A 57,671-nucleotide genomic window follows, 5' to 3' on the forward strand; every position below is an offset into this window, starting at 1 on the left:
CACATTCGCCAACGCTAATTCCGATAGTATGACTTTATTCTCACTCTGATATATATTCCATCCTGCTGCAACAGCTATCACTGTTACCATAACGAATCCACTTATTTTCTTTTTCATATCATTCTGTTTTTAGTGATAGCCTCGTTAAAGTTAAGCATCTCTTTTTCCTTGTGCAAGTAAGCAACTGATAACAGACCGTAAAAACGAGAAGAAAAAAAATAGAAAGGTAGTAGTTCATAATGGTATGATCAAGATTATCTATTCTCTCTTTAAGTCGAACCGAACGAAACTTAAAACATCGTCACTATAGTTCGGGTTCATACAGTGTGAGCTTGAAATATACAGTCCGTCTTTGTTTACAAATAACAGATATGAATTATATCTATAATCGGGGAAGCGGGTCTCCCCAATAATATCAAACTCATTGTCAAGGATTATTATCGAAAAGTTTTTCTTCCCAAATTGAATTAATGATACAGCATCTACTCCGCTTTCGATGGATGTTTTAGGGTAAGCTATCCGGTAATAAACATTTCTGTATTTGTCATAGATTAAATTTCCATAATAAGATCCTTCACAAAGATTTCTCGCTCCCTGGCGAAAATCTGTTGTATAGTCGTAGTCGTCAGGTATTGATATTTTGTCTACATAATAACTCTTCACGGGAATCTTTCGTTGTTCTTTGTGGTCAACGGATGTAATATAAATGTTTTCGTCATAATGAAATGAATATATGAAGTTTTCGCCATTAAAGCATCGGCTGAAATAATCTTCGCTACTCGACCTTTTGTTTTTGTTATCGACATTAGGCAAAGCCGGATAATAAAAATTCAACTCACGCACTTCTTTTGTCTCCAGATCGATGGATACCGACACAGGGTTCCTTTCGGCATGTCTGTTGGCTCCTACACAAACATACAATTTATTATCTATTAATTCCAAAGGATGATAGACCATTGATGTCAATGATTGTTTTTTAAATAATTTTAAGCCGTTCGTTGAATATTCATATTGTATTTTATCTATTTCATTTGCGTTTCTATCTATTAAAGGTATTTCTGCGGTATGAATAGATGTCAGGAATATACTATCTAAATTATGTATGTAATATCCCAAGAAAGGCCCGACCCCATTAGAACCAGAAACCTCTGCGTCAATTGTAAAATCTCGGTTTCCGTTTTTAAGATTATAGAATATTATTTGATTACAATCACGATTCTCTATACTTAGGTATTCTTCTCCCCCATCGCTTACTATCGAAAGAGTGGGAATGGTCGGATATGTTGACCTGTCCAATTCAAACAAAAGAGACTCACCGCTTTCTTCTAAAATGAAATCACGATTATTCTCTGTACTGCAAGAACAAATTAGCAGAGGAGCCAACAATAATATGTATTTTTTTTTCATGTGTTATAATTATAAACAATTTTCTATAAATGGAATGAACAAAACAATAAGGGTCGAAAATAACATCTCTTTTCAACCCTCATATGTTTTTACATAACATACTTAAAATATGTGTTAATCACAAGGCGCACATGCATAATTGCCAGCGTCACAACATTCCCAAGTTGAATAGTTCATCCAACAAGTCCCTAACAGCTTTTCACAAGACGCCAACGCCTCCACATTAGCCAGCCCTAGGTCAGACAGCGCAACTTTGCTTTCACTCCGATACACATTCCATCCTGCTGTAACAGCTATCACTGCTACCATAACGATACTTAAAATTCTTTTTTTCATGATTTGAATCATTAAATTGTTAATTAATTTCATTTAATTTTCATCCATAATCTACCTACTTTCCTTCCGCGGATTATGGGTTACACCGTGTACCGATACCTTTTCCACTTTTCGGGAAGTGAACCTTGTCTGTACATGAGTGCCTGCTATTTGTACTTTCACCATTTCTAAGTACATTTTGATAAGATAGGATGCGCCTCAACATAACTCAACCAACGGTCGCTTAGCGCAAGCGTAAAGCAAATAAGCTTGGTTCTATGTTCAGCTTTCACTATCTTTGTTCTTCATAAGCTTCCTCCTTTCCTTTTTTATGGTTTGGAGGGACAAGCCGGGGAGACTGCTTCTATGCTTCAAGGTTTAGGGCAGTTCTCCCTCTTTTTTTACCTGTCCCCTGATTTTACTTTTATTTATTCTTTACTTTGTGCGCCTTTGTGTGACTTCGTGGTAATAATACCATAATGAGTTTTTTTACCACCAAGTAGCTCTAAGTCACACAAAGGTTTTTTTCATCAAAGTACTTGCCCTAATATCGTTAGTTTTATCCACTTCTCCGTATTACACTTAACGGTGATGGTCTCGTTAAAGAAACCACTCTCCTTGGGTGTATAAATTACCTTTACCTGCAATGTCTCTCCCGGTTGCGCCGGATGTTTGTCGAAATTGGGTGAGGCGCAGCCGCAGGTGGTGGCTGTATCCATAATCACCAACGGCTTCTCTCCGGTGTTTCGGAGGGTAAAGACCGCGTTCTTGCTTTCGTTCTTTTCAAAAGATCCCAGGTTGATCTCTGTTTGCTCCGCTTCGGCGGTGGTTCGGATGGGTTGGTTCGATGTAGAGGGAGTGACGCTTCCTGTAATCTGCTTTAGATAAAGATCTTTTACTGCCAGGTTATGGATGGGGTTACCGATGCTAACCACCCGGTTGTCTTTATCTAATAGAAAGGTCTGAAAGGTGATATCGGAAGGGAAGTTGTTCAATTTGTTTAATTGGTCTTCCCTGTCGAGGCAAACCGGATAATCAAAATCATCTCGTTTCAAAAGGTGACGAATCTCTTTCTGATCCGATGATTGAAAGAAAAACAGGAAAGGCATATGGCCATTTGTAATAGAATCTACCTGCGCGATCCACTCTTTCCATTTGGGCAATTGCAATTTGCAACTGATACACCCCAACGAATCCACAAACACCAACACCTTATAGTCAGCTTCCAAAACTGGCCATTCCACCGCGTCGGTCGCATATTGAGAAAACACCATTTCATCGGGGAAAAGGATCTCTTTCCCCTGCCACTCGGTCACCAGGCGGGTGATCCGCTGTTTGTCCGATTCGTGGCAGGAAAGAAAGAGAAGAAAAAAGGGTAGAATCAAAAGGTATTTTTCCATCAGGAGGGATGGGTTACTTCAAGCTGTAATTGTCGATCATAAACTCAACTTTATTGCCATAGCAATCAATAGTACCTATTCCTCTACAGAAATATTTTGGGATAGATTCTTCTTCGGCCAAAGCCTCTATATTCACCAGAACCAACTCGTTGGGAAGCGACTTGTCTCCTTTGATTAGTAGATAGGAACCAACCATAAGACAGATGCATAAAAAGATCATTTTTACCTTTGTTTTCATAATTATGTATTCAATTTATTTCCACAAAGAATAATGATTATTTTGAATTTACCAAAAAACCGAAGGTGTAAATTAGACAAATTCGAACTTTTATTTTTTGTATCTAAAATGTATCTAAAATGTATCCAAAATGTATTAAATTCGTCTCGCAATAACAAGGATATAAAAAGTAGGTGTTATGGGAAAGAGTAAAAAAATGACTATTATTTTGTCCGTTTCCTTCTGTCTGTTATATGTTTGGGGGGTAATATGGCTGGTAAAGAATGGAGAAAAGAAACTGAAGGAACAATTGGAATCCGAATTTTCTTCCGTCGTTCAGAAAGATTTCGAGAAACGCGATGCGGTAGAAAATACTCCTTTGTTCACCGGGTCTTCGAGCACACAAAACGATCAGATGATAATCAGCTATAATGACACGGTAATCCCTATTGAAAAAACAGAAGAACAAGGACAATTGACAGATAAACAAAAATTGTATCAATTCTCTCAATCTTACCTATATATAAAAAACCCTATCGATGTATCTGTATTAGACAGTCTTTTTCAAAACAACTTAACACAGCGAAAGATTTATGCGAAAACGGCTGTTACCTATATGGACAACAGGCAAAAGAAGGAGTACAAAAGCCGAAATGATGATCACTTTTATGAAACAGCCCTCCGGACAGAGCCTGTCTTTTTAGGAGTCAATCAGGAAATGACTGTACAAGGATATGCGAAAACGGCTGTTTTTCCTATGCTTCTTTACTCTTCTACATTTTGGGGCATTACCTTCCTTTTGACTGGTTGGTTTCTTTTGTTGAGTATTTTTTTAGACATTATCCGAAAACAGGCTGTTATCCAACCGATCATAGACAATCCTAATCATCAAATAACAAACAATGATAGACTGAGGATTGGAGAGGAAATTTTGTATGATCCCGTGGAAAAGGTGATTAGAATAGGTGACGAAAGAAAAGTTCGTTTGTCGCCGCTTCCGGCAGCGTTTTTTGTGGCTTTCCTGCAAGCCCCCGGTCGTTACCTCTCTTTTGAGTCCATACAGGAGATCTGTAGCCGGCATGATAAAAGCGCCAGTCGGGGAAGTATAAACCGTGCCATAGGCAGGCTCCGGGAAGAGATAAAAGAGATTCCCCAAATCACTATTCTGAATGATTTCAAAAAGGGATATCAGCTAAAGATCGAATAATCCTGTAAAGAGATATTCTTTCAGATGAATCACCTTTTCTGATTCTTAACAAATGTTAATTTGCTTATTTCCGACGAAACCCCCAATTTACGATTTGTAATTTCCGAGGGACTTTGCGCGCAAAAAAGCGGGACTTTGGAGACAAACTCCCGGGAGAAACACTTTTTAACGTATGGATTTGTAAGTAAAATAGGCGTTTTGCTTACAATCGCGATTTTAACATTTCGAGAGAGACCACCTCAAATTAAATCATCATTTTGCTTTACACTTCGCTTGCCGGAGGATTAGGGGTAGTTGGAGGTTGCTTAGGGCAGTGTATAGTTATTTATCGAAAAAAGTAAAAAAGGGGACTGTTTTGCTTTTGTTTACGAAGAATGTATTAACTTTGTGCTCCTTATATGAATGGACTAACATGATGTTAACAACATTGACTGCGATCTCACCCGTTGATGGGCGATACAGAAACAAAACAGAGAGCCTGGCTGCTTATTTTTCAGAATATGCGCTGATAAAGTACAGAACACGTGTGGAGGTTGAATATCTGATTACGTTGTCGGAGTATCTGCCGCAACTGAGTGTACTTCGTGAGCCTGCGATACAAGAGGGTTTGCGAGGTGTTTACGTGCATTTCTCGGAAGCGGATGCCCTGCGGGTAAAAGAGATTGAAAATACGACGAACCACGACGTGAAGGCCGTGGAATATTTCATTAAGGAAAAGGCGAAAGGCTTCCTTTCGGAGGAGTATCATGAGTTTATCCATTTCGGGTTGACTTCTCAGGATATCAACAACACGTCGGTGCCCCTCTCGTTGAAAGAGGCGCTCGAAGAGGTGTTTTATCCTTCGTTGCAGGGAGCAATCGATCTGTTGAAAGCAAAAGCGGAAGAATGGAGTGCCATTCCGATGCTGGCCAAAACGCATGGGCAACCCGCTTCGCCCACCCGTTTGGGAAAAGAGGTGATGGTATTTGCCTACCGCTTAGAGCAGCAGTTGGCGATGCTGAAAGCGATCCCCGTATCGGCTAAATTCGGTGGAGCCACCGGCAACTTCAATGCGCATCACGTGGCCTATCCCGAACAGGACTGGCGCGCGTTTGGCAACCATTTTGTGAACGACGTATTGGGACTGCAACGCGAAGAATGGACCACGCAGATATCCAACTACGACAACCTGGCAGCGACGTTCGACGGCATGAAGCGCATCAACACCATCCTGATCGACCTGAACCGCGATTTTTGGCAATATATCTCGATGGAGTATTTCAAACAGAAGATCAAAGCCGGAGAGGTAGGCTCGTCGGCCATGCCGCACAAGGTGAACCCGATCGATTTTGAAAACGCGGAGGGGAACCTGGGTATTGCCAACGCATTGTTGGAGCATCTCGCGGGCAAATTGCCGGTATCGCGCCTGCAACGCGACCTGACCGACTCCACCGTATTGCGTAACATTGGCGTGCCCCTGGCACACATGGAAATCGCCTTGGCCAGCTTAACAAAAGGGTTGGGTAAATTGTTATTAAATGAAACAGCCCTTCGGGAAGATTTGGATAAGATGTGGGCAGTCGTAGCAGAAGGTATTCAAACTATTTTACGCAGGGAAGGATATCCGAAACCTTATGAAGCGCTCAAAGCGCTGACGAGAACCAATGAGGGTATAACAGAGGAGTCGATTAAGCAGTTTATTGATACATTGGATGTCAAAGCATCCGTAAAAGAGGAATTAAAGGCGATAACGCCGCATAATTATACAGGTATTTAAATATTTAAAAATCAAATTTCAGTGTTAGTAAAAACGGGCAACCGTGAGGTTGCTTTTTGAAGATTAATTAAAGCAGTACAACAATGACGACAGAAGAAAGAGATGAATCTCAACCGCGCCCCAGAAAAGTGATACCAAGTATCCGCAGGGAAAACACAGACCAGGATGGTGAAAGAAGACCTTACAATCAAGGTTACAACAAACCCGAAGGTAACAACTATGAACGGAGACCCTACAACAACCGTCAAAACAACGACCGTGGAGGGTACAGATCCTATGGAGACAACCGCTCTTCGTATGGAGACCAACGTCAATCCTATGGCGATCGTCCGCAACGTCCGCGTTCGTACGACAACCAGGGAGGGGGCTACAATCGCCCTTCTTATGGAAACAACCGCCCGTCATACGGTAGCGGTGGAGGAAATTATGGTGGAAACCGCGATGGAGGTTACGGAGGTAACCGTGACGGAGGATATGGTAACAACCGTCCTTCGTATGGCAACAACCGTCCCTCATACGGCAATGACCGAGGAGGCTACAACCGTCCGCAACGTCCGAGTTACGACGACCGCGGAGGACGTGTTTATTCGGCCTCACCGGAAGGCTCACAGCAAGACGACGGTCTGAAGAAAAGAAGACCGCGCGTAGGCGATGCCCGTGTCAACCAGTATGACAACCGGGGAGGTGGCATGGGACGTCCTTCGTATGGCAACCGCCCGCAACAGGGAGGCTATCGCCCACAGGGCGGAGGCTTTGGCAATCGTCGCCCGCAACAACGTCCGGGTGGCGGAGGCTATAGCCCGAACGACAAATACAGCGTACAAAAGCAATTGAAGTACAAAGAGGTATTGGCCGACCCGAACGAACCGATCCGTCTGAACAAATTCTTATCGAATGCCGGTGTCTGTTCACGTCGCGAAGCTGATGAATTTATCCAGGCAGGTGCCGTAAAGGTAAACGGAGAGGTGGTAACCGAACTGGGCACCAAGATCACGCGTCAGGACGAGGTATTGTTCAATGAAAAAGCGGTACAGATCGAAAGCAAGCTCTATATCGTGCTGAACAAGCCGAAGAACTGCGTAACCACATCGGATGACCCACAGGCTCGCCTGACGGTGATGGATCTGGTGAAGAATGCCTGCACGGAACGTATCTATCCGGTAGGACGTCTCGACCGCAACACGACCGGCGTGCTTCTGTTGACAAACGATGGTGACCTGGCATCCAAACTGACACATCCTTCGTTCAAGAAGAAGAAGATCTATCACGTGTGGTTAGACAAAAACGTAGCGATCGAAGATATGGAAAAGATAGCCAACGGATTGGAACTGGAAGACGGAGAAATCCACGCCGATGCGATCAGCTATGCCAATGAGATGGATAAGAGCCAGGTAGGTATCGAGATCCACTCCGGACGCAACCGCATTGTGCGCCGTATATTCGAATCATTGGGCTACCATGTCGTGAAGCTCGATCGCGTGTATTTTGCCGGCTTGACCAAGAAGAATCTGGGTCGTGGCAAATGGCGTTATCTGAACGAAAGGGAAGTCAACGCGCTTCGTATGGGAGCTTTTGAATAAAAGAAAAGCCCCTCCAACCTCCCCTTAGGGGAGGCTTTTAAGAGAAACATAGTAAAGCATAGTTTGGCCTCTTTTAGCCTCCCCTCGGGGGAGGTTGGAGGGGCCGCTCTTAATAATAAATAAATATGGAAACAATTAGCAGAACAAGGATTGTAGATGTGCTGAAGAGCGAGGCTTTCGGCACAACCGTTTGTGTGAAAGGATGGGTACGTACCCGCAGAGGTAGTAAACAAGTCAATTTTATTGCGCTGAACGACGGATCTACAATTAATAATGTGCAGATTGTTGTCGATGTGGAGCTATTCGGAGAAGAGTATCTGAAACCGATTACGACCGGTGCTTGTATCTGTGTGAACGGCACATTGGTTGAATCACAGGGACAGGGACAGGCAGCCGAGATCCAGGCCACGGAGATTGAGATATACGGAACAGCCGATCCGGCGACTTATCCGTTGCAAAAGAAGGGACACTCGATGGAGTTTCTGCGTGAGATAGCCCACCTGCGTCCGCGCACCAACACCTTTAGCGCCGTCTTCCGCTTGCGCCATCATATGGCAATCGCTATTCACCAGTTCTTCCACGAGAGAGGATTCTTCTATTTCCACACCCCGATTATCACGGGATCGGACTGCGAAGGAGCCGGACAGATGTTTCAGGTAACGACTATGAACCTGAACAATCCCGACAGAAACGAAGAGGGGGCTATTGCCTACGAAAACGATTTCTTTGGCAAAGAGACCAGTCTGACGGTTTCCGGCCAATTGGAAGGCGAATTGGCAGCGATGGCTTTAGGGGCTATCTATACCTTTGGCCCGACTTTCCGCGCGGAAAACTCGAACACCCCGCGCCACCTGGCCGAGTTCTGGATGATCGAACCGGAAGTGGCTTTCAATGAGATCAAGGAGAACATGGACCTGGCGGAAGACTTTATCAAGTATTGTCTGCAATGGGCGCTCGATAACTGTATGGATGATATTCAGTTCCTGAACGGTGCCAGAAAACATTTGTATAAGAACGAAGAGGTCGACGACCTGGTAGAGCGTTTGAAGTTTGTGTTAGACAGTAAGTTTATCCGTCTGACCTATACCGAAGGGGTGAAGATTCTGGAAGAGGCCGTAGCAAACGGACATAAGTTCGAGTTCCCGATCTTCTGGGGAGCCGACCTGGCATCCGAGCACGAGCGCTACCTGGTAGAGGCACATTTTAAGTGTCCGGTGATATTGACCGACTACCCGAAAGAGATCAAATCGTTCTATATGAAGCAGAATGAGGATGGAAAGACCGTGCGTGCTATGGACGTATTGTTCCCGAAGATCGGAGAGATCATTGGCGGGTCGCAGCGTGAAGAAGACTATGACAAGCTGGTTGCCCGCGCCGAAGAGATGGGTGTGCCTCACAAAGATATCTGGTGGTATCTGGACACACGCCGTTTCGGCACAGCGCCTCACGCCGGATTTGGTCTGGGATTCGAGCGTCTGTTGCTCTTCGTGACCGGCATGGCCAACATTCGCGACGTCATACCGTTCCCACGGACACCCAAGAATGCGGAGTTCTAAGAAAAGCGAACGATGATAAAAACAGAAAAGCCCCGCATTCTAAAGGAATGCGGGGCTTTTTATAGGGATAGAAGCGAATCCGTTATTCAAATTCTTTGCCAAAGTCGATGGGGATCGGGCGCTTGAATGCTTCCTTGAAAGAGATAAGCGATTCGGTACGAGCCAAGCCCAGCGGTTGCAGTTTTTGATGGATAATGTGGAGGAGATGTTGATTGTTTTTGGCATAGATCTTAATGAAAAGGTCATATTGCCCGGTTGTGTAATGACATTCCACCACTTCAGGGATCTGCAATAACGCTTCGGTTACTGCCGGAAACTGTCCCGGAGATTGGAGGAAAAGCCCCATATACGCACAGGTTTCATAGCCGACCTTGGTGTTGTCGACAATGAATTCTGCTCCTTTAATCACCCCCATGCTGGTTAACTTTTGAATACGTTGATGGATAGCTGCTCCCGAAACGTTGCATTCGCGGGCTACTTCCAGAAAAGGCAAACGCGCATTGCCAATGATAAGCTGAAGGATCTTTTCATCCAAATCATCTAATTGATGTTGTGCCATACTGATTGAACTTTTTAAATTGCCGTTAGATTATTCTTTCACTTTGTCACAAAAATAAGGAAATATTAATAATCTCAATAGAATAAGTTCATTTTTTTCTTTTAAATCATAAGTTAAACGTAAATGGAAGCGATAAAATATCAACATTTTAAGGGAAATGCATCCCTTGATCTTGAAGCGATAGAGAAAACATATAACGAATCATTCCCTCCTGCCGAGCGAAGAGACTTTTCGTTAGTCCGGAAACTACTCCGGGAAGAGCCGGATTTTGACATCATCGCTTTCTACAGAGAAGAGGAGTATCTCGGGTTTATCAGTTTTTGGTTGCTGGAGGACTTCTATTATGTGGAGCATTTCGCCATCGACCCCTCCGCGCGCAATGGGGGAATTGGCGGAGAGGTCATGAGGCATTTATTAAGTAACATGGAAACACCGGTGGTGTTGGAGGTGGAACTGCCCACCGATGAGCTAAGCCGTCGCCGTATCGGTTTTTACGAACGCCTGGGCTTTTCGTTCGACCCCACCCCCTACCAGCAGCCGCCCTACCGTCCCGGCGAGGATTGGGTCGACCTGCGCCTGATGGCGTATGGCGATATCGATCTGAAAAAGGATTTCGAACGGGTGCGTGATGCCATCCATCAGAAAGTGTATGGCATGAAGCCCGAATCAGGGTCGTCGTTCTAACGGTACCTGGCTTACAAGCATCACTTTTATATAGGCTATCCGGGCAATCCGACGAATATCAGCACCCGGAGTTCTGTCCTTCAACCGTATCCGGACGTAAGCATACGTTCTGGTCCTATCTTCCTCCGGGCCATTCGGCGTTGTCGTGACAAGCGGGTCATCGATATTCTCCCTTGCGACTAAGTAACGGCCGTCGACAAGCTTGAAATAGGGATTATTATCATCCATATCGTAAAGGAAATTGCCCTTCTCATCATAACTTTCTTTCGGATCATATTCAACCCTTGGTTTCACAAGGTCGAACTCATATCCCATATTGTAATTCGCTATGGGTATATCTCCACCTACCGCTATCGGTTGGCGGTCACCTTCTTTGTGCTTGGTGGTCTTAACCATGTGCAATAGGTCGATTCCGGTGGTGGTATTGTCATAGGCTAAAATGGTATCGGTGAAGTTTGGATTCCCTACCACGTTAGATAATTCCATGGCATAGTAATAGTTCATATTATCCGCTTGGCTGTACTTCGCGCTATTTGTTTTTCTTACTTCTCCCGAATAGTACCCTCCTGCTTCATTGTAACGCTGATTATTATACGCTATATTGTAATAAGAGGTTGAATCGACGTAAGCAAGCGAGTAATCGGAAGCGATATAATCTGTATTCCCTTGCCCTTTTAAGCGTGCCCAAAGGCTTATCATATCGAAACTCGTTTCATGGTTTTCGGGAGGATTGAGCTTCAGACGCACCTTCACGCGCAGGTCTTTTCCACCCCAACCATTGGTAACAAGTTCCGCACCAAGAACCTCCGGAGTACCACCTGATTTAATACCGGCGCGGGTAGAAACCGTTTTCGTATCTTTAAGGCGAAAAATAAGGTTATCCAGGTCTATACTTCCCCCTATAGTCGGAGGATTCAGACAATACCTCATCCAAACGGCTTCGCATGCGAAATACCAGAGAGGAAGCTTAGTTATAACATCAGTTTTTGGTTTTTCAGTAATAGAGTCGAGGCAATAGTAGTGGAGCGCGTTGAATTTGGTGCCCGGCACATTGTCTATGAGCCAATCCGGCATTAAGATCAAACCTAACAGTTTGTCACCGCTCATATTCAAGGCGATGGGATCTATCGCTTTACCATCCTCATCTTTTACATTCGAGATATATAATACGCCGTCGATGATGACAGCCGTGATGGCGTCCGCCGGCCAGTAGGACTCTTTGGTGTCTACGCCCTCCGGGGTTTCGTCGCTGTATTCAAACCAGGTACCGGTTTCTACATTCGGCAGGTAATAGGAGGCGTTTGAGCCGGTATCGCCCGCTTCTCCCTTATCACCCTGCGACGGTTTGCCGGTATCTTCACCATTGATCCACCAGTTGCCGTTTTCGCCGATCTCCACTACGGCGGCATCGCCTTTTGCACCGGTATCGCCTTTGTCACCTTTCGCACCATCCGTTCCGTTTTTGATCTCGTAGGTCGTCTTGTTGGTGGTCACCCGGATTCCGCCGACAATGGCTTCCACTTTGGTGATCACCTCCCCGTCGTTGATCGCGCTGCGCAACTGGGCGAGTTCGTTCTTGGTCTCGTCGATCTGCTTCTGCAAATCGTTGATGTCATCCCTGTAGCAGCCTGTCAAAACCGAGGATGCCATACAAAGCGAAACAATGCAAATCACCGCATATTTCACGGGGCGAATGGCTCTTTTTCTTTTTAAAATGTTCTTTGTTGTTTTCATTTTAGTAGTATTTAGTAATTATTTAATGTGGGCTATTATCACTTTCTCTATCCGAAAGCCATAGAAGTAGTTGACTCTACAAAAATAACCCGCTCCCAAAAGCGTGTCAATGAGTAATATTACTCAAATCGATATGAGTAATATTACTTAGAAGAAAGTTCATCCAGTGAACCGACATAAAGCAATTTGACAAGTTTCTTTTTTACTTGAATTGAATACGCGTTGTGTCAATTTGTAAAAAAATTTTACAAGACAATACGAATGTCTTTAAATATTGCTTTCCTTTGTTAAAATTGTTAATAATCGTGTGCTATGGAAGTGGAAAAAGTAAAGGATATACTTTTGAATGAATCGTTTGTTTATTATCCGGTAGGAGTCGTTTTATACAATGGAGAAGGAGAAGTAATTGCTATAAACCGAGCTGTTTCAGCGAAATTTGGGATTAAAGACAAATCAGAGTTTATGATCCCTCATCTGTTTCAAACTACATTTCTAACAGATCTGCAAAAGGAACATTTGCGGCGAGGAAGCACCATCAATGATATGGCTGTTGTCACGATGTCAATCATTCCTTACCAAAACAAGGAAGATAAAATTCTTGGATATACGCTGATCCTGGCCGATTCGCCCAAAGCGGAAATAGGAAGCCGGCATGAGCGCCAGCTACAGGAGTTTTTCAATATTTCCGAAAAGGTGGCTCTGGCCGTGCCCGACACCATTTTGTTGGTGAATCGGAAACTATACGTGGAGCGAGTCATTGCTGTCGCATCCGACTCGCATATTACCCCGGATGTGATCAATTGTCGTGTCGATGAATTTCCGGTCTACTGCCTGACTGAAAGGCAAAAAGAGCGAATCCGCAACACGGCGGAAAACTGTTTCAACAGGAAACGGACACTCAAATTAAACATAGATATGCCCCTCACTGACGGTACGATCAAGTATTATCAAGTAAGGATTGTACCCATTGAAAGCAAATATCTATTGGTCTACACCCGCAACATCACGGATCAGGTAGAGAGGGAAATCGAAAATCAACACCTCACCGATCGGTTGTCGGAAAGCCGCCATATGATGGAACTGGCGTTGCAAAACAGCAAGGTGGCTACCTATTGTTTTAATTACGACATATATAACGGTTGTGATAAGGTGAACTGCAAACATTGTTTCCAGTTCCACGGATCAGCCAACGATTTATTATTGCGTAATAAATATGTATGCCGCACATTAACCTCCCTGAGGCATCCCGAAGATCTGGCGGAGTTTTTCACTCTTTTCGAACATATCAGGAACAACCGGTTGGAAGAAGACAAGGTGAATTTGCGTTTAAAGAATGATGCCGGCGAGTATCGCAATTATGAAGTAAGCGGCAAGGTGCAGGAATGTGACGACCAAGGCAATCCGAGCGTCATTATCGGTTTGGTGATCGACGAGCAGGAACGGGTCGAGCAGGAGGCTTCGCTGCTCCGGGCAAAAGAGGAGGCTGAGACAGCCGACCAGTTGAAGTCGACCTTCCTGGCGAATATGACACATGAGATCCGCTCTCCGCTTCAGGCGATCGTAGGATTTTCGGATCTGTTGAGCACGGAGACGGATGAGGGTGTACGGGAAGAGTATATGAATCTGATAAAGACAAACAACGACCTGCTGGCCAACCTGATCAATGACATCCTGGATATTTCCAAGATCGAAGCAGATATGATTACCTTCTCCTATATGGATATCCACCTGGCGGATTTTGTGCGCGAGATCTATGCGACCATGAAGCTGCGGGTGACTTCGCCTAATATTATGCTTATACTGGATCCCTGTGAAGAGCTCACGCTTCATACAGACAAGAATCGCCTGGCGCAGGTGTTGATGAACCTGATTACTAATGCCATCAAGCATACCGATAAAGGCAGCATCCGTTTCGGATACGAGGTGCAAGCGGAGCGGGTTCGCTTCTATGTGTCGGACACCGGCAAGGGAATACCGGAAGACCGGATCGAGCAGATCTTCTCCCGCTTTGTTCAACTGAAAGGAGCCAAGCAGGGAATCGGACTCGGACTGGCCATTTGCAGAGGACTGGTAGAGAAAATGGGTGGCGATATCAAAGCCTCTTCCGTAGAAGGCGAAGGCTCTGTGTTTGAGTTTACCCTGCCATTCGTCCGTCCGGAAGCCTGAACATCGGTTTGATTATATCAAGAACATTTGGAGATCACTCTCTTTTCTTCCTGCGGGATGTAAAGGGGAGTGATTACTTTTTCTTTGAGGGGCAGGCTAAACCAAAAGGTTGATCCTTTCCCTGAGAGGGAGTTCAAGCCGATCTCTCCGTCGAGCGACTCGACAATGGTTTTCGAAATCGGGAGACCCAAGCCGACTCCCTGGCTGAAACTATCTAATTTCTTGAAGTGTTTGAAAATATCTTTATGATGTTCCGGGGCTATACCTATGCCGGTATCGGAAACGGAAACCCGCACCTTGTTATCGATCACCCGGTAAGAGAGCACGATACTGCCTGTCGAAGTAAACTTGCATGCATTCTTAACAAAGTGGGAAATGACCTGTTTCACCCGGTTTTCGTCTGTCAAAAGGAGAAGATCCGGATGCTGCTCGGCATGGAACAGGAACGATACGCCCGGTTCAGTCTGATTGAGAAACTGCTGAAAGATCTCCAGGCAGATCTGTTTCAGGTTGACCTCGGTGTATTCATAATTCAATTCGCCGGACTCAATCTTCGAGAAGTCCATCATATCCGCAATAATCTGCAGAAGCATATCATTGTTTTTATCCACGATGCTTTGGAAATAAAGACGTTCTTCCATGTTCTCCGTTTCGGCGATGATAGAAGAAAAGCCGACAATCGCATTCAGGGGCGTACGGATTTCATGGCTGATATTGCTGATAAAGGCTGATTTCAAGCGATTGGATTCTTTGGCTTCGGCCAGTTCTTTCTCTTTCCGTTCCTGATCGATACGTTGCTGATAGCGCTCCAATACAATAGAAAATATATGGGCAATTCGGGGAAGATCCTTAAACTCCTCCTGCGAGCGGCCGAGTCGGTTGTGTAATGAACTGAGACCGATAAAACCTTTCACCTCATCATTAAAGAACAAAGGAGTGGCGATAAACGATTTCATGCCCACACTACGCATCAGATGCAGATCGGCCTCATCGTCTGTCGGATTCTCTTCCAGGTTTTTCACAATCAATTCGTCGCCGTTACAGATGCTTCTCAAGGTCCAACTCATGTTTTCAAAAGAAAGAGAGGGCCTGTCTGTCTGCTCTTTGCCCTCTTTTTCGCGCATCATCTCATAAATACAATGCACTAACGCATTCTCTTCATCAAAAAAAGCCACGTAAATCCAGTCGATATCAAAGTAATCGAGCATGATTTGCATAGCCTTATCCATATTTTCTTTCTTATCCGACTGTAGCAGAAGCAGGTTGATCTCTGCGAAAAGCTGTTTTATATCCACAATATCAGTATTTATTCTTTCTTACTTAAAACGATTCGCTATGAAAACAAGTGAAGCGTTTGTTTTGTTCGCTTATCAATAGAGAAAAGCGGGAGGTTCAGACTAATCAGAGGTATTCGCTTAATTCCAGCCAACGCATGGTCTTTTCGTCGATGGCGTCGATCACTTCCGTGATGCGCGCCGACTTTTCGAGTAAGGCTTCGTTCGATAGCGTTCCGCTGCTCATGGCGGTCTCCAGGGCTTCCTTCTCTGCCTCTAATGCGGGAATGTCGACTTCCAGCGCTTCGAATTCCTTTTGTTCTTTGTAGGTGAGTTTCTTTTTGACCACCTCCTTTTCCGGACGGTTGTTCTTTTCCTGCGCGGGTTTGGCTTGTGTCTGACGGGCGGCTTCGGCTTCGCGTTCCAGCCTGTCCTGCTCTTCTTTCCAATCGCGGTATTGCGAATAGTTTCCCGGGAAGTCTTTGATATCTGCATTTCCACGGAACACCAACAGGTGGTCGACCACCTTATCCATAAAGTAACGGTCGTGGGAAACCACAATCGCGCATCCCTTGAAGTTACGCAGGTACTCTTCCAATACGTTCAGGGTAACGATGTCCAGGTCGTTCGTCGGCTCATCGAGCACTAAGAAGTTCGGGTTACGCATCAATACCGTACAAAGATAGAGTCTCCGCTTCTCGCCTCCACTGAGTTTGTGTACATAGTTGTGCTGACGATCGGGTGTGAAGAGAAAGTAATTCAGAAACTGGGAAACACTCAATTTCTGTCCGTTGCCCAGATCGACAAATTCAGCAATATCCTGTACCACATCGATCACCTTCATCGACTCGTCGAAATGCAAGCCCTCCTGGCTGTAATAGCCGAAACGCACCGTTTCCCCGATATCAAAATGGCCGCTGTCGGGCGCCATCTCGCCGATCAGCATCTTGATAAAGGTAGATTTGCCTGTACCGTTATTGCCCACAATGCCCATCTTCTCGTAGCGGGCAAAGGTGTAATTGAAATCTTCCACAATACGAATATCTCCGAAACGCTTCGAGACATGAGCGGCTTCAAAAATCTTCGATCCGATATAGGCCGCTTTCACATCGAGGTTCACCTGCCGGTTCTCCCGTTGCTGTTTGGCTCGTTTCTCCAATTCGTAGAAGGCGTCGATCCGGTATTTCGCCTTGGTGGCACGCGCCTGGGGCTGACGTCGCATCCAATCCAGTTCGGTGCGCAACAGGTTGTTGGCCCGTTCGATATCGGCATTGATTGCCTCCACACGCTCTTCTCTCTTTTCTAAGAAATAGCTGTAGTTGCCTTTGTATTGGTACACCTGTCGGCGGTCGATCTCCATAATCTCATTGCATACCCGGTCTAAGAAATAGCGATCGTGCGTCACCATCAACAGGCTGATACGCGAGCGACCGAGGTAATCCTCCAGCCATTCGGTCATTTCGAGATCCAGGTGGTTGGTCGGCTCGTCCAATAGGAGAAGTTCCGGTTCATCGATCAACACATTCGCCAATGCGATCCGCTTGATCTGCCCGCCCGACAGAGTTTCCACCTTCTGATCGAAGTTTAAAATCTTCAATTGGCTTAATATCTGTTTGGCTTTCTGTTCGTAATCCCACGCCTTCTCATTGTCCATGCGAATAAGAATATCTTCCAGCCGCGCGGTATCGTTCTTCGCCACCGCCTCTTCGTATTCCGCAATCAGGCGAACCGTGGTATTGGACGAATAGAAACAGGCCTGCAACACCGTCAACCCGGCAGGATAGACCGGTTGCTGTTCGAGATAGCCCACCCGCAGGTCGTTGCGAAACACCACTGAGCCGCTATCATATCCCTCCTTTCCGGCTATGATATTCATCAATGTAGTTTTCCCGAACCCATTCGGGGCGATCAGGCCGATCTTTTGCCCCTGGGCAATGCCGAAGGTGATGTCACCGAATAATAGGTTATCGCCAAAAGATTTGGTAAGTTTGTCGATTTGGAGGTAGCTGGCCATGCTAATTGGATTATTCCTTGATTTAAACCTGCAAAGGTAGAAAATAAACCAACAATGTTGGGATAATAGTCGTACTTTTGCCCCCGTTTGGTCGTTTTAGAAATTTGCGTACATATTATATTAAACTAAAAAACGTGTGACTATGTGGACTGTAATGATTGTGTTGTTTCTGGTTGGCTATCTGTTTATAGCCATGGAACACACAACAAAGATTAACAAAGCCGGTATTGCCTTATTGACCGGAGCCTTATTATGGGTGATTTACGCTATGCATGCGGAACAATTCGTTCCGCTTGTCTCTATGGATGAGTTGGAACGATTCCTGCAGGCCAATCCCTATCTATTGGAATTACCCTTTGCCGAACAATGCATTCGATTTGTGGTGGAGCATCAGGTGCTTCATTCCATTGGTGAGATTGCTGAAACCTTGATCTTCCTGATCGGCGCGATGATTACCGTCGAATTGATCGACACGCATGGTGGGTTTATGTTTATCACCAACCGGGTGACCACCCGAGACAAGCGAAAGCTGTTGATTATGATCGCCTTTATGACCTTCTTTATGTCGGCCGTACTCGACAACCTGACGACAGCGATTGTAATGGTCATGCTGATCCGCAAGATCGTGGGCAACTACAAAGAGCGCTGGGTCTATGCCAGTATCGTGATTATTGCTGCTAATAGCGGAGGTGCCTGGTCGCCTATCGGCGACGTAACGACCATTATGCTTTGGGTGCGGGGAAATATCTCGACGGCAGCCACGATTCCGCATCTCTTCCTGCCCAGCTTTATCTCGGCGATGGTACCTGTGATTCTGGCTCTTCCCTTGTTGCATGGCGATGTCACTCCGCCTTTGGCCATTTCGGATGAAGAAAATAAAGCGTTGCTCAAAGAGCTGCGCACAAAAGAGAAACTCTCCATTCTGGTGATCGGGATACTTTGTCTGATATCCGTACCTATCTTTAAGACCATCACCCACCTGCCACCCTTTATGGGCATTCTCTTAGGAGTCGCTATTCTTTGGATCTTTACGGAGCTTATGTATCGCCGGCATACGATCGAAGAGGACTTGAAGCTACGCCTTTCCAAGGTGGTTCACCGGGTCGACGGCGCTACGCTTCTGTTCTTTATGGGAATCTTGTTGGCTGTCGACGCACTGCGTTGTGTGGGCATATTAGATAGTTTCTCCACCTGGCTGGATGTGCATATTGGCAATGTCTATGCCGTAAATATGATTATTGGCACACTCTCCTCGATTGTCGATAATGTGCCGCTGGTAGCCGGGGCGATCGGTATGTATCCCGTGGCCAACGAAGCAATGGTAGCAGCAGCAGTCGATCCGACCTATATGGCTTACTTTATGCAGGATGGTGTGTTCTGGCAATTCCTCGCCTATTGCGCGGGAGTCGGTGGCAGCATGCTGATTATTGGTTCCGCGGCTGGTGTTGTGGTGATGGGGCTGGAAGGTATTCCGTTCGGATGGTATCTCAAACGGATCACCTGGATGGCAGCCTTAGGCTATCTGGCCGGCGCCGGGGTGTATATATTGCAAAATGTATTGTTAGGAATCTTTTAGTCGGCATCATACCGCAGGGCTGTGATATTCCACCAATCCCGGTAATGGCGATAAAGCAATCTGACCGGGATGAAGCCCTGCGGCTCGTGTCGCCTCACGCAATATAGACTGATAATAATAGGCTACCGATCCCAGGAAATGGATTGGGAAGTCGGTGGCGTGTGTATAGGGTTTGACGTTTCGTTCCAGAAACAGCCGGAAGCTATCCTCCACAAGCGCATGGATGGCAGGCTCTTCGATATTGTCCAACAGGAAGCGGGAGAGGGAGGCGAGGTAGCGACTGGGGAAGGGTTGCCGGTAGACACGTTCCAGAACGCTCTCTTCCGTAAGCTGGTAGGTATCCAGAAATTTATCGATTATAGGCAGGGGAAGCTGTTTCTTCAGGCAGTCGCCCACTAAGCGTTTGCCCAGAAAAGCGCCGCTTCCTTCGTCACCAAGAATATACCCCAAAGAGGGTGTATGTCCTACGATCTCCACCCCGTCGTACAAACAGGAGTTGGAACCGGTTCCCAAGATACAGGCAATGCCGGGCAACCGTCCGCATAAAGCGCGAGCCGCCCCCATCAGGTCGCTAAACACCTCTGTCTCCGCCTGCAAATGGCGCCCCAGAATAGCAGCTATCATCTGTCGCTTTTCCGGAAAGGCGCATCCGGCACCATAATAATAGACCGAGTGAATGGGATATCGATCAAGCTGTGGAAACAGGGAAGTACTCCACTCTTCAAACAAGTCATCCGCCGTTTGCATATACGGATTGACCCCAGCTGTTTGAAACTGTTTTTCCACCTTATTGCCTTCCATTATGCACCATTCGGTCTTTGTCGACCCACTATCCGCTATCAATATCATACTTTTATCCATTAATTCGGAACCGAAGGTAACTAAAATAGAAATCCCCACCACATAATTCCCCTAAATGATTTGGAATAAACCCTCTGGAACTCGGTCTTTCTTCCCCAAATGTTAAAATACGGACTGTAAGCAAAAAGCCCGTTTTACTTACAAATCCATACGTTAAAAAGTGTTTCTCCCGGGAGTTTGTCTCCGAAGTCCCGCTTTTTTGCGCGCAAAGTCGGGCGGAAATTACAAATCGTAATTTGGGGGTTTTGGCGGGAAGGGTCGGTTTTAACATTTATTAATCCTTGAATTGGCAATATAGATCTTTTGCTGACCATGTTGAAAATATATAGCAATTGCTTTTTTGCTGAAAAATGGATTGGAACAGTTATATTTGTCTGGAAGAGTTGATAGCGCAAATATAGAATGCTTTTGCTGCCCGAAATATGCCAGATAATATTTTAAAAGAGTATTTCAAAAATGGCAGTGATGAAAAAAATCCATCTGTTGTTTTGTTTACTATAAATAGTTCGCTTGTGCCCTAAATACAACTATCTTAGCCGGATGGAATGTATAGCGATTATGATTCCTAAAATAGATAGAAAGCTTTTTGAATAAAAAAATGAGAAATACAATCTTATTTCTACTCACTTTATGGGGGCTATATTCTTGTCAGAGGCCTTCCGACTCGTATAACCGGATATTCCCGGATGGCGAGAAAAGGCATGGTGAACTCTTTTTGTCGGGGCTTGATAATACACTTGCCTTTTATGAATTGCAGGTGACCGACTCCTTTGTTGTCTTTCTGGATTTCTTTAATGATACGGTTCTGCAGGTTTACAATCTCAAGGAAAGCCCCGGGCAGACCGATTATTTACTAAAAGGCAATGGCCCTGAAGATCTGAATATGCCGTTTGTTAACAAAGCCGTTTTATCGAATAAAAAGACAAATCATATATCTCTCTATGATTTGAGAAAGCAGGCTATAGGAAACTATCAGATAGATGATAGCGGGAAAGGCGAAGTGACATTCGAAAAGATTCCGCAACAACTACCCTTCACAAAGGATATAAATATAACCCATGAATATATTTTTGGAATAGATATAGATCAGCGGGAGAATGGACTGTTCTATAGATACGATATAGAAAAAGATGAATTATTTGCTGTTGCATATGCTCCAAAACACGACAGGAGTTACAAAGAAGATATGTTGCCTTTCCTCTATAATTCAAACCTGATTGTGCATGAAGAAAAGAAAAGAATCGTACAAGGTATGTTGAAATTGAATCTTATTCAGCTGTACGATTTTGATCTTACCCTAAAAAAACAACTTGTTGTCGGGGAGCAGATTCATTGGCCTGCAGTAGATCCTACCTATGTGGATCTACCCAATGCTACTAACTATTTCACAAGCATATGCGGAACGGATGATTATGTCTACCTTCTTTATAAGGGTTCTATTTCTTCTTCATATATCCTGATCTTGGATTGGGAGGGGAATCATAAAAAGACGATTGAAACGGATGTGGAACTAAAAAGAATAACAGTAGATAAAGACAACCGATTCATTCTGGGCGTTTATGAAAATATCGAGGGAGGAACTGATGTGAGAAAATACTCCCTCCTTTAGGATGCATATTAGTGGCTCCTGACCCTCTTTTTCTCTGTTTTACAACATATTCCGATCCGTTCAGAACTTGTATATTTGGAAACTAAAAATAAACATTCATACTAAAAAAGAAAAAACGATGGGTAGATTGAATACGTTTCCACGTACGTTTTGGGTAGCCAATGCATTAAAGTTGTTTGAGCGCTGGGCCTGGTATGGTTTCTTTATGTTGTTTGCTAATTATCTGACCGGTTCGTCCGACCTGGGAGGGTTGGAAGAGCTAGAAAGGAGTCATTATGATAAATAGGAATTATTTTCAAGGTAAGGCAGGTCAAAAAATATATATAGATAGACTATTGAATATTATAATAGTAGGAATGTTTTTGACGGTTTGTGGAATGAAAGTATACGGACAGAGCAACACAAAGTCTCATCTTGCTGAACCTGAAATGGTATTTGTGGAAGGGGGAACTTTTTTAATGGGTTCTCTACCCGGCGAAGGAGGAGCCGCTTACAGAGAAAACGAAAGCCCTCAGCACAGTGTAACAGTAAGCAGTTTCTATATAAGCAAATATGTAGTAACTCAGAAACAATGGAAACAGTTTATGGGGGACGAGTCATTGGGAAGCAAAAAAGGCGATAACTTACCAGTTGAAAATGTTAGCTGGGACGATGCCCAGAAATTTATTCGCCTTCTGAATGAAGCAACAGGCAAAAGTTATCGTTTACCAACGGAAGCCGAATGGGAATATGCGGCTCGTGGAGGGGCAAAAAGTAAAGGATATAAATATAGTGGAAGTGACAATTTAGTTGATGTGGCTTGGTACGACGAAGGTGGCTATAGCCTGAACCCTGTCGGAACAAAACAGCCCAACGAATTAGGTATTTACGACATGAGCGGCAATGTATGGGAATGGTGTAGCGATTGGGCGGATGTATATCCTGATTCACCACAAGAGAACCCCCAGGGGGCTTTGACAGGAACATGGCGTGTGCAACGCGGCGGCGGCTGGTTCAACGAAGCCAGACAGTGTAGAGTCACTCATCGCAGTTGGAGCGCTCCTCACAACCGTTATGGAAAAGGGCAAGGTTTTCGCCTTGTATTATCTCCTCCGATTAAGATAAACTAGTAGATCAAACGAAAACAAGGAGTTAAAATTCTAAAAAAATGTCACATACAACAATAAACAAAAAAAGTATTAGGAGTTTCATTATCTCAGTAGTTGTTGCAGCCATATCTTTTTCTTCATGCAAAATGAACGATAATCGTGATTTTGTTGATAAAGAAATATTTAAAGGGAAAGATATAGAAACGTTCAAGCTGGAAGGTACACTTATGCAGTTTAACGACACTATCTGGCATCCTGTTGGAATAGAAGTAAAAGATACATTGCTTTTTTTGAAAAATCGCTCAACTGAATATGTCTATCACATTTACAATTTGAAGAATAATGAAAAGATAAATGAATGCCTGAAGATAGGTCAAGGCCCCAATGAATTTATCTTTCCGCTAATAGTTCAGTCAATGGGAGATAATATTTGGATGTTTGATCGAGGGACATCGATAGTGAAAGAATACCTTGTTTCGGATCTATTAAGCGACCAGGTTCCTATCCCAAAGAAAAACATCCAACTAAAAAATCATGTATCGGATAAAGTGGCGGTTTTGCCGAACAATAATATCTTAGCTTCTGTCAACAAATTACCGAGAGGTGGATTTGATTTATATGATTTTAATGGAAGCTTTCTTGATTCCATTGGTAAATTTCCGGAATTTACTTCAGGGAGCTTGTCGGATATTGAAAAAATACAATTCTTTCGAAATGGATTTACCACTAATTTAACCGACCGAATATTTATCAGTTATCTGTACAGCGACTTAATCGAGATTTATGATTACAAAGGGAATTGTCTGCGAAGGTTGCATGGACCGGATCAGATTGGACTAGCCATGAGTCTTCAGTCGGCAGGCGATGGCTTTACGGCCGCAGAAACAATAAGAGGTGAAACTCGTAAATGTTATTCATCACCTGTTTATGCCGGAGATGAAGTCTTTGTCTTGTATTTTGGAGAGTTGTGGGAATACTATCAAGAAAGGGATTTTAAGATAATTGTTTTTGATTGGAATGGAAATCCACTTCGTATGTATGAGTTGGACACTCATCTATTTACTCTTACTGTAGATCCTGATAATAGAGTGTTTTATGGTATAACGAACTATCCTCAATATGAAATTATAAAATATAACTATTAAGCCCTGGATGTTATATGCGTTCTTAATAGGGGAGGGTATTTATCAAGTGAAATATATTTGACTCGTATATTTGTAAGGCTGTTCCGCCTGAAAAACAATCAGGGAAATCGCCTGTTTTCTCTGTTTTACAACATAACCCGATCCGCTCAGAACTTGTATATTTGGAAGCTAAAAATAAATCATTCATACTAAAAAAGAAAAAACAATGGGTAGATTGAATACGTTTCCACGTACGTTTTGGGTAGCTAATACATTAGAGTTGTTTGAGCGCTGGGCCTGGTATGGTTTCTTTATGTTGTTTGCTAATTATCTGACCGGTTCGTCCGACCTGGGAGGGCTGGAGTTCTCACAGAGCCAGAAAGGCCTTATTATGGGTGTGGGAACGGGTATTTTGTATTTCCTGCCCGTGTTGACCGGCGCGATTGCCGATCGGTATGGTTATAAGAAGGTGTTGGCATTGGCCTTTGTGATTTATGCTTCTGCTTTTATATTATTTCCTCAGTTCTCCTCTTTTGGCGCTGTTTTTGGTATGTATATCTACCTGGCGGTAGGGGCGGCGTTGTTTAAACCGGTTATCTCCGCGACGATTGCCAAGACGACCAACGAAAAGAATTCTTCGATCGGATTCGGTATTTTCTATATGATGGTGAATATCGGTGCTTTCATCGGTCCGCTGATCACCCTTTTATTTAAAGGAGATTCCCAATACATCTTTTATATATCCGCAGGCATTATTTTGTTGAACCTGGTGTTATTGGTGTTCTACAACGAACCGCCGCGCAATGAGGTGAACACAAAAGAGTCGATCTGGCAAACCTTCGGTACGATCTTCCGTAATATGGGCAGCATTTTCAAGGATGTGAAATTCCTTGTTTTCCTATTGATCGTCGCCGGATTCTGGACTATGTATAATCAGTTGTTTTTCACATTACCGGTGTTTATCTCGCAATGGGTGGACACCAGTGTGTTGTATAATTTCTTTGATACCTATATTCCATTCGTGAGCGCTAACTACAGCCCGGCGCCGGGTGTGTTGGACGCTGAGTTTATCACCAATATGGATGCGATGTTTATCATTATGTTCCAGTTGGTGGTCTCTACCATTGTGATGCGGATGAAGCCGTTGAAGTCGATGATGTCGGGCTTTCTGGTATGCGCCATTGGTATGGCACTCACATTGGTTTCGCAGAATGTGCTTTTCACCATTGTGGCTATCCTGATTTTTGGACTTGGCGAGATGGCCGGTTCGCCCAAGATCACCGAATACATCGGACGCATTGCACCGCCGGATAAGAAAGCGTTGTATATGGGTTACTCTTTTATCCCTGTTTTCATTGGGAATATCCTCGCAGGATTTATTTCAGGGAATGTGTATCAGGCGATGTCGGATAAAGTGTCGTTTACGGAACAGTTTGTTGCCGAAAAGGGATTGCAGATAGCCGACGGGCTTTCGACGAATGCCTACTTTGAAGAGGTGGCTCGTCAGGTTGAGATGACTCCCCAGGCGTTGACCAATCTATTGTGGGACACTTATCATCCGTCTAATCTCTGGATGGTGATATTGGCCATTGGGGTGGCTGCGGCATTTGCTCTTTATGTTTACGACAGGGTTACCTCTAAGTGACCCCCTGCCGGTCAGGATTTTTGACTGCCTTGCAAATAAACCCGGTAAGCAACAAATAATTGCGCCAATTAGTCTGCAAGAAAGAAAAAAAGTCTATATTTGCACCCTGTAAAAAAAAGATCATAAATAATTAAATAACATAAAAATAAGAGTCAAATGCAAAACAAAGGATTTGTAAAGGTCTTCGCTGTATTGCTTACACTCGTTTGTTTGTTTTATCTTTCGTTCTCTTTTGTAACGGGGTATTACAACAACCAAGCGGTGAAGTATGCCAACGGAGATCCTGCGTTAGAGAGTCAATACATCGACTCACTGTCTACTCAGAAGGTTTGGCTGGGGTATACGCTCAAGCAATGCCGTGAGATGGAGATTACTTTAGGTCTTGACCTGAAGGGTGGTATGAATGTTGTTCTGGAACTGAATGTGCCCGACGTGATCCGTTCACTGTCGAACAACAATCAGGATCCGAATTTCAACAAGGCGCTTGATAATGCTTACGCCCGTCAGGCATCCAGCAACCGCGACTTCATCGATCTGTTCGCAGAAGAGTATAAAAAATTAGACGAAGGAGCGCGACTCGCTGCTATTTTCAGCACCTTTGAATTGAAAGAAAGAATCACTCCGCAGAGTACCGACGCTCAGGTCGTTGCTATTTTGAAAGAAGAGACAAAGAGTGCTATCGATAATTCATTCAATGTATTGCGTACCCGTATCGACCGTTTCGGGGTTGTTTCTCCGAATATCCAGCGTTTAGAAACTGCCGGACGTATCCTGGTGGAACTGCCGGGTGTGAAAGAACCGGAACGTGTGCGTAAGTTGCTTCAGGGTAGCGCCAACCTGGAATTCTGGGAAACATACCGTTTGCCGGAGATCTATCAGCAGTTGATCGCTGTAGATAACCTGTTGGCTTCTATGCAAAATAAAGAAACAGCAACGGCTCCGGCGACAGAACCGGAAACAGCTCCAGTAGCGGAAACGACTCCGGAAGCGGAAGCCACCGAACAGGAAGCTGATGATGCCGACGACCTGCTCTCTCAATTGGGACAGGATACGGAAGAGGCAGAGGACGCCCTGAGCATGGAAGAGTTTGCGAAGCAACATCCGTTGTTTGCCCTTCTGCAACTGCATTCGTATAATGGCCAGTTGACAAACGGTTCGGCTATCGGTGTGGCAAACACACGGGATATGGCGAAGATCAATGAATTGCTTGAAATGCGTCAGGTGAAAGAGCTTTTGCCGCGCAACCTTGCTTTGAAATGGGGTGTGAAAGCCATTGATGAACGCGAACAATATTATGAACTGTATGCACTGAAAGTGACCAATCGCGACGGAACACCGGCGTTGGGTGGTGATGTGGTAACCGACGCTGTTGCCGACTTCCAGCAGACAGGAGGACGCTCCGAACAGGTGGTGAGCATGAAGATGAATGCCGAAGGAGCTAAAGCTTGGGCGCGTCTGACAAAAGAAAATATCGGCAAACAGATAGCAATCGTATTGGATGAGATGGTTTATTCTGCTCCGAACGTGCAGACGGAAATCACCGGCGGAAGCTCACAGATCACCGGTAACTTTACCCCGGAAGAGGCGAAGGACTTGGCGAACGTGTTAAAGTCGGGTAAGATGGCTGCTTCTATCCAGATCGTACAGGAAGACGTAGTAGGTCCTTCACTGGGACAGGAAGCTATCGATGCAGGGGTGATCTCCTTCGTATTGGCGCTTGTACTGTTGATGATATATATGTGTTTGTTCTATGGCTTGTTGCCGGGTCTGATCGTAGACGGTGCCTTGCTGTTGAATATCTTCTTCACGATGGGGGTACTTGCCTCATTCCAGGCTGTATTGACCTTGCCGGGTATTGCCGGTATGGTGTTGACGCTGGGTATGGCGGTGGATGCGAACGTGCTGGTGTACGAACGTATCAAAGAGGAGCTGCGCGCGGGTAAAGGACTTGGAAAGGCTATCAACGACGGGTATAAGAATGCCTTCTCGGCTATCTTCGATGCCAACCTGACCTCAATCATCACCGGTCTTGTCTTGTTCTTCTTCGGAACAGGCCCTATCAAAGGGTTTGCATGGACATTGATTATCGGTTTGGTCGCTTCTTTCCTTACTGCTGTATTCCTTACCCGTATTGTTTATGAAGCCTTATTGAAGAAAGATAAACTGAAGAATATCACCTTCACCACAAGCATGTCGAAAGACCTGTTGGTGAATCCGAAAGTGAACTTCCTTGGTATGCGTAAAATGGGGTATATCATTCCGCTTGCTATCATCCTGATCGGTGCGGTTTCGATGATGACTATCGGTTTGAACAACGGTATCGACTTCACGGGAGGGCGTAACTATGTGGTTCGTTTCGACCAGGAGGTAAATACGGCTGATGTGCGTGATATGCTGGACGAACAATTGGATGGCGCGGTGAGCGTGATCACGATCGGTACAGCTAACCAGGTGCGTATCTCAACCAACTACAAGATTACCGATACGGATCCATCGGTAGATGAAGATATTGAAAACAGAATATTTGCAGGTGTACAATCGTTGTTGCCGTCAGGTATAACCAAAGATCAGTTCGTGGCCGATCATATTCTGAGCTCTCAGAAAGTAGGGCCGAGCATGGCAGATGATATCAAAAACGATGCAATCATGGCAGTTGTGCTGGCTATGTTCTTTATGGCAACTTATATCCTTATCCGTTTCCGCGATATCTCTTTCTCTATTGGTACGCTGGTTTCGGTTGTTGTGACTACCCTCTGTATCATCGCATTCTACAGTTTACTTTGGAAAGTCTTGCCTTTCTCTATGGAGGTTGACCAGACATTTATCGCGGCGATCCTGACAATCATTGGTTACTCTATCAATGACACGGTGGTGGTATTCGACCGTATCCGTGAGACTATCGGACTCTATCCGAAACGCGATCGCTTCCAGGTGATCAACGATGCATTGAACTCTACACTTTCCCGTACGTTCAATACCTCTATCACTACCTTGGTGGTGGTATTGGTGATCTTTGTCCTGGGTGGTAGCTCGATCCGTAGCTTTACCTTCGCTATCTTGCTGGGTATTGTGATAGGTACTTACTCTACCCTGTTCGTAGCGACTCCGATTGCTTACGAAATACAGAAGAGAAATATTGCTAAAAAAGCGGCAGCTGCCGAACTGAAAGCAAAGAAGTAATAAGCTTTTATATATAAGTGAAAGAGGCCGATCAAATTATGATCGGCCTCTTTTTTGTTTTTAGCAATATGCTCATAAACATGCGGTGTTTATTGTCTATTTAGCGGAAAGTCCCTACCTTGTTGCCCGTTTACAACACAATATGCTATCATATTGTAAGAACAACTAAGACAAAGAAACATGAATATGACATTAGGAAAGGATTTACCTGATTATCCTTCTTTTACGCCTGCCATTCGCCGCGCTCCTGACCGCGGATACACTTTAACGCCGGCACAAACCGAGACAGCTTTGAAAAATGCGCTTCGCTATATTCCGGAGGAATTGCATGAGGCGCTTGCTCCTGAGTTTATGGAAGAATTGCGGACGCGTGGACGTATCTATGGCTATCGTTACCGCCCGGAAGGCGATCTGAAGGCGAAACCAATAGAGCAGTACAAAGGAAAATGCCTGGAAGGGAAAGCCTTTCAGGTGATGATCGATAACAACCTATGCTTCGATATCGCCCTGTATCCATACGAATTAGTTACCTACGGGGAGACCGGACAGGTGTGCCAGAACTGGATGCAATACCGATTGATCATGCAATACCTGGAGGAGTTGACCCAGGAGCAGACATTGGTGATCGAATCGGGACATCCGCTTGGACTGTTTCGTTCGAAACCCGACGCGCCCCGCGTGATCATCACGAACTCGATGATGATCGGTATGTTCGATAACCAAACCGACTGGCATACCGCCGCACAGATGGGCGTAGCCAATTACGGACAGATGACTGCAGGCGGCTGGATGTATATCGGTCCCCAAGGCATTGTGCATGGAACATTCAACACCCTGCTTAACGCGGGACGCCTGAAACTGAACATTCCGCAAGAAAACGACCTGCGAGGCTATCTATTTGTATCTTCCGGCTTGGGGGGCATGAGCGGTGCGCAACCGAAAGCCGCCGTGATAGCCGGCGCTGCCTCTATCGTGGCAGAGGTAGATGCTTCGCGCATCGAGACACGCTACAAGCAGGGATGGGTAGAACATGTGACAGACAATATGGAAGAGGCTTTTTTATTAGCTGGGAAAGCAGTGAAAGAGAAACAGCCCTGTTCGATCGCTTACCACGGGAATATTGTGGATCTGTTGGAGTATGCCAATGCTTATCATATACATATCGACCTGTTGAGTGACCAGACCTCCTGCCATGCGGCTTATGAAGGAGGTTATTGTCCGGCGGGCATCAGCTTCGAAGAGCGGACAAGGCTATTGGCCGACGACCGGTCGAAGTTTGAAGAGCTGGTAAACCAAACACTTGTGCGCCATTTTGAAGCGATCAAACAGCTGGTTGCCCGGGGAACCTATTTCTTTGATTATGGCAATTCGTTTATGAAAGCGATCTATGATGCCGGCGTGAAAGAGATATCCCGCAACGGTATTGATGAGAAAGACGGCTTTATCTGGCCCTCCTATGTGGAAGATATCATGGGGCCGGAACTGTTCGATTATGGATATGGTCCTTTCCGCTGGGTTTGCCTGAGCGGACGGCATGAGGATCTGTTGAAGACCGACCGGGCAGCAATGGAATGTATCGATCCGACGCGGCGAGGACAAGACCGGGATAACTACAACTGGATACGTGATGCGGAGAAAAATCAATTGGTGGTAGGCACCGAAGCGCGCATCCTTTACCAGGACGCGGAGGGACGGATGAATATTGCCCTTCGTTTCAACCAGATGGTACGTGATGGCGAAGTGGGATCGATCATGCTTGGCAGAGACCACCACGACGTGAGCGGCACGGATTCTCCTTTCCGCGAAACAGCCAATATATACGACGGCAGCAATGTGATGGCTGATATGGCGGTGCAGTGTTTTGCCGGGAATGCGGCGCGGGGCATGAGCCTTATTGCTTTGCATAACGGTGGAGGAGTGGGTATTGGCAAGTCGATCAACGGTGGCTTTGGCATGGTGCTCGACGGCAGTGAACGGGTGGATGAGATCCTACGCTCGGCTATGCTCTGGGATGTGATGGGCGGAGTCGCCCGGCGCTCTTGGGCACGCAATGCCCATGCGATGGAGACCACCTCGCTCTTCAATGAGAAGTATGCCGACAACTACCACATCACCCTGCCTCACCTGGCCAACGATGAACTGATTAAGAAAACGATAAGCAATGGATAATGGATAATGGATAATTGATAGAGGTGATTAATAATTAACAATTAATAATTAACAATTAAATAAATGAGCAACTGGAGTAAAATAATGGAGTGTGTTCCCAACTTTAGCGAGGGACGCGACCGGGATAAAATAGAAAAGATCGTATCACCTTTCCGCGGAAAAGAGGGGGTGAAGTTGTTGGATTACAGCAATGACGAAGACCATAACCGCTTGGTGGTAACAACGGTTGGCGAACCGGAAGCATTGAAAAATGCGGTGATTGAAGCCATCGGTATTGCCACTGAGTTGATCGATCTGACCAAACACGAAGGACAACACCCACGTATGGGTGCTGTCGATGTCGTTCCCTTTATCCCGATCCGGGGATGTACGATGGAGGAGGCTGTCAATCTTTCCAAAGAGGTCGGCGAAGAGGTCGGTAAACGCTATGACCTGCCGGTATTCTTGTATGAGAAATCGGCTTCTGCTCCGCACCGGGAGAACCTGGCAGCTATCCGCAAAGGGGAGTTCGAAGGCATGGAAGAGAAGATCAAACAACCGGAATGGAAGCCAGATTTTGGGCCGGCTAAACGCCATGCCACAGCCGGAGCGGTGGCCATTGGTGCCCGTATGCCGCTGGTGGCTTATAACGTAAACCTGGGAACCGACAAATTGGAGATCGCCAGTGATATTGCCAAGAAGATACGTTTTATCGGTGGTGGCTTGCGCTATTGCAAGGCGATGGGCGTGGAACTTACCGATCGTGGTATCGTACAGGTATCTATCAATATGACCGACTATACGAAAACGGCGCTTTACCGTGCATTCGAATTGGTACGCATCGAAGCGCGCCGTTACGGTGTGCCGGTAGTAGGCAGCGAGATTGTCGGCTTAGTGCCTATGGAGGCATTGATCGATACCGTCTCCTATTACTTAGGATTAGAGAATTTCAGTATGCAGCAAGTGCTGGAAGCACGTATTATGGAATAATATATGCAAGATAATCGTTTACTGATTCGCGATATCACCCAATTGGTTACCTGCTCCGGCTTCGCGGCTAAGAAGGGGGAGGCGATGTCCGAATTGAGTATTATAGAAAACGGTGCTGTCGCCATAGAGGATGGCATGATTACCCATGTCGGTACGACCGAAGAGGTGCTCAGTCAACTGACCGGCTTCTATCCGGAGATCAGCGGAAAAGGCAAAGCCTTGTTGCCCGGTTTTGTCGATAGCCATACTCATTTCGTGTTTGGTGGTTACCGCGAGGAGGAGTTTTCCTGGCGATTGCGCGGCGACAGTTATATGTCGATCATGGAACGGGGTGGCGGTATTGTCAACACCATGAAGGCGACACGGGAAAGCAGCTTTGAGGAACTATATGATGCTGCCCTTCCGCGCCTCGATGAGTTTCTGGCGATGGGCGTCACTACTGTGGAAGGCAAAAGCGGTTACGGGCTCGATTTGGAGACCGAAGCGTTGCAACTGCAGGTGATGGCCGCCCTTCGGAAAGAACATCCCATCGGTATTGTCTCCACCTATCTTGGGGCGCATGCCCTTCCTCCCGAGTTTGCCGGGCGGACAGATGAGTTTATCGACTTCCTGATTACTGAGGCGTTGCCGAATATCCCTGCCGAATGGGGCGTGGACTTCTGCGATGTCTTTTGCGAAAAGGGGGTGTTCTCTTTGGAACAAAGCGAACGGCTTCTGTCGGCTGCCCGCAGGCACGGCTTCGCACTGAAGCTGCATGCCGATGAGATCGTTCCGCTGGGAGGCGCCGAGTTGGCAGCACGGCTGAAAGCCGTCAGCGCAGACCACCTGCTTCACGCTTCTGATGAAGGCATTCGGCAGATGGCAGAGAACGATGTGGTGGCAACCCTATTGCCGCTTACGGCCTTCTCACTCAAGGAACCGTATGCTCGTGGACGGGAGATGATCGACGCGGGCTGTGCTGTTGCCCTGGCCTCCGACCTGAATCCCGGCAGTTGTTTCTCATCGTCTATCCCTATGCTGATAGCGATTGCCTGCATCTATATGCAGCTGTCACCCGAAGAGGCGGTCACCGCCCTGACAATCAACGGTGCCGCAGCTCTCAACCGGGCAGACCGGATCGGTAGTATCGACGTCGGCAAACAGGCGGATATGATTCTCCTGCAATACCCCTCCTACAAATTCCTTCCCTATCATTTCGGAATGAATATAGTAGACACAGTGATCAAAAAAGGAAAAATAATAAAATAATTATGAATTATGAATGATGAATTATGAGGAGCGTCTCCTTTTAATTCATCATTCATAATTCACAATTCATAATTCAAAAAAACCATGTTAGTAGACTTATCTATCAAAGATTTCCTGGCGGAAACGGCGTCGAATACGCCCGTTCCCGGCGGCGGAAGCATATCCGCATTGAACGGTGCCATTGCTACCGCATTAACAGAAATGGTTGCCAACCTGACCATCGGTAAAAAGAAATATGCCGACTACGAAGGGCAGATGAAAACCATTGCCACCGAGGCAGCCACCATTCGCGAGCGCCTGATCGGCTATATTGACGAAGACAGTGACGCCTATAACCGCGTTTTCTCTGCCTTCAAATTGCCGAAGGAGACGGAAGAGGAACAGGCCGCGCGCAGCGCTGCCATACAGGAGGCCACAAAAGAGGCTGCCCTCGTGCCGATGCGCGTAGCCGAAGAGGTGGGCTCCGTTATGGAAACCATCATCTACGTGGCACACAAAGGCAACCAGAATGCCGTGACCGATGCCTGCGTGGCTATGATGGCCGCCCGCACCTGCGTCCTGGGCGCCTTGTTGAATGTGCGGATCAACCTTTCCTCTATCAAAGATGAAGAGTTTGTGCGCCGCCTGGCCGAACAAGCCGACCATCTCGAAGCAGAAGCCATCCGTATCGAACAAAAACTATTGGAGTGGGTGAAAAAACAATTATGAATTATGAATTACGAATTATGAGGTTGCACCGATCCCATAATTCATAACTCATAATTCATCATTCATAATTTAAAAATATGGGACACAACGTATATTATATCGGCTCGGAACCGCTAACCTTCGAGATTATCGAACGGATTCTGGGCACCAATATGAAACTGGAACTCACCGCCGAAGTGCGTGAGCGTATCCAGAAATGCAGAGACTACCTCGATCGCAAGATCGAACAACAGACAGGGCCGCTCTATGGCATCACCACCGGTTTCGGATCGCTTTGTAATAAGAATATCTCACCGGACGAGCTCAGCACGTTGCAGGAAAACCTCGTTAAGAGTCATGCCTGCAGTGTAGGCGACGAGGTAAGCCCCGTGATTGTCCGCCTGATGATGCTTTTGAAAGCACAGGCTTTGTCGTTGGGACATAGCGGCGTGCAGGTGATCACCGTGCAACGCATCTTGGATTTCTTCAATAACGATATATTGCCGATCGTCTACGACCGTGGTTCGCTGGGCGCTTCCGGCGATCTGGCTCCGTTGGCGAACCTCTTCCTGCCGCTGATCGGCGTGGGAGATGTGTACTACAAAGGGAAGAAGCGCGAAGCCATTGCCGTGCTCGATGAGTTTGCCTGGAAACCGGTGAAGCTGAAAAGCAAAGAGGGACTGGCTCTATTGAACGGTACCCAGTTTATGAGCGCCAACGGGGTGTTCGCCCTGATGCGTGCCTTTAATATCTGCAAACGCGCCGACCTGATCGCTGCCCTGTCGCTCGAAGCCTTCGATGGACTGATCGATCCTTTTATGGATTGCATCCAGCAGATACGCCCGCACCGCGGACAGATCGAGACCGGCGCTGAGTTTCGCCGCCTGTTGGAGGGAAGCGAACTGATCAGCCGCCCGAAAGAGCATGTGCAGGATCCTTATTCGTTCCGCTGCATCCCTCAGGTGCATGGCGCCACGAAAGACGCGGTTTATCATGTAACGAATGTCTTGTTGACCGAGATCAACTCGGTGACCGACAACCCGACGATATTCCCGGACGACGATAAGATTATCTCAGGAGGTAACTTCCATGGGCAACCCTTGGCGCTGGCGTATGACTACCTGGCGATTGCATTGGCCGAACTGGGTAATATCTCCGAACGACGCGTAGCACAGTTGATTATGGGCTTGCGTGGCTTGCCCGAGTTCTTAGTGGCCAATCCTGGTCTGAACTCCGGCTTTATGATTCCGCAATATGCCTCCGCCAGTATGGTAAGCCAGAATAAAATGTATTGCTATCCGGCGAGCAGCGATTCTATCGTGTCCAGCAACGGACAGGAAGATCACGTAAGCATGGGCGCCAATGCCGCGACCAAATTGTTTAAGATTATGGATAACCTGGATCATATCCTGGCTATTGAATTGATGAACGCCGCGCAGGGTATCGACTTCCGTCGCCCGGCCAAGACATCGCCTATCTTAGAGAAATTCCTCAAAGACTTCCGCAAAGAGGTCCCTTTTATTGAAGACGACATCGTGATGTATACCGAGATACATAAGACTGTCGCCTTCTTGCGGAGAAACCATTTTTGAATGAAGAATCGAAGATCGCTTAGCGAAGCGTAAAGCAATGAAGAATGAAGAGTGAAGAATGGAAGATTGCACACGATTTTTCATTCTTCACTCTTCATTCTTCATTTTTTTGTATATTTGCTGATATCATTTGTGCGACACTTAAATCGATGCCCCATGAAGCGAGTATACAGTCTTTTGTTTATATGGGTCTTGTGCGTCTCTTGCGATTATAGTTTTGATCTGAACGACCCCGATGTCCGTGAGTTTGTGTTCCGTCTGAAGAACGGAACCTACGAATGTTATATCACCTCCTCTTCCGGAGAACGGTTAGGGCTTCAGATGCCTGTTTTCCAAATGAAAGATATTCCCGATCTCTTGAAATATGCGGCCGATACGACCCATATTGAAAATTTCCCTATTAATCCCTCCTCCCGCATCTCCGGTTCCCACCTGGAGGATGAGACCTATATCCTTGGTGAATGTTTATTGTGGGTTGTGGAAGGGATCCGTCTCAACAAAGTCTATCCTTCCCAACAACCCATCCTGACCGAAGCGACCCCATCGGGCACCCAAACGCTTATTGGTGCAGAGGTATTGGAGGTATGCAGTCTCTATACCCAATGGTGGGAAAACAACCAACACGGCGACTGGCCGGATATCGACCCGCTGGAAGGGTCGAGTTATTCCTGGTTGTGATAACCCAAATTAAGGGCGCAAAATATCTACGTTTTTCCAACCATGCTGAACTGTTTTCTGTAAAATGTTAAAATGTCGATTGTAAGCAAAACGGCTGTTTTACTTACAAATTCATACGTTAAAAAATGTTTCTCCCGGGAGTTTGTCTCCGAAGTCCCGCTTTTTTGCGCGCAAAGTCCTGCGAAAATTACAAATCGTAAGTTGAGGGTTTTTGTCAAAAGAGGCAAATTCACATAAATAAACAGTTTGCTGTACCTCGCAGCGAATCGATTTTGTTGGAGATGTTTTCGCATGGGGAAATATGGGGGAATGGATCGGGGGGCAAACGGGTCAAACTTATTTTTTTGATCAAATTAATGTTTTGCTTATCCTATGAATTTCATGCGATTTGGGGCAAGATATATCTGCTTAAACGGGGTTGTGGAGTATATTATTTTTAACAAATTATGTTCATTTTTTTGTAATTATGCAAAATAATATATCTTTGCAGCACGTTGATCAGACCTCTCTCTCTGAACAGAAGTGTATAAGAAGTCGAGTAATGATGCGACAAATAGCCAAGCCAATTTGTTTATAGCCAACAAACTAAATTAAACAAACAGAAGAAAGCGAAAGCTTTTTTAAGTTATTTTTTATAATTATACTTAAATGCCATTTTATGAAACACAAATTGATTCTTTTTCTACTACTCCTATGTAGTATGCAGTATGTGGTTGCTCAATCCATACGAGTAACAGGAACTATTCAGGATGAAGACGGTGAACCGGTGATCGGGGCGACTGTTCAGGTAAAAGGCACTTCGCAGGGAACCATTTCGGATTACGATGGTAATTTCGCAATGGAGGCTCCGCAAAATGCTACTCTCTTAATCTCTTATGTCGGTATGGCATCGCAGGAAGTGAAAGCAGCTGCCACGATACGTATCGTGATGGCCACAGATTCAAAAGCATTGGATGAGGTGATCGTGGTGGCTTACGGCCAGCAGCGTAAGGAGGCCATTACCGGGGCCGTTTCCAACCTGAAAGCAGAGTCTATCGAACGGCGTCCGATCGCATCGGCTACGGCTGCCTTGGAAGGACAGGCCTTAGGGGTGCAGGTAAACAACAGCTACGGGGAGCCGGGATCGGAGCCTACAATTCGTATTCGAGGGTTTACCTCCGTGAACGGGAGCAACAGCCCTTTATACGTGGTAAACGGGGTGCCGATGGGTGGCAATATGGGTGATATCAACCCGGCCGATATTGAGTCGTTGACCGTATTGAAAGATGCCTCCTCGGCTGCTCTTTATGGAAACAAAGCAGCGAGTGGTGTGATTTTGGTTACTACCAAGAGCGGTCGCATCGGAGAAGAAGCCATACGCATCAACGCAACGATCAGCCAGGGCTGGTACCAGCGCGCGACGAAAGAGTATGAGCGCTTAGATGCCAAACAATATATGGAGACCTATTGGGAATCTAACCGTAACGCGCTTTATACAGGTGATACCAAAGGCAAATACAACACCTATAGCGACGCGAATGCGGACGCGTTAGAGTTGGTTCGTAACGGTATCGGTGAAAACTACAATATCTTTAATAAGAGTTGGGAGAATCTGTTCGATGCCAATGGTAAAATCACAGCCGGCACAGAGATCCTGGATGGGTATAAAGATGACTTAGACTGGTACGAACCGATCGAACGTACGGGAAATCGCTCGCAATATGGCATCAGCGCTTCCGGAGGCACGAAAAAGGGTGCCTATTATATGTCATTGGGTTACCTGAACGAAGAGGGTTTTATGAAAAAATCATCAGGTGAACGTCTGACCGCCAACCTGAAAGTGGATGTAAAACCAACTTCCTGGTTAAAAATGGGATCTACCCTGAATGCTTCTAATCAGTATTACAACTCCATGACAGCGGGTACAGGCAATAGCTCCTCTTTTATCAACCCATTTTATTTTGCCCGTAATATGGCGCCCGTTTATCCGGTGCATTTACATGATCCGGCCACCGGTGCTTATGTGTTGGATGGGGATAAGAATAAAATCTATGACTCGGGTGAAGGTGGACGTGGCCAAAGCAGTAGCCGCCACAATGTATGGGAAACGGAATTAGATCAAGATAAAACATACCGTACCACCATTGATGGAACAGCCTACGCGGATATTATCCTTCCTCATAACTTCACCGTTACATTGAAAGGAAACCTGAATCTGAGAAACTCCGCCAATAAGGCCTATAATAACTCTATTATCGGGGATGGATCCGGCGCCGGAGGACGTATGTCGAAAACAGACTACCGTTATCGGAATATGATGTTTCAGCAGTTGGTAAACTGGCGTCAGACATTCAAAGAAAAACATAGTGTGGAAGTTATGGTCGGACACGAAAATTTCAATTATAAATACGACTACGACTATGTGTATAAATCAAGCGAGAAGTTTGCGAATCTGATGGAATTATCCAATTTCGCGACTATGACCACTATCAGCGGGTATCAGTCAGGTTATAAAACAGAAGGTTTCCTCTCTCGCGCGGCCTACAATTACGATCAGACCTATTTTGTAGAGGGTTCTTTCCGCCGTGATGGCTCTTCCCGTTTCCATAAAGACCACCGTTGGGGTAATTTCTGGTCGCTGGGCGGTAGCTGGATCGCTTCGAATGAAGCCTTTATCCGTCAGTTTGACTGGATCAATTACCTGAAGCTACGTGCCGGTTATGGGGAAGTAGGGCAGGAGGCCTCAGTAGGTTATTATGCCTGGATGGCTCTGTATGGATCGACCATAAACGGAGGCGATGGCGCCTACTACAAATCACAGAACGAAGCCAGCGATATCACCTGGGAGACCTCTCGCTCTGCCAGCTTCGCTTTGGAAACCAATCTGTTCAAACGGTTGAATCTGTCGGTTGAATATTATCAGAGAGGATCGTCCAATCTGTTGTTCGATGTAAACCTGCCCTCTTCTATGGGTTCGGTGAGTACAGGAGATACTCGCCCGACAATAACCAAAAACTTCGGTACCTTGGTAAACAAAGGATGGGAAATCGGTATCAATGGCGATGTGATCAAAATGAAAGACTTCAACTGGAACCTGGGCGTCAATCTCAATACGTTGAATAACAAAATCAAAAAATTACCGGAAGAATACGGAGGCAAAGGCTCTATCAACGGAACGAAAAGATATTTCGAAGGACATAGCATCTATGATTTCTGGATGTATCAGTTTGAAGGGATTGACCTTAGCAATGGTCGCTCACTCTACCGCATCGATGATGAAAATTATTATGTAAAAGGTACGACCACCGAAATAGAGGGTAAAACGGAATTGACGGAAGATTTCACCGTGATCGACGGGAAGCCATACGTGTATAATACCACCTACGCCGTGAAAGACTGGAGTGGCTCATCGATCCCGAAATTATTCGGATCGTTCACCACCTCACTCCGCTACAGAAGCTTCGAACTGTCTGGGTTATTCACCTATCAGATAGGCGGTAAAATGATTGACTACAGCTACAATCCCCTGATGAGTTTCGGAACAACTCCGTCGGCTCTGCATGTGGATGTATTGAAGGGCTGGAAGCCGGAAGATGCCTCTGTCGGTATTGATCCGAACGGAACCCCGACCATAAACACCGCCTTGTCGAGCTATAATAATTCCACATCCAGCCGTCACCTGATCAGTTCCGACTATTTTGTGGTGAAGAATGTGACTTTGTCATACGCGATTCCACGCAAAGTGTTGAAACCTATCGGACTTAATGGCGTGACTCTTTCGTTGAGTGGTGAAAACCTGGCTATTTTCACCAAGAGACAAGGGATGAACCCGCAACAATCTTTCAACGGAACAAACTACAATGCCTATGTTCCTGCCCGCGTGATTACCTTCGGATTAAACTTAAACTTCTAAAAACAGCGTAAAATGAAAAGTAGTATAAAATTAGTAACGCTTTCTTTCATTGCCACTTTCCTGTTTGCCTCTTGCAATGAAGATTATATGAATACTTACCCGACGGCAAGTACCTCTACGGAAACCATTTTCCAAGACACTGATGCTGCAAAGATGGCAATCAACGGGATAGCCCGTTTGATGGTAAGCCAGTATCACGGCATCCAGGGTTTTAATGGTGAAGGCACCATTAAGTATTTGCATGGAGAATATATGGGTGAGCACTTCTCTCGTCCCCGTTTGACCGGTTGGTACACTGTGATGAATGGACACTTTATGGATAGCAATACTTCCTCTTATGCACGCTACCCCTGGAGCTATTATTATATGCTAATCGGTAATGCGAATACCTTTATTGCCAATATCGATAAGGCAGCCGGACTGGAAGCCGAACGCCAATTTCTGAAAGCGCAGGCATTGACCTATCGTGCGTTTGCTTATTCTCAACTGATCAATTTCTATTGCTATCGTTGGGATGACAGTAATAATGGTACGACGGTTGAATACCCGAAGAATGGCTTGGTATTGCGTACGGAAGAAAATATGAATGAACGAGATCTTCCATTGTCTTCTTCGGGCGAGGTCTACAAGCTGGTATATAGCGATTTGGAAGAAGCGATCTCTTTGTTTACAGCAAGTGGCCTGAAACGCGATAATGTATGGGAACCGAATGCGAATGTGGCTCATGCGGTCTATGCGCGTGCTGCCATTACCCGTAAGGATTATGCAACGGCGGCTTCTCACGCGGCTTCGGCACGTGTCGGCTTTCCTTTGATGTCGAACGCGGATTATTATGCCGGCTTTAGCGAACCCAATAACGAATGGATCTGGGGAAGCTACGGAGGAAACGATCAGACACTGCATTATTATTCTTTCCATTCCTATATGTCATACGCTGCGGATGCCAATATCGTTCGTAATTATCCGATAAGTATGAGCAAAAAGTTGTATGAAAAAATAGCCGATACGGATATTCGCAAAGGATTATTCCTGAATCCGGCCGACTATGGTTCCTACAGTTCATCGACAGGGGTATATTCTGCTGACGGCGCGGACGCAAAAGCGGTGCGGGCTAAATATCCTCCTATGAAAAGTACGCATCTTATTACGGTTTGCCACAGCTTCAAATTCTTCATTGGAGGAAGTGTAGGTATTGGTTATATCAACCACTTCCGCTCTTCGGAAATGATCTTGATCGAAGCGGAAGCGAAGTATTTCTCAGGCGATGAACCGGGTGCCCAGGCGTTGTTGAATGCCTTGGTGCGCGACTCCAAAAGAGATGAAGCCTATACTTGTAAGGCTACCGGCACGGATCTGCTGGCGGAAATCAAATTCTACCGCGCCATTGAATTGTGGGGAGAAGGTTTCGACTGGCTGGATAAAAAACGCTGGAACGAACCATTGGTGCGCGCCAGCTTCGCGGATGGTGGTAACTTCGCGACACAGATGGCAGTCACCCTACCGGTGGAATACAAAAACCGCTGGACCTACATGACGCCGCTGATCGAAAGCGAAAGTAATGGTGGACTCTAAATATCCAATTAAAAAAGGATTGTTGGGAAGTAGCTTTGCAAAGACATTGTAACTAAATACTTGAAAAGATGGCAAATTATTCTTATTTTGTCATCTTTTCTTTTTGAAACTAAATTTAATACCCTGAAAAATGAATACTAAATCTACATTCGTTTACGTGGCGGCAGGCTTGTTGTCTCTGTTGACCCTAAATCAAACGGTTGCTCAGGAGGCGGTCTATCAACGCCCTCCTGCTGTGATTGAAGAGGTGGTGATGGCGCCTCTTTCACCTGCCAATCGCATCAGTAAAAACAATCAATGGATACTTCAACTGGAGCGTTCCTATTATACTTCGTTGGGGCGCTTGGCTCAGCCGGAACTGAAACTGGCGGGTATGCGTATCAATCCTGTGACTTTCAACGTAAGTCGTGGGTCTGAATACACGGACCCCTCCCTCCTGCATATCCCGACTCAACGGCGTGTGACGGTGACCGGCCTGCCTGATGGGGCAACCATCGTCGGTTCCTCTTTCTCGCCGTCTGATACGCGGGTGCTTCTTTTTGTGGAAGAGGCTGCCGGGATTTATCTCTATTCGTTTACGACCGAGGAGCCACAGGCCGTGCGTCTGAGTGATCGCCGCCTGAACGCAACGACGGGTGTGACGGTGCAATGGCTCGACGATGAGCAGTTTCTGACGCTGTTGGTGCCCACCTCGGCCACCAATCCGCCGGCAGCTCCGGCCGTTCCTGTGGGGCCAATCATTCAGGAAACCTCCGGTGGACGCGAAGCGGTTCGCACTTACCAGGATTTGTTGAAGAACCCCTACGACGAGGCGCTCTTCGATTATTATTTCACCGCGCAGCTGGCGCATTGGACGGGCACCGCTATGAAGGAGATAGGCCGCCCGGCCATCTATGCTACGATGCAGCTTTCGCCCGACAAGAACCTTTTGCTCTATGCTGTTGTCGAGCGCCCCTATTCCTATCAGTTGACGATGGGCTCTTTCCCACGGCGGACAGCTGTGATGAATCTGGATGGAAAAGATGTGAAAGAACTGGCACGTACGCCGCTATTAAACCTACCGACCGGTTACGATATGACCTCTCCTTACCCGCGTTCTTTCAGTTGGCGTCCCGACAAACCGGCCACGATCTATTGGGTAGAGGCGCAGGATGGCGGTAACCCACGAATTAATAAGGTGGATTTTATGGACATTGTCTACCAATCGGCTGCTCCATTCGATCAGCCCAAGCAGGAGGTGGCACGCACGGTAAAGCGCTTTCGCGGCATCCTTTGGCACGATGATCAGTTTGCTTTGATGCATGAAACATCGCGTGCCGAGAACCGTACCTGGATGTACCGCATCAAACCTGCTTCGGGCGAAAAGCCTCAGCTGATCACCGAACTGGCGCTCAACGACCGCTATAACGACCCCGGTTCGCCGGTGATGGTGCGCAACCAATATGGTCGCTATATACTCTATACCAATAAGGCGAAAAACGAGTTGTTGATGACCTCTGAAGGAGCCTCTTCAGAAGGGGATATGCCGCTGTTGAGCCGCTTCAATCTGAAAGACAAAAAGAATACGATCCTGTGGCGTTCCGAAGCGCCCTACTACGAAACGATCCTGGAGGTGACCGATCCGGCGAAGCTGACATTGATCACTTCCCGCCAGTCGAACACCGAGCCTGCGAATCTTTTCCTGCGCGACGTGAAGCGGAAACGCACAACGCAGATCACCCATTTTGCCCATCCCTATCCGGCGATGGAGGGAGTCAGCCAGGAAAAGATATTCTACAAACGGGCGGATGGCATCGATATGAGCGCCACAGTCTACCTGCCTGCCGGTTATAACAAAGAAAAAGACGGACGCCTGCCGGTGTTGATGTGGGCCTATCCGCGCGAATACCGCTCGGCGGAAGAGGCGGGACAGATCCGTGGATCCCAATATACGTTTACGAGTATCAATTACGGTTCGCCGGTGTTCTGGGCATTGCGGGGCTATTGTGTGATGGCCGAGGTGGAGATGCCGATCGTAGGCACTTCGGAAGAGAAGGAACCGAATGATAACTTCCTGGAGCAATTGCGTCTGAATGCCGAAGCGGCTGTTAAGGTGATCACCGACAGGGGCGTAGGCGATCCGGACCGGGTGGCGGTAGGAGGCCATTCCTATGGTGCTTTTATGACGGCCAACCTGTTGGCGCATACCGACCTGTTCAAAGCTGGTATTGCCCGGAGCGGCGCTTACAACCGCACCTTGACCCCCTTTGGTTTCCAGGCTGAGACGCGTACCTACTGGGAAGCACCGGAGGTGTATCACACGATGTCGCCGTTTACATACGCTAACCAGTTGAAAGGTGCCATTCTGCTTATTCATGGTGAGATGGATAACAACAGCGGAACCTTCCCTATTCAGTCGGAACGCTACTACCAGGCATTGAAAGGGCATGGAGCTACGGCACGTTATGTCGTGTTGCCTTACGAAAGCCATGGATACTCAGCCAAAGAGAACGTGTTGCACATGCTTTATGAAACAGACGCCTGGCTCGAAAAATATGTGAAAAACGCATCGAAATAAAGTCTATCCGGAGAATTTCTGTTTTTTATCATGTATGATCTTCGAATGGAAGGATAATTAATTCAAAGGGAAAGGGAGCGCTTGAGGCGCTCCCTTTGTATAATATAAAATAAATAAGTTTGGTGGTGTATTTAGCTTTTCATATATTTGTAGAATATGAAACAAGCGAAGAACATACCTTCTGTTCGGTTGTTATTTTTGAACATCAAAAAGCGCGATGAATTTCTTTCCTGAGATTCATTCATCTCCTTATCCCTATCCATATACTTATTTGATACCCCGAAAGGGGTAAAATGTGAATAACCCCGGGTGAACCCCGAGGCATAAGCTCATTCATTTTGCTGAACCCCAAAGCGGGTTCAACCTTTATGTGATATCAATATTATACGCTAAAAACTTTTATAAATTATTTTTTACCATGGAATTACCATTTGCAGAATCCTACAAGATTAAGATGGTGGAAACGATCCGCCGTAGCACACGTGAAGAACGCCAGCAATGGATTAAAGAGGCAAAGTATAATCTCTTTAACCTGAAAAGCGACCAGGTGTTTATCGACCTGATTACCGACTCAGGCACCGGGGCGATGAGCGACAAACAATGGGCAGCCATGATGCTGGGCGATGAAAGCTATGCCGGCGCCCGCTCCTATTACACCATGAAGGAGGCCATCAAAGATATTCTCGGATTCGATTACTTCCTGCCGACCCACCAGGGGCGCGCGGCGGAGAATGTCCTCTTCTCCACCCTCATCAAAGAGGGCGATATCCTGCCGGGGAACTCCCATTTCGATACCACCAAAGGACATATCGAGTTTCGTAAAGCGGTGGCGCTCGACTGTACCATCGACGAAGCCTCCGATACCCAACTGGAGATACCTTTCAAAGGCAATGTCGATCCGGCAAAACTGGAAAAAGCATTGCAGCAGTATCCGGCGGAAAAGATTCCCTGCGTGGTATTGACTGTGACCAATAACACCGCCGGAGGGCAGCCTGTTTCTATGCAGAATATCCGGGAAGTCTCCGCGCTTTGTCGGAAATACGGCGTGCGCCTGTTAGTCGACTCCGCCCGTTTTGCCGAAAATGCCTACTTCATCAAAACGCGGGAAGCGGGTTATGCCGACAAGACAGTCAAAGAGATCGTACGCGAGATGTTCTCCTATGCCGATATCATGACCATGTCGTCGAAGAAAGATGCGATTGTCAATATGGGAGGCTTTGTGGCTTTCAAAGAAGAGGCTTTGTGGCAAAAGGCGCAGATGTTCTGCATCATGAACGAAGGGTTTATCACTTACGGTGGTATGTCGGGACGGGATATGAACGCGTTGGCGCAAGGATTGGACGAAGGCACCGAATTTGATTACCTGGAAACGCGTATCCGGCAGGTGGCCTACCTGGGATCCAAACTGGATGAATACGGCATTGCCTACCAACGCCCGGCCGGTGGACATGCCATCTTTGTTGATGCCAAGAAGGTATTACCCAACGTTCCGAAAGAGGAATTCATTGCCCAGACATTGGGTGTGGAGCTTTACCTTGAAGCCGGTATCCGCGGTGTAGAGGTGGGAGCCATACTGGCCGACCGCGATCCCGTCACCCGTGAGAACCGCTATCCGGCGTTGGAACTCTTCCGCCTGGCCATTCCACGCCGCGCCTACACAAACAACCATATGGATGTGATAGCCGCCGCCTTAAAGAATGTGTACGACCGGAGAGAAGAGATCACCCGCGGCTACCGAATCACCAAGGAACTGCCCATTATGCGCCATTTCACCATTGAACTGGAAAGGGCAGAATAAGCGGCAGACTAAAAAACGAAAGGCATACAAAAAGCTCCTTATCTTGCTTGATAAGGAGCTTTTTATATACCTTTTTGTTTAACTTCTAAGGAGCGAAGCAACTGATAACTTCTCTGACTTCTTCTAACTTCAGCGTTAGCTATTACTACTTCATCCGTTTACTGATAAAGGAAACGATCCATAACAACACCACAGCGCCGATCACCGACATAAGCAGTGTTCCCAATATACTGGAGGTGCTGAAACCCAATAATCCGTAGATCCAACCACCCAACACACTACCAACCAAACCGACAATCAGGTTTATGATAATACCAAAACCACTGCCTTTCATCAACCAACCGGCAATTGCACCGGCCAGGATACCAATAATAATTGACCATAAAATTCCCATAATACTACTTATTTAAATTGTTTAAAACAGTTTTTCTGTCTCTCTGTCAATGTAACACTTTCTTTTCTTGTTTTGTTTAAAATCCGGAGATTGGAACAAGTTCATTTTTTTGAATCGAATATCGTTTTTTCGCAAAACCCCAAAATGACAAAATGATATTTTGCCGGGAGAATCTCGTCAAAAACCCAGGACTTTGCGAACAAACTCCCGGGAGTTTGCATTTGTTAACATTTGAAGTGTCACGAAAAAGGTCGGATTTTAGTTGAAATCGGGGGTATTTGCTTACACGTGTGTTTTTTGAATAGGATTGCAAGATTCTCCTTATCTTTGCATAAAAAAGAAGAGAAAATGAATTTAGATCGATCCATTATTTGTGCCATATCAACCCCCCCGGGATGTGGAGGAATTGCTGTAATCCGCCTCTCAGGTGAAGGATCTGTGGCGTTGGCCGATCAGGTTTTCTATTCTTCAACGGACAAAAAACTGGTAAACGTTTCTCCGAACACCGTACATTTTGGCGAGATTCGCGCAGCAGAGACTTCGATCGATGAAGTCTTAGTCACGGTCTTTCGCGCGCCACATTCATATACCGGAGAAGACACCGTAGAGATCACCTGTCACGGTTCGGTTTATATCCAACAACAAATACTCCGGTTATTGATTGAAAAAGGGGCGCGCTCTGCCCTTCCGGGGGAATTTACCCAACGTGCTTTCCTGAATGGGAAAATGGACCTTAGTCAAGCAGAGGCAGTGGCCGATCTGATCGCTTCAACGTCGGCTGGCCAACATCGCCTGGCACTCAACCAGATGCGTGGAGGATTCAGCAATGAACTTCTGAAGTTGCGTATGCAATTGCTTGATTTTACCTCTCTTATCGAACTCGAACTCGACTTTACGGAAGAGGATGTAGAGTTTGCCGACCGCTCCCATTTGAAAGAACTGGCACTGAATATGGAGCAGGTCATTAGCCAATTGGCTGAGTCCTTTAATGTCGGTAATGCCATCAAGAACGGTATCCCCGTAGCCATTATCGGCGAGACCAATGCCGGCAAGTCGACATTATTGAATCTATTGGTAGGAGAAGAACGGGCAATCGTCTCGGATATTCATGGAACAACGCGCGATGTGATTGAAGACACCATCAATATTTCGGGCGTCACCTTCCGCTTTATCGATACCGCCGGCATCCGCGAAACCACCGATACCATCGAGTCCATGGGCATCGAACGCACCTTCCAAAAACTCGATCAGGCATCCATCGTCCTTTGGGTGATCGACCTGACCAGCCCTATGGAAGAAATAGAAGCACTCGCCCAAAACATTATGCCTCGCGCCGAAGGCAAACAGCTCATCCTGGTCTTCAATAAATCCGACCTCCTCACGGCGGAAGAGCTGAATGAAAAACAACAGCTCCTCAGCAATCTGACCGCCACCAGACTCTATATCTCGGCAAAAAAACAGACAAACACCGCGTCCCTCCAACAGGAGCTCCTCAAAGCCGCCGCCCTGCCCGAGATCAACCAAAACGACATCATCGTCACCAACATCCGCCACTACGAAGCCCTCACCCACGCCCTGGAAGCCATCCGCCGTGTCAACGAAGGCCTCACCGCCCACATCTCCGGCGACTTCCTCAGCCAAGACATCCGTGAATGCTCCCACTACCTCGGCGAAATAACCGGCCAAATCACCACCGACGAAATCCTGGAGAATATCTTTGCGAATTTTTGTATCGGGAAGTAAGTTGAGATTATCATCCACTTCCAACAACTATCATTAACAACAAAGTATCTTATTGTAAATCAGTTATATTTTATCTAATTAATGCTTTCCTATTGTTAAATCCAATTGTTTCGCTTACTTTTGTACCGCGGCTGTACCGCTGTGTTTTTGTATCTGTCTTTCAAGTCCTAATTTCAACAGATGATACACTATTGGGACTTCATGATACACAGTGATACATGATGATACAGAATATTGGCGAAATAAGATGAAAGAACAAGGAAGTATACTAAAGATCTGTGAGTTTTGTGGCATTACATTCAATGCTTACAAGACCACGACCCGTTATTGCTCACACACTTGTAACTCAAGAGCGTATAAAGATAATAAACGGCAGATGAGGTTGACGGCTATCAACTATCGCACAATGCAAGAGATGGAGATGATTAGTGATCAGTATGAAAAGATCAAAGACAAAGAATTTCTCTCCGTATCAGAAACTGCCTTTCTATTGAGTGTTGGACGAATGACTGTATACCGATATCTTCATTCCGGAAGTTTACCGGCAGTTCAAATAGGTGGGAAAACATTTATTCGCAGAAAAGATATTGACACCATGTTTGATGCAAAGGAAGAATACAAAGCAAAGCCCTCTACCGATCGCAAGCCTATCTCTGAACTTTGTACGGTTGCTGAGATTAAAGAAAAATATAAGGTAAACGAATCATGGATTTTTAAAGTGGCTAAGGAAAACAATTTCCCTCGTACATTAAACAAAGGAAAGACTTATTTCAGCCGTAAACATGTGGAGGCTTACTTTTCAAAAAAAAATCAATACACCGGCATTGCCGAATGGTATTCAGTAGATGATATAAAGGAAAAATTTAATATGACTATCAATTCCGTATACTCATTCGTGTCTGAAAACTCAATCCCCAAAAAGAAAGAAGGCAAATATGTGTTTTACTCGAAATATCATGTGGATAAGTTAAAAGAAGAAATAGAGCCGGAAAGACTGGAATACTATACAGTTCCGGAAGCCATGGAAAAGTACAATATGAGCCGGGATCAGATATATCATTATGTGAAATATCATAAGATTCCTAAAGTAAAGATTGGAAAGTTAATTAAGATCGCCAAACAGGAATTAGACAGTATATTAAACCCGATAATTATATAAGCCATGTCAATATCAAAAGTCACTTTACGCCGCCGACCTATCAAAAATGATATGGAGAGTTTATACCTGGACTTCTATCCGGCCATCCGCAATCCCGAAACAATGGAGATGAGCCGGAGGGAATATTTAGGAGTCTATATCTACTTGCATCCAAAGAATGAAGTAGAGCGTGAGTATAATAATGAGATGCTCTTGAAAGCAGAAGCCATCCGATCTATCCGTGTACAATCTATAATTAATGAGGAATACGGATTCTTGGATAAACATAAGATGAAGGGAGATTTCTTAGCTTATTTCAGTGAAATGAGTAAAACTAAAGATCAGAAATGGTTGAGAGTTTATGATCACTTTTATAAGTTTGTTAATGGCAAGTGTACTTTTGGTGATGTAAATGTAGATTTGTGTCGTAAGTTTCGCTCTTATCTATTGAATGCAAATCAACTGAATCGGCCCAAGCATAAGATCGCTCGTAATTCGGCTGCCGGATATTTCTCTACCTTCCGCGGATTATTAAAAATTGCATACAGGGATAAACGGATCAAGGAAAACGTAAATGACTTTTTAGAGAAGATAGAATACGAGGACGTTCGCAAAGAATACCTAACTCATGATGAGGTGAAACTATTGGCAAATACGCCATGTGATATTCCGGTGCTTAAAAACGCCTCACTCTTTTCCTGTCTGACAGGATTACGGATCAGTGACATTCTCAACCTGACGTGGGATGAAATTGTTCTTGGCGCCGACAATGGATACTGCTTACGCTTACGTACTGAAAAGACTGAAACAGAAACAACGCTCCCCATCAGCTTCGAAGCGTTGGAACTCTGCGGTGAACGTGGAAAAGGGAAAGTATTCAAAGGACTGCAGCGTTTCATGACACAATACCCCTTAAAAAACTGGCTCAAGAAAGCCGGGATTACGAAGAATATTACCTATCATTGCTTTCGGCATACGTTTGCGACCCTTCAGATAGCCTTAGGTACAGATATTTACACGGTCAGCAAAATGCTTACGCATAAAAATGTGAGTACAACTCAGGTATATGCAGAGTTGGTGAGTGAGAAGAAAAGAGAATCAGCGAATAAGATAAGTTTGAAATAAGATGAAGAATATACATATATCAGAAGAAGACTTTGTAGAAGCTATTGAAGCTTTGAGAAAACAATTAGAACACGATGAGTTCTTTGGGGAGTCAATGGAAAATGCTTTCCCCGGTTGTCATGCACCAATATATGACAACCATTATTTGTGGGAAGCTCTAATCAAGTTGCTTGAAATAGCTACTGATGACACAAGCAAAACTGTAGAATGGTGGATATATGATGCAAAATTCGGAACAGATTCAAACATGGGAGTCTTAGAAAATAAGGATGGCAAAGAAATTACAATAACTTTGCCAACAGCAAAAGACCTATACAACTACCTAAAAAACAAATAACCATGGGATACGAAGTAAATAAAATACAGTCACAGTTTGAGGAATTGAAATCAATCATCATTTCTCATAGGAATAGAGCTTACCAGGCTATCAATACCGAGATTATCACAACAAATTGGGAAGTAGGAAAGTATGTTTCCCATAGAATAATATCCGAACAATGGGGATCAGGAGTAGTTGATCAGTTTGCAAAATATTTAAAGAATAACCAGCCCGGACTAAAAGGTTTTGATAGAAGTGCCATATATAGAATGGTGAAATTTTATGAGACATATAGTTCTGCTAAATTTGTAGCGGCATTGCCGCTACAAACAAAAAGCGCTGATATTCAAATTAATACAATTGTGGCGGCATTGCCGCCACAATTAAGAGACGAAAGACAGATTATATCTTTCTTGTCATTGATAAACTGGACATCTCACTTGGAGATTATAACAGGATGCAAGACTGAAGAAGAAAAAGTTTTCTATATCCTTTTAGCTTACAAGGAAAAATTAAAATATAGAGAATTGCGCCGTCAGATAGAATCAAGTGTCTATGAACGGAGCTTATTGGGAGAAAAGAAGCAATCCTTAAAATTGAAAGAGACTTATCCAACCGCCAAGCAATTATTCAAGGATAGATATATGGTTGATTTCCTAAACTTGCCGGAGAACCATAGTGAGAAGACCCTTCAACAGGGACTCATACAGCAAATGAAGAAATTTATATTGGATTTGGGCAAAGATTTTATCTTTATGGGAGAAGAGTACCCTATCCAAGTGGGAATGACCGATTTTAAGATAGATCTTCTGTTTTTTCATCGAGGCTTACAATGTCTTGTTGCCATAGAACTCAAAACAACAAAGTTCAAGCCAGAACATACAGGACAATTAGATTTCTATCTTGAAGCACTCGATAGAGATGTGCGAAAAGAGAATGAGAACCCGAGTATTGGTATATTGTTGTGCAAAAATGCCGATGCCTCAGTAGTTGAATACTCATTAAGTAGAAGTTTAAGCCCTAGCTTGATAGCTGCGTATGAACAGAAATTGATACCTAAAGAAGTCCTGAGAGCGCATTTAAACGAATACTACGATGAAGTGAAGACAACATTAGATGATAGTGATGAAGAATAAATACCATGAATATATCATAATCTATCTATCAGTAGCGATTGGTTGCTTTGCTATTGGTCTTATTGTGAGAGCTACGGTTGTTGCTCAAGGGGTTGATGCATTCTCGGCTAACACCATCTTCTGGCTTATTGCCGGACTTGGGATAATATCCTATTGTGTCCTCACTATAGCAATAAAAGGATTATTGGATAAAACAGGTAAATTACTTTTCCCTAAACCCAAACAAGTAAAAGAAGTGCCAAAGCCGGAGGAAGAACTAGTAAAACAACTCTCTTTGGATGAAATCCGGGCAGAAAAGCAAAAAGAACTTGCCCTACAATATACTGAAAAACTAAATACAGCAATCAGGTACACGCAAGAAACACTAGCCCTCTATGTGTCAGATGCCGACATGGACTTACTCTGTGAAAACATAGAAATCTACGCAGCCGGAAGCGACTTAAATACGCCCACTTTCAAGCCGGTAAAAGTAAAAGACCTGACCACTGTTGATATTTGCCACTTTGGTTGGAATATCTGGAATAACTTCGACGTAACAGACCAATGGGGAATCGCTCGATTCCTCAAAGCCGTGTTTGAAGAGAAACTGAAAGATATGGAGCTGAAAACCATTAAGAAAAAACTAAAGATATTCGAACCAAATAGCACAATTCAAATAGAGGAGAGTCTAAATAAAACCGACGACACAAAGTAAGGAACAGTATTAACCACTATCTCAAAATGTTTTTCTGGTGTTTCTCTGGTGATCCGTGTCACCGTTGAAACACCATTTTTATTTGCACTGAAACAATTAAAAACCAATTGAATTATGTGCAACGAAAACATTACTTTCGATAAGTTACCCGAGGCGGTTGCTTATCTTATTAAAGAAGTATCAGAACTGAAAAGCTTGGTTGAAACAAAGCAAAGTCAACCGACAAAAAAGCGAGTTCCGATAGAAATTGAAGAAGCGTGTCGGCTGATTATGAAAGCCAAACCAACCGTTTACGCTTTGGCGAGAAAAGGACTTATTCCTTGTTATAAACGAGGAAAGAAACTATTCTTCTTTGAAGATGAACTAATGGCATGGATTACTCAAGGTAAACGAAAAACCATAGAGGAACTGAAAGAAGAAGTTGAAGCCCGTGTCAACCAAGGAATCCGTCGCCGACCTTCACGTCGTAATTTTTAAAGCCAACGATTATGGAAAATAAAATTACAGCAGAGGGTATCATCCACGAAGCTCTACATTGTAAAGGGAAGATGTACGGCTCAGATTATCCGGTTCAAGTATTTCCTCATCATATTCAGGATATTATCTATGCGACAGGAGAATGTCTCAACTATCCCATTGATTACATTGCAGCCTCACTTTGTTTTGTACTATCAGTTGGAATTGGGAATACGCATGTTGCCAAGTTAAAGGAAGGCTGGTCAGAACGAGCGATTCTTTATATCGCCCTGATTGGTCGTCCGGGAGTAAACAAAAGCCATCCACTTAGCTTTGCTTTTCATCCTTTGTTTGAGCATGACGCAAAGAATGCAGTTACGTTTAAGAAAGAGATTAAGGAATACGAGCAGCTTCTTTATCTCAGTCGAAAAGAGCGTGAGGAGCAAGGAATTAACGAACTGCCAAACGAGCCCGTTCTGAAAAAGTTTGTTGTTTCAGATATTACTCCTGAAAGCCTTGCCTTTATCCACGAAAATAACAAAAGAGGAATTTGTCTATATACCGATGAGCTGGCTTCGTGGTTTAAGAACTTCAATCGCTACACAAAGGGTTCTGAGGAACAGTTCTGGCTCTCTCTTTACAATGGTAAGCCGATAATTTTGGATCGACGTGGTTCCAAGAACTCTGTATCAGTCAAAAACTCCTTCATTGGCGTAATCGGTACCATTCAGCATGGAGTATTGAGAGAGATGGCGAAAGGCGAACGTAATCAAAACGGTTTTTTAGACCGCATTCTATTTGTGTTGCCAAACAATTTAGAAAAGCAGTATTGGAGCGAACAGCATTTATCTCGGCATGTAATCCCTACTTGGAATAATCTGATGCAGAAACTTATCAATCAGGAATACCTCACCGATGACAATGGCGATATAATTCCTGTTGAGTTATATTTTCAAGAAGATGCCAGGAAGCGACTCTACGACTGGCAACGAGAGAATACAGATCAATGTAATCGAGAAATCAACGAGACGTTGATGGGTATTTACAGTAAGTTGGAAATATATGCCATTCGCTTCTGCCTGATCTTGCAGGTTGCTCGCTGGCTCTGTGGAGAAGCCTCTAAAGATTCGATTGATTTAGTCAGCGTAGAAGGGGCTATCGAGTTGGTCGGTTATTATCAGAAGACCGCACGTAAGGTTCAACAAATTATTGCCTCTTCTGCAACTTTGGAGCAGCTTCCCTCCGACAAACAGCGATTGTATAATGCGCTTCCGTCAGACTTCTCTACAGCGGAAGGAATACAAGTTGCTTCTCAGTTTTCCATATCAGCAGATAGCTTCAAACGTATGCTTAGTGATTTCAAGGATGGCTTGCTTGACAACTACAAACATGGACGATACCGGAAATTGCTTTAGCGCATTTTCCGCATTCTCTACACTTTTGATTCTAAATCAAAGACATTCAGGCGTATAACAATTTGTGAAACAATTCACTTTTCCGCTTTTTCATGCTTTTACCATACTTAAAGTGCGAGGTTGTGTAAGCCGATACGCACATTTCAAAGGGAGTAAAGCGCTGATTTACAGTTCTATTTTTTTGAGAAATGCGGAGAGTGTACAAAATGTAAAAAACATAATGAGCTATAGATATATATTAGAACCCTATAAAGGAATCGCAACGCGGCACACCTGCCCGGCTTGTGAACAAAAGAAGTCCTTTTCTCACTACATCGACACCGAAAATAAGGTTTCGTTTCCAAATCATGTGGGTAGATGCGACCGAGAAGAAAAATGCGGATATCACTTCACTCCGAAGCAATATTTTGAGGAGAATCCGGATAGACGAGAGAGCTTTTCAGATTATCAGCCCACAATACAAAGGAGTTTTCCTTCTATGAAAGAAAAAGAAGCAAGTTGTATTGACCCGAACTTGGTCGCATCTTCGCTTGGTCATTATCAGCAAAACAAGTTGTTTCAATTTCTATCCTCTCAACTGGGAGAAGATGAAGCAACGAAGTTGATGATGAAATATAAGGTCGGTTCCGCTAAGCATTGGGACGGAGCAACTGTTTTCTGGCAAATGGATGTAGCCGGAAGAGTGCGCACAGGAAAGGTAATGCTATATGATTCGGAGACCGGCAAGCGAGTTAAATATCCATATAATCATATCACATGGGTACACTCGCTCCTAAAGCAAGAAAACTTCAACCTGAAACAATGCTTCTTTGGCGAACACCTACTTGCCAGTCAATCCAATATGCCGGTAGCGATTGTAGAAAGTGAAAAGACCGCTTTAATCTCTTCTTTCTATATGCCCCAGTTTCAATGGATCGCTGCCGGTGGGAAGCATGGTTGTTTCAATGATGAGAACTTGCAAATTCTTAAAGGTAGAAAGATAATCCTGTTTCCGGATCTGGGAGCATGGGAGGATTGGCAAGTGAAAGCAAACAAGATGAAGTCGCTTAATATTGAGGTGGAGATTTTCGATTTTCTGGAGAAACGAGCAACGCCGGAGCAACGGAAAGAGGGGTACGATATCGCCGATTTTCTACTTGAGGCGAAACAGCCTACGGCAATTCTTCAAGACATGATTAAACGTAATCCTGCCTTGAAAATACTAATGGAAGAATTTAGTTTAATGCTTGAGAATTCTTCAAAGAACAGGGTAAATCCTCGTAAGAAGACCGGATTTAGACTCTAATGGAAAATCTGTGATTTTTAGCGGAGCAAGTTTATGTTTTGGTCATACCAAAACGCCACTTGCTCCCCAAAATGGGAGGAAATCCCGCTGGTCTAATCGTAAAATAGCAATTAAAAATGGAAGATAAGAAACCGAGAAAAACAGGTGGTCGCCCCACCAAAGGATTAGGCGAGAAGCGCACCTATATGGTCAGCGTTAAGATGGATTCTCGCGAGTACTTTTCGCTAAAGACGAAAGCCAAATCGGCAGGAATTAGCCGAAGTGATTTCGTTCGTCAGTGTATAGTCGGGAGCAAAATTTGTCCACGCCTCACACCCGAACTGAACGATTATATCCGAAAGCTATCAGGTATGGGGAATAACCTGAATCAGATTGCCCGAAGAGCAAACGCCGAAGGTTACACCAGTACTCGCCATGAATACCTCTATCTGGCAGATAAGATTGATAACGTAATTGAAATGATTGAAGATGATGGCAAAAATAGTAAAGGGTAAAGCGTTCAAGGGTGTGGTCAATTACATTCTGGACAAGCACAAGAATACGGAGATTGTCGATTTTGATGGACTTCGAGTGAAGAGCAAAGCTTCCATCGTTCAGAGTTTCGTAACCCAAGCGAGCTTGAATAGCCGTGTGGCAAAACCGGTATGCCATATCTCGTTAGACTTTTCTGCACAAGACAAAGATAAGCTATCCAATCAACTGATGGGACAGATTGCTCACGACTACATGAAACAAATGGGTATAGTGAACACACAGTATATCATTGCAAGGCATTTTGACAAGGAGCATCCGCATATCCATTTGGTTTATAACCGGGTGGATAATAACAGCAAGACGATTACAGATAGCAATGACCGTTTCCGAAGCGAGAAGATCTGCAAGGAACTGACTGAGAAATACGGTTTATATTTCGCCACCGGCAAAGAGAACGTAAAAGAACACCGCCTGAAAGAGCCGGATAAAACCAAATACGAGATATACAATTCTCTCAAAGCATTGGTGCCAAAGTGTAAGAACTGGAAACAATTGACGAATGAACTGCAAAAGGCAGGGATAAAAACCGAGTTCAAGACCAAAGGGAATTCCGATGAAGTGCAGGGAGTTCGGTTTGAGAAGAATGGATATTTATTCAATGGCTCCAAAGTCGATAAGATGTTTAGCTATTCGAAAATTGATTATCAGTTGGGACAAAATGCCCGTAGCCAGTTGGCAAGTCAAAGGCAGGAACAATCCCACTCGACCAGTAATGCCGTTGTATCAACAATCGGATCAGTCGGTTCTGCTTTGGGTGGATTGTTTGATATTCAACCCGGAAGCGGATACGATGAGAATGAAGCCGAATATCTTCGCCAGCAGCGATTAAAGAAGAAACCGAGACGAAAGTTCGGACGACAAATGTAAATGTATTAACAAATTAAACAGTAAGATTATGAGAAATATAGAGATAAACGAAGTATACACGCTTTTTGAAGAGATCAAGAAGTTGATTAAAAAGGGGAACGATAATACTCCTACCGTTGTTCAACCTGAAATTGAGTTGCCAGACTTATCCGCAATCAGTGAACTAACCGACAGGTTGCAGGAAACAATCGAAAAGGTTCGCAAGCCGGTAAAAACAGAATGTCACCATACATTCAGCATTGCTTCCAACAAAATCTTCTTTTCTGTAATCGGTATGGGTGTCGCCTTGCTTGTGTGCATGTTTGCGATATATTACCAGCGAGAGGAAATCGCCTCTTATAAAGATAATGACCTGAAATATCGCTATGTAAAAATGCAAAGAACAATAACGCTGGATAGAATAGGGTATTTGGAAGATATCTTTGACTATAAGCGAGATAGTGTAAAAATT

45 protein-coding genes and 1 pseudogene (1 of these 46 running past the window's edge) are annotated in these 57,671 nt (G+C 45.1%); 36 read left to right on the top strand and 10 right to left on the bottom strand.

The window, feature by feature from the left end; translation table 11 throughout:
- Positions 1-258: 258 nt before the first annotated feature.
- The 4 genes from M2137_RS06670 to M2137_RS06685 all read right to left on the bottom strand — a co-directional run bounded on the left by M2137_RS06670 (position 259) and on the right by M2137_RS06685 (position 3,360).
- Positions 259-1,407 (bottom strand): DUF4221 family protein, encoded by a 1,149-nt coding sequence (locus M2137_RS06670; RefSeq protein WP_280765689.1) that lies wholly within the window; start codon positions 1,405-1,407, stop codon positions 259-261.
- Positions 1,408-1,521: 114 nt separating this feature from the next.
- The gene (locus M2137_RS06675; RefSeq protein ID WP_280765690.1) at positions 1,522-1,776 is read right to left on the bottom strand and encodes an NVEALA domain-containing protein; all 255 of its coding nucleotides are present in this window, start codon (positions 1,774-1,776) and stop codon (positions 1,522-1,524) included.
- 476 nt (positions 1,777-2,252) lie between these two features.
- The gene (locus M2137_RS06680; RefSeq protein ID WP_280765691.1) at positions 2,253-3,122 is read right to left on the bottom strand and encodes a DUF1573 domain-containing protein; all 870 of its coding nucleotides are present in this window, start codon (positions 3,120-3,122) and stop codon (positions 2,253-2,255) included.
- A gap of 13 nt (positions 3,123-3,135) precedes the next feature.
- Positions 3,136-3,360 (bottom strand): NVEALA domain-containing protein, encoded by a 225-nt coding sequence (locus tag M2137_RS06685; protein ID WP_280765692.1) that lies wholly within the window; start codon positions 3,358-3,360, stop codon positions 3,136-3,138.
- A gap of 178 nt (positions 3,361-3,538) precedes the next feature.
- Between M2137_RS06685 and M2137_RS06690 the strand changes: the two genes are divergently transcribed.
- The 4 genes from M2137_RS06690 (at position 3,539) to asnS (ending at position 9,438) form a co-directional block, all read left to right on the top strand.
- Positions 3,539-4,546: a hypothetical protein gene (locus M2137_RS06690; protein WP_280765693.1), complete on the top strand. Its 1,008-nt coding sequence runs from the start codon at positions 3,539-3,541 to the stop codon at positions 4,544-4,546.
- Between the two features lie 412 nt (positions 4,547-4,958).
- Entirely contained in the window at positions 4,959-6,302 is a 1,344-nt protein-coding gene (purB, locus tag M2137_RS06695) for an adenylosuccinate lyase (RefSeq protein ID WP_280765694.1), read from the top strand.
- An 83-nt stretch (positions 6,303-6,385) separates the two neighbouring features.
- A complete protein-coding gene (locus tag M2137_RS06700; RefSeq protein WP_280765695.1) occupies positions 6,386-7,882 on the top strand; it encodes a pseudouridine synthase in 1,497 nt (498 codons plus the stop codon).
- A gap of 125 nt (positions 7,883-8,007) precedes the next feature.
- Complete coding sequence (gene asnS, locus M2137_RS06705) at positions 8,008-9,438, top strand: asparagine--tRNA ligase (RefSeq protein ID WP_280765696.1); 1,431 nt, start codon at positions 8,008-8,010, stop codon at positions 9,436-9,438.
- Positions 9,439-9,520: 82 nt separating this feature from the next.
- Here asnS and M2137_RS06710 read toward each other — a convergent pair whose 3' ends face one another.
- The gene (locus M2137_RS06710; RefSeq protein WP_280765697.1) at positions 9,521-9,997 is read right to left on the bottom strand and encodes an Lrp/AsnC ligand binding domain-containing protein; all 477 of its coding nucleotides are present in this window, start codon (positions 9,995-9,997) and stop codon (positions 9,521-9,523) included.
- Between the two features lie 123 nt (positions 9,998-10,120).
- Here M2137_RS06710 and M2137_RS06715 point away from each other — a divergent pair, with 123 nt between their 5' ends.
- Complete coding sequence (locus M2137_RS06715) at positions 10,121-10,681, top strand: GNAT family N-acetyltransferase (protein WP_280765698.1); 561 nt, start codon at positions 10,121-10,123, stop codon at positions 10,679-10,681.
- Here M2137_RS06715 and M2137_RS06720 read toward each other — a convergent pair.
- The gene (locus M2137_RS06720) at positions 10,664-12,415 is read right to left on the bottom strand and encodes a hypothetical protein (RefSeq protein ID WP_280765699.1); all 1,752 of its coding nucleotides are present in this window, start codon (positions 12,413-12,415) and stop codon (positions 10,664-10,666) included. The genes M2137_RS06715 and M2137_RS06720 overlap by 18 nt on opposite strands.
- A gap of 312 nt (positions 12,416-12,727) precedes the next feature.
- Here M2137_RS06720 and M2137_RS06725 point away from each other — a divergent pair, with 312 nt between their 5' ends.
- A complete protein-coding gene (locus M2137_RS06725; RefSeq protein ID WP_280765700.1) occupies positions 12,728-14,581 on the top strand; it encodes a PAS domain-containing sensor histidine kinase in 1,854 nt (617 codons plus the stop codon).
- Positions 14,582-14,598: 17 nt separating this feature from the next.
- Here M2137_RS06725 and M2137_RS06730 read toward each other — a convergent pair whose 3' ends face one another.
- Both M2137_RS06730 and M2137_RS06735 read right to left on the bottom strand, forming a co-directional pair.
- The gene (locus M2137_RS06730) at positions 14,599-15,876 is read right to left on the bottom strand and encodes a GAF domain-containing hybrid sensor histidine kinase/response regulator (protein ID WP_280765701.1); all 1,278 of its coding nucleotides are present in this window, start codon (positions 15,874-15,876) and stop codon (positions 14,599-14,601) included.
- 106 nt (positions 15,877-15,982) lie between these two features.
- Positions 15,983-17,869 carry an ABC-F family ATP-binding cassette domain-containing protein gene (locus M2137_RS06735; protein ID WP_280765702.1) on the bottom strand — a complete coding sequence of 629 codons (1,887 nt, stop codon included), beginning with the start codon at positions 17,867-17,869 and terminating at the stop codon, positions 15,983-15,985.
- 142 nt (positions 17,870-18,011) lie between these two features.
- Between M2137_RS06735 and nhaD the strand changes: the two genes are divergently transcribed.
- Positions 18,012-19,445: a sodium:proton antiporter NhaD gene (nhaD, locus tag M2137_RS06740; RefSeq protein ID WP_280765703.1), complete on the top strand. Its 1,434-nt coding sequence runs from the start codon at positions 18,012-18,014 to the stop codon at positions 19,443-19,445.
- Positions 19,446-19,451: 6 nt separating this feature from the next.
- Here nhaD and M2137_RS06745 read toward each other — a convergent pair whose 3' ends face one another.
- A complete protein-coding gene (locus M2137_RS06745; protein ID WP_280765704.1) occupies positions 19,452-20,294 on the bottom strand; it encodes an ATPase in 843 nt (280 codons plus the stop codon).
- Between the two features lie 610 nt (positions 20,295-20,904).
- Between M2137_RS06745 and M2137_RS06750 the strand changes: the two genes are divergently transcribed.
- The 16 genes from M2137_RS06750 (at position 20,905) to M2137_RS06825 (ending at position 46,114) form a co-directional block, all read left to right on the top strand.
- Positions 20,905-21,915, top strand: coding sequence for a BF3164 family lipoprotein (locus M2137_RS06750; protein WP_280765705.1), 1,011 nt, complete (start codon positions 20,905-20,907; stop codon positions 21,913-21,915).
- Between the two features lie 118 nt (positions 21,916-22,033).
- A complete protein-coding gene (locus tag M2137_RS06755; protein WP_280765706.1) occupies positions 22,034-22,201 on the top strand; it encodes a hypothetical protein in 168 nt (55 codons plus the stop codon).
- A complete protein-coding gene (locus M2137_RS06760; protein ID WP_280765707.1) occupies positions 22,191-23,024 on the top strand; it encodes a formylglycine-generating enzyme family protein in 834 nt (277 codons plus the stop codon). Before M2137_RS06755 ends, M2137_RS06760 begins: the two co-directional genes overlap by 11 nt.
- 38 nt (positions 23,025-23,062) lie before the next feature.
- Entirely contained in the window at positions 23,063-24,148 is a 1,086-nt protein-coding gene (locus tag M2137_RS06765) for a BF3164 family lipoprotein (RefSeq protein ID WP_280765708.1), read from the top strand.
- Positions 24,149-24,353: 205 nt separating this feature from the next.
- Positions 24,354-25,772, top strand: coding sequence for an MFS transporter (locus M2137_RS06770; protein ID WP_280765709.1), 1,419 nt, complete (start codon positions 24,354-24,356; stop codon positions 25,770-25,772).
- 156 nt (positions 25,773-25,928) lie between these two features.
- The gene (gene secDF, locus M2137_RS06775; protein ID WP_280765710.1) at positions 25,929-28,952 is read left to right on the top strand and encodes a protein translocase subunit SecDF; all 3,024 of its coding nucleotides are present in this window, start codon (positions 25,929-25,931) and stop codon (positions 28,950-28,952) included.
- 180 nt (positions 28,953-29,132) lie between these two features.
- Positions 29,133-31,121 carry a urocanate hydratase gene (locus M2137_RS06780; protein WP_280765711.1) on the top strand — a complete coding sequence of 663 codons (1,989 nt, stop codon included), beginning with the start codon at positions 29,133-29,135 and terminating at the stop codon, positions 31,119-31,121.
- A 63-nt stretch (positions 31,122-31,184) separates the two neighbouring features.
- Positions 31,185-32,090 (top strand): glutamate formimidoyltransferase, encoded by a 906-nt coding sequence (gene ftcD, locus M2137_RS06785; RefSeq protein ID WP_280765712.1) that lies wholly within the window; start codon positions 31,185-31,187, stop codon positions 32,088-32,090.
- 3 nt (positions 32,091-32,093) lie between these two features.
- On the top strand, positions 32,094-33,338 hold the full coding sequence (hutI, locus tag M2137_RS06790; RefSeq protein WP_280765713.1) for an imidazolonepropionase: 1,245 nt from the start codon (positions 32,094-32,096) through the stop codon (positions 33,336-33,338).
- Between the two features lie 84 nt (positions 33,339-33,422).
- A complete protein-coding gene (locus M2137_RS06795; protein WP_280765714.1) occupies positions 33,423-34,046 on the top strand; it encodes a cyclodeaminase/cyclohydrolase family protein in 624 nt (207 codons plus the stop codon).
- A gap of 77 nt (positions 34,047-34,123) precedes the next feature.
- Positions 34,124-35,617 carry a histidine ammonia-lyase gene (hutH, locus tag M2137_RS06800; protein ID WP_280765715.1) on the top strand — a complete coding sequence of 498 codons (1,494 nt, stop codon included), beginning with the start codon at positions 34,124-34,126 and terminating at the stop codon, positions 35,615-35,617.
- Positions 35,618-35,773: 156 nt separating this feature from the next.
- On the top strand, positions 35,774-36,295 hold the full coding sequence (locus tag M2137_RS06805; RefSeq protein WP_280765716.1) for a DUF4943 family protein: 522 nt from the start codon (positions 35,774-35,776) through the stop codon (positions 36,293-36,295).
- Positions 36,296-36,953: 658 nt separating this feature from the next.
- The gene (locus M2137_RS06810; protein WP_280765717.1) at positions 36,954-40,187 is read left to right on the top strand and encodes a TonB-dependent receptor; all 3,234 of its coding nucleotides are present in this window, start codon (positions 36,954-36,956) and stop codon (positions 40,185-40,187) included.
- Positions 40,188-40,199: 12 nt separating this feature from the next.
- Positions 40,200-41,759 (top strand): RagB/SusD family nutrient uptake outer membrane protein, encoded by a 1,560-nt coding sequence (locus M2137_RS06815; protein WP_280765718.1) that lies wholly within the window; start codon positions 40,200-40,202, stop codon positions 41,757-41,759.
- Positions 41,760-41,889: 130 nt separating this feature from the next.
- Entirely contained in the window at positions 41,890-44,316 is a 2,427-nt protein-coding gene (locus tag M2137_RS06820; RefSeq protein WP_280765719.1) for a prolyl oligopeptidase family serine peptidase, read from the top strand.
- Between the two features lie 418 nt (positions 44,317-44,734).
- Positions 44,735-46,114 (top strand): tryptophanase, encoded by a 1,380-nt coding sequence (locus M2137_RS06825; RefSeq protein WP_280765720.1) that lies wholly within the window; start codon positions 44,735-44,737, stop codon positions 46,112-46,114.
- A gap of 145 nt (positions 46,115-46,259) precedes the next feature.
- On the opposite strand, the gene M2137_RS06830 is transcribed toward M2137_RS06825, so the two are convergent.
- Positions 46,260-46,508 (bottom strand): GlsB/YeaQ/YmgE family stress response membrane protein, encoded by a 249-nt coding sequence (locus tag M2137_RS06830; protein ID WP_280765721.1) that lies wholly within the window; start codon positions 46,506-46,508, stop codon positions 46,260-46,262.
- 348 nt (positions 46,509-46,856) lie between these two features.
- On the opposite strand from M2137_RS06830, the gene mnmE reads away from it, so the two are divergent.
- From mnmE to M2137_RS06895, 13 genes and pseudogenes are all read left to right on the top strand, one after another.
- On the top strand, positions 46,857-48,251 hold the full coding sequence (gene mnmE, locus M2137_RS06835) for a tRNA uridine-5-carboxymethylaminomethyl(34) synthesis GTPase MnmE (protein WP_280765722.1): 1,395 nt from the start codon (positions 46,857-46,859) through the stop codon (positions 48,249-48,251).
- 247 nt (positions 48,252-48,498) lie between these two features.
- Complete coding sequence (locus M2137_RS06840; protein WP_280765723.1) at positions 48,499-49,410, top strand: helix-turn-helix domain-containing protein; 912 nt, start codon at positions 48,499-48,501, stop codon at positions 49,408-49,410.
- A gap of 3 nt (positions 49,411-49,413) precedes the next feature.
- Positions 49,414-50,514 carry a site-specific integrase gene (locus tag M2137_RS06845; protein WP_280765724.1) on the top strand — a complete coding sequence of 367 codons (1,101 nt, stop codon included), beginning with the start codon at positions 49,414-49,416 and terminating at the stop codon, positions 50,512-50,514.
- A gap of 1 nt (position 50,515) precedes the next feature.
- Positions 50,516-50,851 (top strand): hypothetical protein, encoded by a 336-nt coding sequence (locus M2137_RS06850; RefSeq protein ID WP_163318709.1) that lies wholly within the window; start codon positions 50,516-50,518, stop codon positions 50,849-50,851.
- 2 nt (positions 50,852-50,853) lie between these two features.
- Entirely contained in the window at positions 50,854-51,969 is a 1,116-nt protein-coding gene (locus M2137_RS06855) for a PDDEXK nuclease domain-containing protein (RefSeq protein ID WP_280765725.1), read from the top strand.
- Positions 51,959-52,663, top strand: a complete 705-nt coding sequence (locus tag M2137_RS06860; RefSeq protein WP_280765726.1) for a mobilization protein — start codon at positions 51,959-51,961, stop codon at positions 52,661-52,663. The genes M2137_RS06855 and M2137_RS06860 overlap by 11 nt, the downstream gene beginning before the upstream one ends.
- A gap of 114 nt (positions 52,664-52,777) precedes the next feature.
- On the top strand, positions 52,778-53,140 hold the full coding sequence (locus M2137_RS06865) for a helix-turn-helix domain-containing protein (RefSeq protein WP_280765727.1): 363 nt from the start codon (positions 52,778-52,780) through the stop codon (positions 53,138-53,140).
- A gap of 11 nt (positions 53,141-53,151) precedes the next feature.
- Positions 53,152-54,534 (top strand): DUF3987 domain-containing protein, encoded by a 1,383-nt coding sequence (locus tag M2137_RS06870; RefSeq protein ID WP_280765728.1) that lies wholly within the window; start codon positions 53,152-53,154, stop codon positions 54,532-54,534.
- A 220-nt stretch (positions 54,535-54,754) separates the two neighbouring features.
- Positions 54,755-54,925: pseudogene (locus M2137_RS06875) on the top strand (PG0870-related protein); the annotation flags it as partial.
- A gap of 87 nt (positions 54,926-55,012) precedes the next feature.
- Positions 55,013-55,819, top strand: a complete 807-nt coding sequence (locus M2137_RS06880) for a DUF6371 domain-containing protein (protein WP_280765868.1) — start codon at positions 55,013-55,015, stop codon at positions 55,817-55,819.
- 116 nt (positions 55,820-55,935) lie between these two features.
- Positions 55,936-56,313 (top strand): MobC family plasmid mobilization relaxosome protein, encoded by a 378-nt coding sequence (locus M2137_RS06885; protein ID WP_280765729.1) that lies wholly within the window; start codon positions 55,936-55,938, stop codon positions 56,311-56,313.
- A complete protein-coding gene (locus M2137_RS06890) occupies positions 56,288-57,220 on the top strand; it encodes a relaxase/mobilization nuclease domain-containing protein (RefSeq protein WP_280765730.1) in 933 nt (310 codons plus the stop codon). The genes M2137_RS06885 and M2137_RS06890 overlap by 26 nt, the downstream gene beginning before the upstream one ends.
- Before the next feature lie 28 nt (positions 57,221-57,248).
- Positions 57,249-57,671, top strand: the 5' portion of a protein-coding gene (locus tag M2137_RS06895) for a hypothetical protein (RefSeq protein ID WP_280765731.1). Its footprint extends 132 nt past the window's final position; 423 of the gene's 555 nt are visible here — the first part of the coding sequence; its start codon is at positions 57,249-57,251; the stop codon falls past the right edge of the window.

It is taken from the genome of Parabacteroides sp. PFB2-10 (genome assembly GCF_029893085.1).
In the GTDB taxonomy this organism is placed as follows: Bacteria; Bacteroidota; Bacteroidia; order Bacteroidales; family Tannerellaceae; genus QVMG01.

Bases quoted from the DNA above. Each gene is read 5' to 3' on its own strand.
- M2137_RS06670 (WP_280765689.1), bottom strand. From the start codon at position 1,407: ATGAAAAAAAAATACATATTATTGTTGGCTCCTCTGCTAATTTGTTCT.
- M2137_RS06675 (WP_280765690.1), bottom strand. From the start codon at position 1,776: ATGAAATTAATTAACAATTTAATGATTCAAATCATGAAAAAAAGAATT.
- M2137_RS06680 (WP_280765691.1), bottom strand. From the start codon at position 3,122: ATGGAAAAATACCTTTTGATTCTACCCTTTTTTCTTCTCTTTCTTTCC.
- M2137_RS06685 (WP_280765692.1), bottom strand. From the start codon at position 3,360: ATGAAAACAAAGGTAAAAATGATCTTTTTATGCATCTGTCTTATGGTT.
- M2137_RS06690 (WP_280765693.1), top strand. From the start codon at position 3,539: ATGGGAAAGAGTAAAAAAATGACTATTATTTTGTCCGTTTCCTTCTGT.
- purB (WP_280765694.1), top strand. From the start codon at position 4,959: ATGATGTTAACAACATTGACTGCGATCTCACCCGTTGATGGGCGATAC.
- M2137_RS06700 (WP_280765695.1), top strand. From the start codon at position 6,386: ATGACGACAGAAGAAAGAGATGAATCTCAACCGCGCCCCAGAAAAGTG.
- asnS (WP_280765696.1), top strand. From the start codon at position 8,008: ATGGAAACAATTAGCAGAACAAGGATTGTAGATGTGCTGAAGAGCGAG.
- M2137_RS06710 (WP_280765697.1), bottom strand. From the start codon at position 9,997: ATGGCACAACATCAATTAGATGATTTGGATGAAAAGATCCTTCAGCTT.
- M2137_RS06715 (WP_280765698.1), top strand. From the start codon at position 10,121: ATGGAAGCGATAAAATATCAACATTTTAAGGGAAATGCATCCCTTGAT.
- M2137_RS06720 (WP_280765699.1), bottom strand. From the start codon at position 12,415: ATGAAAACAACAAAGAACATTTTAAAAAGAAAAAGAGCCATTCGCCCC.
- M2137_RS06725 (WP_280765700.1), top strand. From the start codon at position 12,728: ATGGAAGTGGAAAAAGTAAAGGATATACTTTTGAATGAATCGTTTGTT.
- M2137_RS06735 (WP_280765702.1), bottom strand. From the start codon at position 17,869: ATGGCCAGCTACCTCCAAATCGACAAACTTACCAAATCTTTTGGCGAT.
- nhaD (WP_280765703.1), top strand. From the start codon at position 18,012: ATGTGGACTGTAATGATTGTGTTGTTTCTGGTTGGCTATCTGTTTATA.
- M2137_RS06745 (WP_280765704.1), bottom strand. From the start codon at position 20,294: ATGATATTGATAGCGGATAGTGGGTCGACAAAGACCGAATGGTGCATA.
- M2137_RS06750 (WP_280765705.1), top strand. From the start codon at position 20,905: ATGAGAAATACAATCTTATTTCTACTCACTTTATGGGGGCTATATTCT.
- M2137_RS06755 (WP_280765706.1), top strand. From the start codon at position 22,034: ATGGGTAGATTGAATACGTTTCCACGTACGTTTTGGGTAGCCAATGCA.
- M2137_RS06760 (WP_280765707.1), top strand. From the start codon at position 22,191: ATGATAAATAGGAATTATTTTCAAGGTAAGGCAGGTCAAAAAATATAT.
- M2137_RS06765 (WP_280765708.1), top strand. From the start codon at position 23,063: ATGTCACATACAACAATAAACAAAAAAAGTATTAGGAGTTTCATTATC.
- M2137_RS06770 (WP_280765709.1), top strand. From the start codon at position 24,354: ATGGGTAGATTGAATACGTTTCCACGTACGTTTTGGGTAGCTAATACA.
- secDF (WP_280765710.1), top strand. From the start codon at position 25,929: ATGCAAAACAAAGGATTTGTAAAGGTCTTCGCTGTATTGCTTACACTC.
- M2137_RS06780 (WP_280765711.1), top strand. From the start codon at position 29,133: ATGAATATGACATTAGGAAAGGATTTACCTGATTATCCTTCTTTTACG.
- ftcD (WP_280765712.1), top strand. From the start codon at position 31,185: ATGAGCAACTGGAGTAAAATAATGGAGTGTGTTCCCAACTTTAGCGAG.
- hutI (WP_280765713.1), top strand. From the start codon at position 32,094: ATGCAAGATAATCGTTTACTGATTCGCGATATCACCCAATTGGTTACC.
- M2137_RS06795 (WP_280765714.1), top strand. From the start codon at position 33,423: ATGTTAGTAGACTTATCTATCAAAGATTTCCTGGCGGAAACGGCGTCG.
- hutH (WP_280765715.1), top strand. From the start codon at position 34,124: ATGGGACACAACGTATATTATATCGGCTCGGAACCGCTAACCTTCGAG.
- M2137_RS06805 (WP_280765716.1), top strand. From the start codon at position 35,774: ATGAAGCGAGTATACAGTCTTTTGTTTATATGGGTCTTGTGCGTCTCT.
- M2137_RS06810 (WP_280765717.1), top strand. From the start codon at position 36,954: ATGAAACACAAATTGATTCTTTTTCTACTACTCCTATGTAGTATGCAG.
- M2137_RS06815 (WP_280765718.1), top strand. From the start codon at position 40,200: ATGAAAAGTAGTATAAAATTAGTAACGCTTTCTTTCATTGCCACTTTC.
- M2137_RS06820 (WP_280765719.1), top strand. From the start codon at position 41,890: ATGAATACTAAATCTACATTCGTTTACGTGGCGGCAGGCTTGTTGTCT.
- M2137_RS06825 (WP_280765720.1), top strand. From the start codon at position 44,735: ATGGAATTACCATTTGCAGAATCCTACAAGATTAAGATGGTGGAAACG.
- M2137_RS06830 (WP_280765721.1), bottom strand. From the start codon at position 46,508: ATGGGAATTTTATGGTCAATTATTATTGGTATCCTGGCCGGTGCAATT.
- mnmE (WP_280765722.1), top strand. From the start codon at position 46,857: ATGAATTTAGATCGATCCATTATTTGTGCCATATCAACCCCCCCGGGA.
- M2137_RS06840 (WP_280765723.1), top strand. From the start codon at position 48,499: ATGAAAGAACAAGGAAGTATACTAAAGATCTGTGAGTTTTGTGGCATT.
- M2137_RS06845 (WP_280765724.1), top strand. From the start codon at position 49,414: ATGTCAATATCAAAAGTCACTTTACGCCGCCGACCTATCAAAAATGAT.
- M2137_RS06850 (WP_163318709.1), top strand. From the start codon at position 50,516: ATGAAGAATATACATATATCAGAAGAAGACTTTGTAGAAGCTATTGAA.
- M2137_RS06855 (WP_280765725.1), top strand. From the start codon at position 50,854: ATGGGATACGAAGTAAATAAAATACAGTCACAGTTTGAGGAATTGAAA.
- M2137_RS06860 (WP_280765726.1), top strand. From the start codon at position 51,959: ATGAAGAATAAATACCATGAATATATCATAATCTATCTATCAGTAGCG.
- M2137_RS06865 (WP_280765727.1), top strand. From the start codon at position 52,778: ATGTGCAACGAAAACATTACTTTCGATAAGTTACCCGAGGCGGTTGCT.
- M2137_RS06870 (WP_280765728.1), top strand. From the start codon at position 53,152: ATGGAAAATAAAATTACAGCAGAGGGTATCATCCACGAAGCTCTACAT.
- M2137_RS06880 (WP_280765868.1), top strand. From the start codon at position 55,013: ATGAAAGAAAAAGAAGCAAGTTGTATTGACCCGAACTTGGTCGCATCT.
- M2137_RS06885 (WP_280765729.1), top strand. From the start codon at position 55,936: ATGGAAGATAAGAAACCGAGAAAAACAGGTGGTCGCCCCACCAAAGGA.
- M2137_RS06890 (WP_280765730.1), top strand. From the start codon at position 56,288: ATGATGGCAAAAATAGTAAAGGGTAAAGCGTTCAAGGGTGTGGTCAAT.